Source organism: Frigoribacterium sp. CFBP 13712 (assembly GCF_014842255.1).
Lineage (GTDB): Bacteria > Actinomycetota > Actinomycetes > Actinomycetales > Microbacteriaceae > Frigoribacterium.
This window is the reverse complement of sequence record NZ_JACYVH010000011.1, coordinates 1-56335: the sequence shown is the minus strand read 5'-3', so window position 1 is coordinate 56335 and position 56335 is coordinate 1. Positions and strand designations below refer to the sequence as shown.

54 protein-coding genes and 1 tRNA gene (1 of these 55 cut by a window edge) are annotated in these 56335 nt (G+C 73.1%); 29 read left to right on the top strand and 26 right to left on the bottom strand.

What is annotated here, in order from left to right; genetic code table 11:
• Positions 1-349: the 5' portion of an Lrp/AsnC family transcriptional regulator gene (locus IFT51_RS14085; protein ID WP_192061720.1), read on the bottom strand. The gene continues 185 nt to the left of window position 1, outside the view; 349 of the gene's 534 nt are visible here — the first part of the coding sequence; its start codon is at positions 347-349; the stop codon falls past the left edge of the window.
• A gap of 154 nt (positions 350-503) precedes the next feature.
• Here IFT51_RS14085 and ald point away from each other — a divergent pair, with 154 nt between their 5' ends.
• A complete protein-coding gene (gene ald, locus IFT51_RS14080) occupies positions 504-1616 on the top strand; it encodes an alanine dehydrogenase (RefSeq protein ID WP_192061719.1) in 1113 nt (370 codons plus the stop codon).
• 107 nt (positions 1617-1723) lie between these two features.
• A complete protein-coding gene (locus IFT51_RS14075; RefSeq protein WP_192061718.1) occupies positions 1724-1996 on the top strand; it encodes a hypothetical protein in 273 nt (90 codons plus the stop codon).
• A 52-nt stretch (positions 1997-2048) separates the two neighbouring features.
• On the opposite strand, the gene deoC is transcribed toward IFT51_RS14075, so the two are convergent.
• Both deoC and IFT51_RS14065 read right to left on the bottom strand, forming a co-directional pair.
• Positions 2049-2738 (bottom strand): deoxyribose-phosphate aldolase, encoded by a 690-nt coding sequence (deoC, locus tag IFT51_RS14070; protein ID WP_192061717.1) that lies wholly within the window; start codon positions 2736-2738, stop codon positions 2049-2051.
• 85 nt (positions 2739-2823) lie between these two features.
• Positions 2824-3222: a PLDc N-terminal domain-containing protein gene (locus tag IFT51_RS14065; RefSeq protein WP_192061716.1), complete on the bottom strand. Its 399-nt coding sequence runs from the start codon at positions 3220-3222 to the stop codon at positions 2824-2826.
• A gap of 173 nt (positions 3223-3395) precedes the next feature.
• On the opposite strand from IFT51_RS14065, the gene IFT51_RS14060 reads away from it, so the two are divergent.
• Entirely contained in the window at positions 3396-3674 is a 279-nt protein-coding gene (locus tag IFT51_RS14060; protein ID WP_192061715.1) for a GlsB/YeaQ/YmgE family stress response membrane protein, read from the top strand.
• Between the two features lie 166 nt (positions 3675-3840).
• Here IFT51_RS14060 and IFT51_RS14055 read toward each other — a convergent pair whose 3' ends face one another.
• The gene (locus IFT51_RS14055) at positions 3841-5571 is read right to left on the bottom strand and encodes a protein kinase (protein WP_192061714.1); all 1731 of its coding nucleotides are present in this window, start codon (positions 5569-5571) and stop codon (positions 3841-3843) included.
• Between the two features lie 48 nt (positions 5572-5619).
• The gene (locus tag IFT51_RS14050; protein WP_192061713.1) at positions 5620-6519 is read right to left on the bottom strand and encodes an SDR family oxidoreductase; all 900 of its coding nucleotides are present in this window, start codon (positions 6517-6519) and stop codon (positions 5620-5622) included.
• A 243-nt stretch (positions 6520-6762) separates the two neighbouring features.
• Between IFT51_RS14050 and IFT51_RS14045 the strand changes: the two genes are divergently transcribed.
• The 7 genes from IFT51_RS14045 to glsA all read left to right on the top strand — a co-directional run bounded on the left by IFT51_RS14045 (position 6763) and on the right by glsA (position 12743).
• Positions 6763-6924, top strand: coding sequence for a hypothetical protein (locus IFT51_RS14045; RefSeq protein ID WP_192061712.1), 162 nt, complete (start codon positions 6763-6765; stop codon positions 6922-6924).
• 427 nt (positions 6925-7351) lie between these two features.
• Entirely contained in the window at positions 7352-7690 is a 339-nt protein-coding gene (locus IFT51_RS14040; RefSeq protein WP_192061711.1) for a hypothetical protein, read from the top strand.
• Positions 7691-8180: 490 nt separating this feature from the next.
• Entirely contained in the window at positions 8181-9254 is a 1074-nt protein-coding gene (locus tag IFT51_RS14035; RefSeq protein ID WP_192061710.1) for a hypothetical protein, read from the top strand.
• A gap of 11 nt (positions 9255-9265) precedes the next feature.
• A complete protein-coding gene (locus tag IFT51_RS14030; RefSeq protein WP_244637314.1) occupies positions 9266-10807 on the top strand; it encodes a GMC family oxidoreductase in 1542 nt (513 codons plus the stop codon).
• A gap of 184 nt (positions 10808-10991) precedes the next feature.
• A complete protein-coding gene (locus IFT51_RS14025; protein ID WP_192061708.1) occupies positions 10992-11306 on the top strand; it encodes a hypothetical protein in 315 nt (104 codons plus the stop codon).
• A 181-nt stretch (positions 11307-11487) separates the two neighbouring features.
• Complete coding sequence (locus IFT51_RS14020; RefSeq protein ID WP_192061707.1) at positions 11488-11811, top strand: hypothetical protein; 324 nt, start codon at positions 11488-11490, stop codon at positions 11809-11811.
• A gap of 20 nt (positions 11812-11831) precedes the next feature.
• Positions 11832-12743, top strand: coding sequence for a glutaminase A (gene glsA, locus IFT51_RS14015; protein ID WP_192061706.1), 912 nt, complete (start codon positions 11832-11834; stop codon positions 12741-12743).
• Positions 12744-12797: 54 nt separating this feature from the next.
• Here the strand turns inward: glsA and IFT51_RS14010 are convergent, their stop codons facing one another.
• Positions 12798-14531: an ATP-dependent DNA helicase RecQ gene (locus tag IFT51_RS14010; RefSeq protein ID WP_192061705.1), complete on the bottom strand. Its 1734-nt coding sequence runs from the start codon at positions 14529-14531 to the stop codon at positions 12798-12800.
• Between the two features lie 186 nt (positions 14532-14717).
• Here IFT51_RS14010 and IFT51_RS14005 point away from each other — a divergent pair, with 186 nt between their 5' ends.
• The gene (locus tag IFT51_RS14005; protein ID WP_192061704.1) at positions 14718-15824 is read left to right on the top strand and encodes a LysM domain-containing protein; all 1107 of its coding nucleotides are present in this window, start codon (positions 14718-14720) and stop codon (positions 15822-15824) included.
• Positions 15825-15888: 64 nt separating this feature from the next.
• Here the strand turns inward: IFT51_RS14005 and IFT51_RS14000 are convergent, their stop codons facing one another.
• A complete protein-coding gene (locus IFT51_RS14000; protein WP_371740820.1) occupies positions 15889-16353 on the bottom strand; it encodes a DUF805 domain-containing protein in 465 nt (154 codons plus the stop codon).
• A gap of 112 nt (positions 16354-16465) precedes the next feature.
• Here IFT51_RS14000 and IFT51_RS13995 point away from each other — a divergent pair, with 112 nt between their 5' ends.
• The 5 genes from IFT51_RS13995 to IFT51_RS13975 all read left to right on the top strand — a co-directional run bounded on the left by IFT51_RS13995 (position 16466) and on the right by IFT51_RS13975 (position 23708).
• Complete coding sequence (locus tag IFT51_RS13995; RefSeq protein ID WP_192061703.1) at positions 16466-16906, top strand: DUF4190 domain-containing protein; 441 nt, start codon at positions 16466-16468, stop codon at positions 16904-16906.
• 1013 nt (positions 16907-17919) lie between these two features.
• Positions 17920-18843, top strand: coding sequence for an ABC transporter ATP-binding protein (locus IFT51_RS13990; protein WP_371740819.1), 924 nt, complete (start codon positions 17920-17922; stop codon positions 18841-18843).
• Positions 18840-19829, top strand: a complete 990-nt coding sequence (locus tag IFT51_RS13985; RefSeq protein WP_192061702.1) for an ABC transporter substrate-binding protein — start codon at positions 18840-18842, stop codon at positions 19827-19829. The genes IFT51_RS13990 and IFT51_RS13985 overlap by 4 nt, the downstream gene beginning before the upstream one ends.
• A gap of 44 nt (positions 19830-19873) precedes the next feature.
• Entirely contained in the window at positions 19874-21988 is a 2115-nt protein-coding gene (locus IFT51_RS13980; RefSeq protein ID WP_371740818.1) for an iron ABC transporter permease, read from the top strand.
• 361 nt (positions 21989-22349) lie between these two features.
• A complete protein-coding gene (locus tag IFT51_RS13975) occupies positions 22350-23708 on the top strand; it encodes a phosphatase PAP2 family protein (RefSeq protein ID WP_244637313.1) in 1359 nt (452 codons plus the stop codon).
• Positions 23709-24006: 298 nt separating this feature from the next.
• Here IFT51_RS13975 and IFT51_RS13970 read toward each other — a convergent pair whose 3' ends face one another.
• A complete protein-coding gene (locus tag IFT51_RS13970) occupies positions 24007-24246 on the bottom strand; it encodes a zinc-ribbon domain-containing protein (protein WP_192061701.1) in 240 nt (79 codons plus the stop codon).
• 197 nt (positions 24247-24443) lie between these two features.
• On the opposite strand from IFT51_RS13970, the gene IFT51_RS13965 reads away from it, so the two are divergent.
• Entirely contained in the window at positions 24444-25601 is a 1158-nt protein-coding gene (locus IFT51_RS13965) for a hypothetical protein (protein WP_192061700.1), read from the top strand.
• A 575-nt stretch (positions 25602-26176) separates the two neighbouring features.
• On the opposite strand, the gene IFT51_RS13960 is transcribed toward IFT51_RS13965, so the two are convergent.
• The 5 genes from IFT51_RS13960 to IFT51_RS13940 form a co-directional block, all read right to left on the bottom strand.
• A complete protein-coding gene (locus tag IFT51_RS13960) occupies positions 26177-26650 on the bottom strand; it encodes a hypothetical protein (RefSeq protein WP_192061699.1) in 474 nt (157 codons plus the stop codon).
• A gap of 98 nt (positions 26651-26748) precedes the next feature.
• Positions 26749-26819 (bottom strand) — tRNA-Gly (locus tag IFT51_RS13955).
• A gap of 70 nt (positions 26820-26889) precedes the next feature.
• A complete protein-coding gene (locus IFT51_RS13950) occupies positions 26890-27351 on the bottom strand; it encodes a hypothetical protein (protein ID WP_192061698.1) in 462 nt (153 codons plus the stop codon).
• A complete protein-coding gene (locus IFT51_RS13945; protein ID WP_192061697.1) occupies positions 27351-28142 on the bottom strand; it encodes an Asp23/Gls24 family envelope stress response protein in 792 nt (263 codons plus the stop codon). Before IFT51_RS13945 ends, IFT51_RS13950 begins: the two co-directional genes overlap by 1 nt.
• Entirely contained in the window at positions 28139-28696 is a 558-nt protein-coding gene (locus IFT51_RS13940) for an RNA polymerase sigma factor (RefSeq protein ID WP_371740817.1), read from the bottom strand. The genes IFT51_RS13945 and IFT51_RS13940 overlap by 4 nt, the downstream gene beginning before the upstream one ends.
• 180 nt (positions 28697-28876) lie before the next feature.
• Here IFT51_RS13940 and IFT51_RS13935 point away from each other — a divergent pair, with 180 nt between their 5' ends.
• Positions 28877-29359, top strand: a complete 483-nt coding sequence (locus IFT51_RS13935; protein WP_192061695.1) for an Asp23/Gls24 family envelope stress response protein — start codon at positions 28877-28879, stop codon at positions 29357-29359.
• 47 nt (positions 29360-29406) lie between these two features.
• Here the strand turns inward: IFT51_RS13935 and IFT51_RS13930 are convergent, their stop codons facing one another.
• Positions 29407-30387, bottom strand: coding sequence for an NAD(P)H-quinone oxidoreductase (locus IFT51_RS13930; RefSeq protein WP_192061694.1), 981 nt, complete (start codon positions 30385-30387; stop codon positions 29407-29409).
• A gap of 148 nt (positions 30388-30535) precedes the next feature.
• On the opposite strand from IFT51_RS13930, the gene dcd reads away from it, so the two are divergent.
• On the top strand, positions 30536-31117 hold the full coding sequence (dcd, locus tag IFT51_RS13925) for a dCTP deaminase (protein WP_192061693.1): 582 nt from the start codon (positions 30536-30538) through the stop codon (positions 31115-31117).
• A gap of 434 nt (positions 31118-31551) precedes the next feature.
• Here dcd and IFT51_RS13920 read toward each other — a convergent pair whose 3' ends face one another.
• A complete protein-coding gene (locus IFT51_RS13920) occupies positions 31552-32520 on the bottom strand; it encodes an AraC family transcriptional regulator (protein WP_192061692.1) in 969 nt (322 codons plus the stop codon).
• A gap of 168 nt (positions 32521-32688) precedes the next feature.
• On the opposite strand from IFT51_RS13920, the gene IFT51_RS13915 reads away from it, so the two are divergent.
• On the top strand, positions 32689-33726 hold the full coding sequence (locus IFT51_RS13915; protein ID WP_192061691.1) for an aldo/keto reductase: 1038 nt from the start codon (positions 32689-32691) through the stop codon (positions 33724-33726).
• 144 nt (positions 33727-33870) lie between these two features.
• On the opposite strand, the gene IFT51_RS13910 is transcribed toward IFT51_RS13915, so the two are convergent.
• The 3 genes from IFT51_RS13910 to IFT51_RS13900 all read right to left on the bottom strand — a co-directional run bounded on the left by IFT51_RS13910 (position 33871) and on the right by IFT51_RS13900 (position 37685).
• A complete protein-coding gene (locus IFT51_RS13910) occupies positions 33871-34761 on the bottom strand; it encodes a TspO/MBR family protein (RefSeq protein ID WP_192061690.1) in 891 nt (296 codons plus the stop codon).
• A gap of 63 nt (positions 34762-34824) precedes the next feature.
• Positions 34825-37131 (bottom strand): heavy metal translocating P-type ATPase, encoded by a 2307-nt coding sequence (locus tag IFT51_RS13905; protein ID WP_192061689.1) that lies wholly within the window; start codon positions 37129-37131, stop codon positions 34825-34827.
• A gap of 95 nt (positions 37132-37226) precedes the next feature.
• Positions 37227-37685: a DUF3817 domain-containing protein gene (locus IFT51_RS13900; RefSeq protein ID WP_192061688.1), complete on the bottom strand. Its 459-nt coding sequence runs from the start codon at positions 37683-37685 to the stop codon at positions 37227-37229.
• A gap of 775 nt (positions 37686-38460) precedes the next feature.
• On the opposite strand from IFT51_RS13900, the gene IFT51_RS13895 reads away from it, so the two are divergent.
• Entirely contained in the window at positions 38461-39126 is a 666-nt protein-coding gene (locus IFT51_RS13895; RefSeq protein ID WP_192061687.1) for an SDR family NAD(P)-dependent oxidoreductase, read from the top strand.
• 241 nt (positions 39127-39367) lie between these two features.
• Here IFT51_RS13895 and IFT51_RS15250 read toward each other — a convergent pair whose 3' ends face one another.
• The 3 genes from IFT51_RS15250 to IFT51_RS13880 all read right to left on the bottom strand — a co-directional run bounded on the left by IFT51_RS15250 (position 39368) and on the right by IFT51_RS13880 (position 42181).
• Positions 39368-40477 carry a hypothetical protein gene (locus tag IFT51_RS15250; RefSeq protein WP_244637319.1) on the bottom strand — a complete coding sequence of 370 codons (1110 nt, stop codon included), beginning with the start codon at positions 40475-40477 and terminating at the stop codon, positions 39368-39370.
• 136 nt (positions 40478-40613) lie between these two features.
• A complete protein-coding gene (locus tag IFT51_RS13885) occupies positions 40614-41606 on the bottom strand; it encodes an oxidoreductase (protein ID WP_371740815.1) in 993 nt (330 codons plus the stop codon).
• A complete protein-coding gene (locus IFT51_RS13880; RefSeq protein ID WP_192061686.1) occupies positions 41603-42181 on the bottom strand; it encodes a molybdopterin-dependent oxidoreductase in 579 nt (192 codons plus the stop codon). Before IFT51_RS13880 ends, IFT51_RS13885 begins: the two co-directional genes overlap by 4 nt.
• Positions 42182-42335: 154 nt before the next feature.
• Here IFT51_RS13880 and IFT51_RS13875 point away from each other — a divergent pair, with 154 nt between their 5' ends.
• The 5 genes from IFT51_RS13875 to IFT51_RS13855 all read left to right on the top strand — a co-directional run bounded on the left by IFT51_RS13875 (position 42336) and on the right by IFT51_RS13855 (position 46821).
• Entirely contained in the window at positions 42336-42959 is a 624-nt protein-coding gene (locus IFT51_RS13875) for a superoxide dismutase (RefSeq protein ID WP_192061685.1), read from the top strand.
• Positions 42960-43116: 157 nt separating this feature from the next.
• Positions 43117-44514 carry a sensor histidine kinase gene (locus tag IFT51_RS13870; protein ID WP_192061684.1) on the top strand — a complete coding sequence of 466 codons (1398 nt, stop codon included), beginning with the start codon at positions 43117-43119 and terminating at the stop codon, positions 44512-44514.
• The gene (locus tag IFT51_RS13865; RefSeq protein WP_192061683.1) at positions 44507-45208 is read left to right on the top strand and encodes a response regulator transcription factor; all 702 of its coding nucleotides are present in this window, start codon (positions 44507-44509) and stop codon (positions 45206-45208) included. The genes IFT51_RS13870 and IFT51_RS13865 overlap by 8 nt, the downstream gene beginning before the upstream one ends.
• Positions 45205-46137 carry a hypothetical protein gene (locus tag IFT51_RS13860; RefSeq protein WP_192061682.1) on the top strand — a complete coding sequence of 311 codons (933 nt, stop codon included), beginning with the start codon at positions 45205-45207 and terminating at the stop codon, positions 46135-46137. Before IFT51_RS13865 ends, IFT51_RS13860 begins: the two co-directional genes overlap by 4 nt.
• A 207-nt stretch (positions 46138-46344) precedes the next feature.
• On the top strand, positions 46345-46821 hold the full coding sequence (locus tag IFT51_RS13855) for a hypothetical protein (protein WP_192061681.1): 477 nt from the start codon (positions 46345-46347) through the stop codon (positions 46819-46821).
• Here the strand turns inward: IFT51_RS13855 and IFT51_RS13850 are convergent.
• Complete coding sequence (locus IFT51_RS13850) at positions 46818-47846, bottom strand: EamA family transporter (protein WP_197982073.1); 1029 nt, start codon at positions 47844-47846, stop codon at positions 46818-46820. The two genes, IFT51_RS13855 and IFT51_RS13850, sit on opposite strands and share 4 nt — an antisense overlap.
• Before the next feature lie 71 nt (positions 47847-47917).
• Between IFT51_RS13850 and IFT51_RS13845 the strand changes: the two genes are divergently transcribed.
• Positions 47918-48865: a LysR family transcriptional regulator gene (locus IFT51_RS13845; RefSeq protein ID WP_192061680.1), complete on the top strand. Its 948-nt coding sequence runs from the start codon at positions 47918-47920 to the stop codon at positions 48863-48865.
• On the opposite strand, the gene IFT51_RS13840 is transcribed toward IFT51_RS13845, so the two are convergent.
• On the bottom strand, positions 48862-50157 hold the full coding sequence (locus tag IFT51_RS13840) for a M23 family metallopeptidase (RefSeq protein WP_192061679.1): 1296 nt from the start codon (positions 50155-50157) through the stop codon (positions 48862-48864). The two genes, IFT51_RS13845 and IFT51_RS13840, sit on opposite strands and share 4 nt — an antisense overlap.
• Before the next feature lie 238 nt (positions 50158-50395).
• On the opposite strand from IFT51_RS13840, the gene IFT51_RS13835 reads away from it, so the two are divergent.
• Complete coding sequence (locus IFT51_RS13835; RefSeq protein WP_192061678.1) at positions 50396-51799, top strand: nucleobase:cation symporter-2 family protein; 1404 nt, start codon at positions 50396-50398, stop codon at positions 51797-51799.
• 14 nt (positions 51800-51813) lie between these two features.
• On the opposite strand, the gene IFT51_RS13830 is transcribed toward IFT51_RS13835, so the two are convergent.
• Positions 51814-52116, bottom strand: coding sequence for a hypothetical protein (locus IFT51_RS13830; RefSeq protein WP_192061677.1), 303 nt, complete (start codon positions 52114-52116; stop codon positions 51814-51816).
• A 249-nt stretch (positions 52117-52365) separates the two neighbouring features.
• Between IFT51_RS13830 and IFT51_RS13825 the strand changes: the two genes are divergently transcribed.
• Positions 52366-53964 (top strand): SulP family inorganic anion transporter, encoded by a 1599-nt coding sequence (locus tag IFT51_RS13825; RefSeq protein WP_192061676.1) that lies wholly within the window; start codon positions 52366-52368, stop codon positions 53962-53964.
• Positions 53965-54173: 209 nt separating this feature from the next.
• Here the strand turns inward: IFT51_RS13825 and IFT51_RS13820 are convergent, their stop codons facing one another.
• Together IFT51_RS13820 and IFT51_RS13815 are read right to left on the bottom strand one after the other, a co-directional pair.
• Complete coding sequence (locus IFT51_RS13820; RefSeq protein WP_192061675.1) at positions 54174-54794, bottom strand: DUF1992 domain-containing protein; 621 nt, start codon at positions 54792-54794, stop codon at positions 54174-54176.
• 77 nt (positions 54795-54871) lie between these two features.
• Positions 54872-56230: an MFS transporter gene (locus IFT51_RS13815; RefSeq protein WP_192061674.1), complete on the bottom strand. Its 1359-nt coding sequence runs from the start codon at positions 56228-56230 to the stop codon at positions 54872-54874.
• Positions 56231-56335: the final 105 nt, after the last annotated feature.

Genomic DNA, 56335 nt, shown 5'->3' with positions numbered 1-56335 from the left:
CGGGCAGACTCCGCACGGCCTCCGAGAACGCGGTGATCGCCGCCTGCCGCGACCCCGGGCGCAGGGTCACGCCGATGACCGCCTGCAGCGGGCGGCCGATGCGACGCTGGTCGACGCTCGTCAGGAACCCGGTGATCACCCCGCGGTCGATCAGCGACCGGAGTCGCGTGTGCGCGGTCGACGGCGCGACGCCGACCGCCGCGGCGAGCGCCGCGTTCGACAGGCGGCCGTCGGTGGCGAGCACGTCGAGGAGGCGGCGGTCGACCTCGTCGAGGTCCGCAGGAGGCGCGGCGACGGCTCCGTCGCCCGCCGCGCCTCCTGCAGGTCGAAGATCGTTCGATCCGGTCATGCTCAGCGCCTCTCGCAGGGTGTCATCGGGTCGATCCATCCGGTCTCGCAGAATCTTCTTCGGTCGAAACACGAGTGAAACGAATGATCGACAGCATCGTCTCATCGATCGACGACGACCGGCCCGCGAGGCCCTGACGCGACAGGAGACGCCCATGCGCGTCGGAGTGCCCACCGAGATCAAGAACAACGAGAACCGCGTGGCCATCACGCCCGCTGGCGTCGACGCCCTGGTGCGCCGAGGGCACGAGGTGCTGATCGAGAGCGGGGCGGGCACGGGTTCGCGGATCTTCGACGACGACTTCGCCGCGGCCGGCGCGACCATCGTGCCGACGGCCGACGAGGTCTGGGCCCGGGCCGATCTGCTGCTCAAGGTGAAGGAGCCGATCGCGGCCGAGCACCGCCTCCTGCGCGCCGATCAGGTGCTCTTCACCTACCTGCACCTGGCCGCCGACCGCGAGCTGACGGAGGCGCTGGTCGCCTCGGGCACGACCGCGATCGCCTACGAGACGGTGCAGCTGCCCGACCGCTCGCTGCCGCTGCTGCAGCCGATGAGCGAGGTGGCCGGGCGGCTCTCGATCACGGTGGGGGCGTACCAGCTGATGCGCGCCTCCGGCGGTCGGGGCACCCTGCTCGGCGGAGTGCCGGGCACCCCGCGCGCCAAGGTCGTCGTGATCGGCGGCGGTGTCGCCGGCGAGCACGCCGCCGCGAACGCGCTCGGCCTCGGCGCCGACGTGACCGTGATCGACCTGTCGCTGCCGCGCCTCCGGGCTCTCGAGGCGCGCTTCGACGGACGGATCCAGACGCGGCCGTCGACGCCGCACGAGATCGCGGTCCAGGTGCGCGACGCCGACCTCGTGATCGGATCGGTGCTGATCCCGGGGGCGGCCGCGCCGAAGCTCGTCACCGACGAGATGGTCGCGGGCATGAGGTCGGGCGCGGTGCTGGTCGACATCGCGATCGACCAGGGCGGCTGCTTCGAGGGGTCGCGGCCCACCACCCACGACGACCCGACCTTCGCCGTGCACGACGCCGTCTACTACTGCGTCGCGAACATGCCGGGCGCGGTGCCCGAGACGTCGACGCGGGCGCTGACGAACGCGACGCTGCCGTACGTCGTGGCCCTGGCCGACCGCGGCCTCGACGCGGCGACGGCGGCCGACCCGGCGCTCGCGGCCGGGGTGAACGTGCACGCGGGCGAGGTCACGAACGCCGGCGTCGCGGCGGCGCTCGGGATGCCGCTGGCCGCGTCGGCGACGCTCGGCTGACGCGCCGCGCCGCGCCGCCGCGCGACTCGCCGATGCAGTTGCGCGAGCCGGATCGGCCTGCTTACACTCGCCTCTGATCGAACACGTGTTCGAACGAGAGGCAGGCCATGAACATCTCCACCACCCGATCGGCCGTCGCGCTCTGGTTCGACGACGGCCTGCCCGCGCGCCTCGTCCACGACGGTGTCCGGTGGCGGGTCAGCGACACCCCCACGCCCCTCGTCGACGAGCCGCTGTTCGTCCACGAGCTCATCACGCACCCGCCGCGGAGATTCCTGGGGTGGCGGTTCCAGGCCACGGCGTCCGACGGCACGACCCACATGTTCGAGGTCGTCCGCGACGCCGCGGGGCACTGGCTGCTCGGGCGCCTCTACGACTGAGCGGAGCCCGGGCCGACGGCGATGCCGGCCCGGGCTCCGTGTCAGGCGGGTCTCAGTAGCCGGCGCCGGCCGACGGAGCGGCACCCTCGACGAGCGCGCGGGTTCCCGAGACGCCCAGACGGGTCGCGCCCGCGGCCACGTAGCGACGGGCGTCGTCGATCGTGCGGACGCCACCCGAGGCCTTGACGCCGAGGCGGCCGCCGACGGTCTGAGCCATGAGCCTGACCGCATGCTCGGTCGCGCCGCCGGTGGGGTGGAATCCGGTGCTCGTCTTGACGAAGTCGGCCCCGGCCCGCTCGGCGGCCTGGCAGACGGCCACGATCTCGTCGTCGCTCAGGGCGGCCGACTCGATGATCACCTTGAGCACGGTCGGGCTCGGCACGGCGCCGCGGACGATCGCGATGTCCTCTTCGACGCTGACGAAGTCGCCGGCCTTCGCGGCACCGACGTCGATGACCATGTCGACCTCGTGCGCGCCCGACGCGACGGCCTCGAGGGCCTCCGACGCCTTGACGGCCGGGGTGTGCTTGCCGCTCGGGAACCCGGCGACGACGGCGATCTTCAGCTCGGACCCCTCGGGCAGCACGAGCGGCAGCATCGACGGCGAGACGCAGACCGAGTAGGCGCCGAGCTCGACGGCCTCCGCGATGAGGGCGTCGACGTCGGCGTGCGTCGCCTCGGGCTTCAAGAGGGTGTGGTCGACGAGGCGGACGATGTCGGCGGCCTGCAGTGTCTCGGTCATGGGGGTCCTTCCGGGGCGATCGAGCCCGATCGGCTCGTCGTCCATCATCGACCGTCGCGGCACGACGGCGAAACCGGCGACCCGCTCAGACCGGGCGATCGCCGTCGCGGCGCTTCTCGACCTCGATCTCGAGAGCCCGCAGGCGGGCCTGCTGCTCGTGGAACTCGATCTCGCGGTCGAGGGCGGCCAGCTGCTCCTCCGTGCTGAGGGGGCGGGAGGTGGTGGTGACCGTCTGCGTGCGCTGGCCGCCGAATCCGAGCCGCTCGCGCCTCCTCGGATCGCCGAACGACACGTGCTCGGACGGGGCCGACCGCTCACGGCCCACGGCGAACCACAGGATGCTGCCGATCAGGGGCAGGAACACCACGAGGAGCACCCAGACGAGCTTCGGCAGGTGCTGCACCTGGCCGTCCTGGCGCGTGACGATGTCGACCAGGGCGATGAGCACGAGGGCGAACATGAGACCGGAGACGAGCACGTACATGTCGCGATCATATTCAGCGAACTCCTACCTGCGCCACCAGTCATTCGGAGGATCATCTGGATGGAATCGGACGAATCTGGCCCGCCGACGCGCAGAAGTGGTTGAGTCGGTGATTGCCCGACCCCGTGGCAGCAACCGCGCCCGACCCGGCGCTCGCAAAGAAAGCAGTCATCATGCTCGGTCTGATCGTCAGCCTCATCATCATCGGCCTCATCGCCGGTGCAGTCGCCCGCCTCGTCGTCCCCGGCAAGCAGAACATCTCGATCCCGATGACCATCCTCCTGGGCATCATCGGCTCGTTCGTCGGTGGATTCCTCGCCTACCTGATCTTCCCCGGCAACAACCCCGACGGTTTCTTCCAGACCTCGGGCATCATCGGTTCGATCATCGGCGCCATCATCGTCCTGGTCATCTACCTCAAGGTCACCGGCCGCAAGGGCGCTCGCAACTAGTCGACCCTGCACCGCGCGGACGGGCCGCTCTCCAGTCGGAGGGCGGCCCGTTCTCGGGCGCCTGGGCCTCCGCGGCTTCGGCGGGTTCCCGTCACTCGCGGCGGGTCAGCGCTGACCCGCCCCCGATGACGGCAACCCGCCGCACCTCCGAGCGGCCTCGGTACAGCTAGGGCTTCCCGTTCCCGTTGTTGTTGCCGGGGCCCGAGTTCGGGTTCGACCCGCTGTTGCCCGGACCGGTCACGGCGCCGGTGCCCACCCCGGTACCGGGCACGGTCGCCTCGGGCCCCGGGACCTCCCCGGGCTCGTTCTCGTCCGGCTCGTTCTCGTCGGGCTCGTTCTCGTCGGGCTCGTCCTCGCCGGTCGACTCGGAGGGGGTGGTCGGCTCGGGCGCCGTCTCCTCCGACGGCTGGGCCGGCGCGGGCGCCTCCTCGGTCTGCTCCGGCTGCGGCTCGGTCGTCTCGGCGGGGGTCGTGGCCTCGCCGGACGGGTCGTCACTGGGCGTGCCGCTGCTCGGCTGCGACGACTCGACCGGTGCTCCGTCGCCGTCGCCACCCTGCGTGATCCCCCAGACGACGGCCCCGGCGATGAGTGCCAGCACCGCGACGATGATCACCGGCAGCACCCAGCGACGTCGTCCCGAGGAGGCGCGTTCGAAGTCGCCGGGGCCGCCACCGGCACCGGAGCCTCCCGCACCGGCACCGGCCGCCACTCCGCCACCCGTCGCGGCGGAGCCGAGGGCCACCGCCGGAGCGAAGCGCTCGGTCGGCGCATCCGAGCCGGGAGCGCCGTTCGAGTACGACGACGTCGGGGCGTTCGCGCCGTAGGCCGCGGTCGGCGCGTCAGCACCCGCACCGTACGCAGCGGTCGGCGCGTCAGCACCGGCACCCGCACCGTACGCAGCGGTCGGCGCGTCAGCCGCCGCCGCACCGGCGACGCCCGCACCGGCGACCCCGGCCGCCGCAGCCGCGGCCGCCGCGGCGGGCAGCACCATCGTCCGGTCGCTGCGGTTGATCGGCTCCGTCGGATCGGGCACCGAGGCCAGGTCGGAGGTGTCGCCGCCGCGGGCGGCCGAGGCCAGTCGCGACGCGCGGCGGGAGACCTCGAGCGCGGTGGGTCGCGCCTCCGGATCCCTGGCGGTCATCGAGGTGAGGAGCGACGCCCAGCCGGTCTCGAGCGACGACGGCACGATCGGGTCGTTGTGCAGGCGCGCCATGACCGACTCGATCGCGGAGCCCGTGAAGACCCGCGTGCCCGTCAGGGCCTCGAGCGCCACGAGACCGAGCGAGTAGACGTCCGACGGCGGTTCGATCGGCTGACCGAGCGCCTGCTCGGGGCTGATGAACGCCGCGGTGCCCATGACGGTGCCGGTCGCGGTCAGCCGCGTCGAGTCGACGAGGTAGGCGATGCCGAAGTCGGCCAGCTTCGCGCGGTAGCGCCCCTCGCCGCCGGGCACGGGGGCGAGCAGGATGTTCGCGGGCTTGACGTCGCGGTGCACGACGCCGCCCTCGTGGGCCACGTGCAGCGCCTCGCCCAGGTCGGCGAGCATCGCGGCGGCCGTGGCGGGGGTCAGCGGGCCCTCCGAGACGAGCGTCTGGAGCGTCGGCCCCTCGACGAACTCCATGACGAGGTAGGCGCGGTCGGCATCGTCGACGCGGGCGTCGAAGAGCGTCACGATCGCCGGGTGGGCGAGACCGGCGAGCACCTGCACCTCGCTGGTCTCGCGGCGCAGCTCGGCGGCGTCGGCCCCCGTCGGCGCGAAGAGCTTGATGGCGACGACGCGACCGAGCAGCGTGTCGCGGGCGCGGTAGACGCTCGCCATGCCGCCACGGCCGAGCACCGACTCGATCTCGTAGCGGCCGTCGAGCACCATGCCTGCGGTGAGGTCCGGGGTGTCCATGTCGCCTCCTGTCCGGGTCGTCGGGCAACGCCCCCCACCTTATTCGGGCTACGGAGTGACCATGCCGCCGTTCACGTTCAGGGTCTCGCCGGCGACGAAGCTCGACTCGGCGCTCGCCAGGAACACGTAGGCGGGGGCCTGCTCGGCGGGCTGCGCCGCGCGGCCCATCGGCGACTCGCTCGAGCCGAACTCGGGCAGGGTCTCGGGGTCGACGCCCTGGGTGACCTGCAGCACCGACCAGGTCGGCCCGGGCGCGACGACGTTGACGCGGATCCCCTTCGAGACGAGCTGCTGCGCGAGCCCCTTCGAGAAGTTGTTGATCGCGCCCTTGGTGGTGGCGTAGTCCAGGCGGTCGGGCGCCGGCGTGTAGGCCTCGAGCGACGCGGTGTTGATGATGGTCGAGCCCGGGCCGAGGTGCGGCAGGGCGGCCTTGATGATCCAGAACGGGGCGTAGACGTTGGTCTTGAAGGTGAGGTCGAACTGCTCGTCGGTGATCTTCTCGATGCCGTCCTGCCAGATCTGCCGACCGGCCACGTTGACGACGGCGTCCAGTCCGCCGAGGCCGGCCACCGCCTCCTCGACCAGGGTGCGACAGAAGGAGGCGCTGGTGAGGTCCCCGGGGATCGCGACGGCCTTCCGACCGGCCGCCTCGACGACCTCGATCACGTGGCGGGCGTCCTCCTCTTCGGAGGGGAGGTACGACAGCGCGACGTCCGCGCCCTCACGCGCGTAGGCGATGGCGACGGCGGCGCCGATGCCCGAGTCGGCACCGGTGATGAGCGCCTTGCGACCCGCGAGGCGACCCGAGCCGCGGTAGGTGCTCTCGCCGAGGTCGGGCACCGGGTCCATCCTCGACTGCAGGCCCGGCTCGGGCTGCTGCTGCACCTCGGGGCTGATCACGGGGAAGCGCGTGCGGGGGTCGTCGAAGGTGTACTGATCGCGGTCCATGCCGTCCGTCGTACGCCGGGGTCCTGAGCGGAGGGTGCGTGCGTACCCCGGGTCGCACGGTGGCCCGCGACCCCGATCGGCGGGTGTTATCCGTCATGCGCACTGGGTGCACGGATAGTTAGTCGGTCTAGCGATTCCCGTGACAGCATGCTCATGCATCGACTTCACGGCGGTGCGGAGCGGCTCATGGCCTCTCCACCGAGAGTCAAGGGCAGCGCAGGGCTGCCAGAAACGAGCACCACGATGAGCCTCATCCGCCCCACCACCGGTCGCGTCCGCAGCCCCTTCTCCGAGGTGCGCGACACGGAACGCCAGGCCACCCTCTTCGTCGTCGCCACGTCGGCCGTCGCGGCCAGCGTCATGGCCACGGCCGCCCTCCTCGTCACCCTGGGCTTCGGCGCATGAGCGCGTCCGAGCTGCGTCACGTCGAACTCGCGCCCACCGAAGCGCTCGACCTCTCCGAACTCTTCGTCGGACGTGGCGAAGACGGTCCGCTGGCGGCCTGAGCCATGCGACCCTCCTTCTCCAGCCGCATCCTGGCCTCGTCCGACGACGTCGACCACGTGTCGTACTTCGACACCGGCATCGACGACGACGACCTCGACTGAGATCGGCGTCACCTGACGTCACCGCGTCACCCGCTCCTCCTGCGTCATCAGCACGACCCGCTCCTCCTGCGTCATCAGCACGACCGAGCACGATCCGTACCAGCGGCCCACGACGTGGGGCGCCGACGAGGATCACCGACCACGGGCCTCCCCTCACCGGGAGGCCCGTCGTCGTCTGCGGGTGCGGGTGCGGGTGCGGGTGCGGCCGTCTTAGGCTGTCCGCCATGAGCATCGACGCCGAGAAGACAGTCCAGCTGCGCCGCTACGAACTCGTCGAGGGCGTGTTCGACGAGTTCGTCGAGTGGTTCCAGGCCCGGATCGTTCCGGCCCGCGAGGCCGAGGGGTTCGCCGTCGAGTTCGCGTACGCCGACCGCGAGGCCGGGGAGTTCGTCTGGGCGGTCAGCGTCGCAGGCGACGCCGCCACGTTCGCCGCGGTCGAGGAGGCCTACCTCGCGAGCGACTCGCGCGCCGCCGCCTTCGCCGATCAGCCGAAGAGGGTCGCCGCCAGCCATGTGCGCCTGATCGAGCCGGTCGTGCCCGCAGGAGCCCGCACGGCGCGCTGAGCCCGACCGCGCACGTCGACGCCTTCAGGAGGCGCGCGAAGGGAGCCGCAGGAGGCGCGCGAAGGGTGGTCGCCGGAGGCGCGCTAGAGTAATCGCCAGCTGGCCACGGAACGGCCTCGCTATCCGATTCGCGAACACATCCGGATACCCCCCAACCGGGGCGCCGACGCCTCCGAATGCTCTCCCGGGTGCCTAGCAACCCGTGTGTCCGGTCCACTGCGGACGGCGTTCCCGGCGAGTACCCGAAACCCGCCGAGATCACGCGTCGACGCAGCGGACGACACCCGTCGAGGACCCGAACCTCGGCGCGGGCTCTCGGATCAACGACGATCCGGGATCCTGCTGGGCACCGATCTCGCGGCGCCGATCCCTCCACAGGGTCGTGCGCCGCCGTCCCGCTGTTCGCTCTCCGGCGCAAGCCGGGCCGAGTCGAGGCGGGAGACGTATCGTCGGACGAGCCTCGTTCGAGGCCGTTCTCACGAGGAGCCCCGTGTCATCTGATCGACCCACGCCACCACGTGCGACCGTCGTCTTCCTGTCCGACGCCGACCCCGACCCCGATCGGTCCGACGATTCGCTCGGTGCCGCGCTCGCCGCCGCGTCGAGCGACCCGGGGGCAGCCTCCCTCGACGTCCACGTCGCCTCGGCGCCCTCGCCCGGGGCGACCGACGACGAGATCGTGACGGCCGTCGTCAAGGCGATCCGCGCCTCCGGAGCATCCCGGTGGCTGCTGGCCGCGAGCGGCGCCCGCGTCGACGCCGTCTCGCAGACGGTGGCGCGCATCCTGTCGGGCGAGGCGGGCGTGTTCGGTCTCGCCGGCGTGGTGGTGACCTCGCCGGGCGACTTCGACGGCGTCCCCACGCTCGTGCTCGACGACGCCTCGGCCTCGGCCTCGGCCTCGGGCGAGTCGCCCGTCGAGGCGATCGCGACGTTCTGGCGCGATCGCGCCGGGCTCGGGCCGACCATGTCGCTCGACTTCGCCGAGGTCATCGCCTCGACCCGCACCAGTCCGCAGACCCGGGCGCTGCTCGCCCGTCGCGCCCTCGCCGACGACCCCGACTACCGGCCGCAGACCCTCTCGACGTCGCAGCTCGAGACGCTGCGCGTCGTCGCCGACCTGGTCGTGCCCCAGCGCGCCCCCTGGCCCGGTGCCGAACTGGACCTCGCGGCACGGATCGACGTCGATCAGAACCTCGGCAGGTCCGACGGCTGGCGGAACAACGCCCTGCCGCCCGACCGCGAGGCCTACCGACGCGGGCTCGACGCCCTCGCCGACCTGCGCCTCCTCGGTGTCGACGACCAGCGGGCACGGGTCGCCGCACTCGTCGCCGGCGAGTTCGAGCCGCCGGCCGGTGAGATGACCGCCGAGCAGATGCAGCTCTGGTTCGAAGACGCGCGGGTCGACCTCGTGCGCGCCTGGCTCGCCCACCCGGCGACGATGGAGCGCATCGGCTTCGACGGCTTCGCCAACGGCGGACCGGGCGGCGCGCTCTTCCAGGGCTTCGACCTGCTCGGCGCCGACCGACGCGAACAGTGGGAACCGACGATGGAGGTCGTCCGATGAACCTCGACCAGATGACCACCTACTCCGATGACGAGATCGTCGACGCCGTCGTGATCGGCACGGGCGCCGGCGGGGCGCCGATCCTCAGCACGCTGGCGGCGCAGGGTCTGCACGTCGTCGCGCTCGAGGCGGGGGCGAACTTCGACCCCGAGCTCTTCACCCAGGACGAGACCGAGGCCGTCGCCATCAACTGGATGGACGAACGCCTCAGCGCCGGCGAGAACCCGACGGCCTTCGGCCTCAACAACAGCGGCAAGGGGGTCGGCGGGTCGACCCTGCACTGGGGTGCCTTCACACCCCGCCCCGACGAGCGCGATCTGCGGCTGAAGTCGCTGACCGGCAAGGGCGTCGACTGGCCGATCGAGCACGCCGAGCTGATCGAGTACATCGAGCGCGTCGAGGCCTTCGTCGGCATCGCCGGGCCCGCCGACTACCCGTGGGATCCTTCGCGGCGATACACGCTGCCGCCGGCGCCGCGCAACGCGTCGTCCGACATGATGATCCGCGGGTGCGAGGCGCTCGGCATCACCGCGACCGACGGCCCGGTCGCGATCACCACCGTCGACCGCGAGCAGGAGCACGCGGGCATGCGCCACGCCTGCGTCAACTGCGGCAGCTGCCACCAGGGCTGCCGCAACGGCGCCAAGGTCAGCATGGACACCACCTACCTGCCGTCGGCGGTGGCGCACGGCGCCGAGATCCGACCCGGGTCGATGGTGCACGGCATCGAGCTCGACGAGGCCGGCGAGGTATCGGCCGTCGTCTACACCCGCGACGGGGTCGAGCACCGTCAGCGCACGAAGGCGCTGTTCCTCTGCGCGGGCGGCGTCGAGACACCCCGTCTGCTGCTGCACACCGGGCTCGCCAACAGCAGCGACCAGGTGGGCCGCAACTACATGGCGCACGGGGCGACCCAGGTGTGGGGCACCTTCACCGAGGAGATCCGCAGCCACCGCGGCTACCCGTCGTCGATCATCACCGAAGACACGATGCGACCCGAGGGCGTCGACTTCGTGGGCGGCTATCTCATCCAGAGCCTCGGGGTCATGCCGTTGACGCTGGCCACGACTCTGGTGCGCGGCGGCGGACTCTGGGGCGACGAGCTCGTCGAGGCGATGGAGGGCTACCGGTACCTGGCCGGGGTCGGCATCAACGCCGAGTGCCTGCCGAGCGACGACAACCGCCTCGTGCTGTCCGACGAGCTCGACGAGTTCGGCATCCCCAAGGCGATCGTCTCGTTCAGCGCAGGCCCCAACGAAGACGCCATCGACGAGCACGCCATCGCGACGATGACCGCCATCGTCGAGGCCGCCGGCGCCACCGACACGATGGTGCTCGCTCGCACGGCGCACACCATCGGCACCTGCCGCATGGGCGACGACGCGACGGACGCCGTGGTCGACGCCGACGGGCGCAGCTTCGACGTACCGAACCTCTGGGTCTGCGACAACTCCGTCTTCCCGAGCGCGGTCGTCGCCAACCCCGCGTTGACGATCATGGCGCTCGGGCTGCGGACGGCCGAGAAGTTCCTGGCGGCGCGGGTCGCGGGGTAGACGGGGGCCGGTCGGCGGGGCCGGGGCAGCGGGGCCTGGTCGATCGGCAGGCGGCCGGTCGGTGGATCGCAGGATAAGCGGTGCGGGCGGCGGGCATCTCTGGGTTGTCCGTTTTCGGAAACTCCGGCGGATCGGGGCCGTACTCGGCTGGACAGGATCGAACGCTTGTTCGTATCTTGGTCCCGTGGGTAGTGACGAGAGTTGGAGCGACGGCGGCGTCGTCTACCGCATCACCGTCTTCGGCAACCGCCTGACCCTCGAGATGACCGAACCTCGCCGCGACGACAGCGATGACAGCGGCGGTGTCACGATGGACATCTCGCGCATGTGGCACCGCGGCCAGTCGGGTGCGGCCCGGTTGACGATCGTCAGCCGCACCGGCGCGGTCACGATCCCGTGCCCCCTGCCGATCGCCCGCCGTCTGGTCACCCGCTGGTCGGCCACGACCGGAGACAGCGTCGGCGACGACCGCCTCCCCATGAAGGACGAGCACCCCTAGCCGCACCGCTCCGCGCGCCCCCGCCCCCCTTCTGAGCAACTCGCGACTGAACGGCCCCTGACGGGCAGCATCTCCTGGCCTTTTAGCTCCCTCGGGGCAGAACTGTCGGGTTCGGCACGCGCCCGACGGCCCGGCCGGTCGGGTTCGGCCCCCGCGACGCCGACGCAGCCAGACTGGCGTCATGACCGCCCCGCTCGAGACCCCCGACGGCCGCTACATCGTCGTGCGCGGCCGCCTCTGGCGGCGGTCCGACCCGTCGCTGAGCGACGACCGTCGGGCCGAGCTCGTGCACGACCTGATGGAGGCGCGGCGCGCGAAGAAGACCGCGCTCGGCGACGACGACCCGGCCGCCGTCGAGCAGGCCCACGCCCGAGTCGACGCGGCGAAGACCGCCCTCGGCGAGCGCGGCCCCGTCTGGTGGAGCGACGACGCACCCGACGAGACCCGCCGCATGGCCGAGAACACGCGGTACGCCGACTGGTTCGCGTCGGTCGGGAAGCCGTAGACCCTGCCACGCTGGGAGGCATGCCGTCGCTCGATGCCCTCCGCGCCTCCTTCGTGTCCACCCGAGGAGGGGCGGTGGACGACAGCATCCCGCAGCTCGCCGAGGCCGACCCCGACCTGTTCGGGGTCGCTCTGGTCCGGCCCGAGGGCGAGGTGGTGGCCTCGGGTGACGCCGAGCATCCGTTCTCGATCCAGTCGGCCGTGAAGCCGTTCCTGTTCGCGTTGGCTCTCGCCGACTCGGACGGCGCCGCGCTCGACCGGGTGGGCATCGAGCCGACGGGCGAGGCGTTCGACGCGATCAAGCTCGAGAGCGACACGGGTCGGCCGCCGAACCCGATGGTCAACGCGGGGGCGCTGCTCACCGCCAACCTGGTCGACGGCGACTCGGGCGATGCGCGCATCCACCGGATCCTCGCCGGCCTCAGCGCCTTCGCCGGTCGCGAGCTCGACTACGACCGCGAGATCAGCGAGAGCGAGCAGCTGCACGGCGACCGCAATCATGCGCTCGCCCACCTGATGCGCTCGGAGGGGACGCTCGACGAGACCGCCGACGAGGCCGTCGCCGTCTACGCCCGCGCCTGCTCGGTGATGGTCGACGCCGTCGCCCTCGCCGTGATGGGGGCGACGCTGGCGTTCGGCGGGCGCAATCCGGTCACCGGCGAGCGGGTCGTCTCGGCCGAGGTGGCGCGCGACGTGGTCTCGGTGATGGCGACCTGCGGGGTCTACGACGGCTCGGGGCGCTGGATGCGCTCGGTCGGCGTGCCCGCGAAGTCCAGCGTCTCGGGCGCCATCGTGCTCGCCGCCCCGAATCGGCTCGGCGCGGCGATCATCAGCCCGCCGCTCGACGAGCTCGGCACGAGCGTCCGCGGCGAGGCCCTCAGCCGCGCCCTCGCCGAGCAGCACGGTCTGCACTCGTTCGGCTACCGCGGCTAGGACCGCCGGCACACCCGGCCGCGGGCGGCGGGCACCCGGCAGCCGGCACCCGCGTCAGGCCGGGGTCAGCAGCCCCCGCTCGAGCACGTCCGCGACGGAGAGCACCTTGTAGCCCTGGCTCTCGAAGAAGACGGTCATCCGGTCGTCGTCGGTGCCCATGACCGTGCCCTCGCCCCAGGTCGCATGGACGACGCGGGCGTCGGTGGCGAATGCAGGAGGCGCGGTGTCGGTGGGGTGCGCCTCCTCGTCTCCCGAGCGCGCCTCCTCGGCATCGATCCCGGCGCGGTCGTCGGACAGGCAGAGGTCGCAGTTGCCGCAGTGCTCGGGCGAGTCCTCGCCGAAGTAGCCGAGCAGGAACCGGCGGCGGCAGCCGGCGGCCTCGGCGAAGGTGCGCATCATCTCGATCCGGGACGTCGCGACGCGCTCGCGGGTCTGGGCGACCTCGCGAGCCGCGCCCGCCGCCTCCGCCGCGTCGAGACCGGCGACCGGCTCGAACCCGTCCGTCGACTCGGTCAGCGCCCCGCCCTCGAGCAGCAGATCGATGAGGCGCGACACCGTGCGCGAACCGAGCGCGAGCTGACCCGCGACCTCGGCACGGGTCACCGGGCGTCCGGCGGCCGACAGCGCCGTGAAGACCCCTCGCAGATCGGCGCGGCCGGGCAGCCCCGAGGCGAAGAACGACCGCAGCGACAGGTCCTCGGGCCGGTAGTGCAGGGTGGCGGTGGCCGGGTCGCCGTCACGACCGGCTCGCCCGATCTCCTGGTAGTAGGCGTCGAGCGAGTCGGGCACGTCGGCGTGCACGACGAAGCGCACGTCGGGCTTGTCGATGCCCATGCCGAAGGCGCTGGTCGCCACGACGACGTCGACCTCGCCGGCGTGGAACCTCTCGTGCAGCTGCCCGCGCTCGGCGGACCGCTGCCCGCCGTGGTAGCCGACCACCGTCCGGTCGGGGCGGCGTTCCGCGATCGCCGCCGTGTAGGCCTCGGTCGCTCTGCGGGTCGCCACGTAGACGATGCCGGGCGTGGTCGAGGCGGCCACCTGCTCGACGACGGCGCGCATCTTCTCGTCGTCGTCCTCGTGGCGCACCACCTCGAGGGCGAGGTTGGGACGATCGAAGCCGCGGCTGACGATCAGCGGATCGCGCAGTCGCAGCCGTTCGACCACCTCGTCGCGCACGGGCCCCGACCCGGTCGCCGTCAGCGCCAGCACCGTCGGGCGGCCGAGGCGCTCGACGATCTCGCCGAGATGCAGGTAGTCGGGCCGGAAGTCGTGACCCCAGGACGACACGCAGTGGGCCTCGTCGACCACGACGAGGGCGACTCCGGCGTCTCTCAGCCGGTCGACGGTCTCGTCTCGCGCGAGCTGCTCGGGGGCGAGGAACACGTACGTGATCTCGCCCGCGGCCAGACGCTGCCAGCCGGCGTCGTTCTCGGCGTCGGTGTGACCGGAGTTGATGGCGACGGCCGAGGGCGCATCGGGGCGGCCGACCAGCCCGGCGACCTGATCGGCCTGCAACGCGATGAGGGGCGACACGACGACGGTCGGCCCGTCGAGCACGGCACCGGCGACCTGGTAGATCGCCGACTTGCCGAACCCGGTCGGCATGATGCCCAGGGTGTCGCGACCCGCGACGACGGCCTCGATCGCCTCGAGCTGCCCGGCGTGCAGATCGTCCCAGCCGAACAGGTCGGCGGCGGCGGTCGTGATGCGGACGGTGCGGGCTGCGGGGGGTGCGGTGCATGCGGTGCTTGCGGTGTCGGCGGTGGGTGCGGTGCGTGTCGTGCTCATGTGGTCCTCGTGTCGGTGGGGCAGAGGTCCATCTCAGGCTCGCCGACCGTGACACGCGCACGACTGACAGCCGATGATCGGCCCGCCGTACCCCGGCTCCCGATCGGCGCGGCACACTACTCCGACCCGCCCTAGGATCGTCCACGGGGGAGCACCTGCTTCGAGAGATCACCCTTGGGGGGCCGCATGACCGACGACGACCGCGACGCGCAGGGGCCGGACGACGCGCCCGACGGGGCCCGCCAGCCCGATCAGCCCCGCCAGCCCGCCGAGCCCCGCCAGCCCGCTGAGCTATCCGGGCACGAGATGCTCTTCGGCACCCCCGACGACGACCCCGAACCCGCCACCGACACCGACCCCGACCGGCGTCGCGGTAGTCTCGCCCTGCCGATCATCGCCGTGACGGTCGCCGTCGTCACCGTGGTGGCCGCCTGCTTCGTCGTCTTCGGCGATGTCCTGGGAAGCGCTGGCCAGCCGACGGCCGAACCGGCCACGACGTCCGCGACCGCACGACCGGGTGCCGCGCAGTTCGGCCCCAGCGCGACCCCCACGCCGACCCCGACCCCCACCCCGTCGGGTGAACCGACCCCGCGCGCCGCCACGGCCGCGCCCGTCGACGCCGATCTGCCGGCGCCGTCGGTGGCGTCCGTCCCGGCCGGCACGGTCGTGACCGAGGGCGATGTGCGTTCTCCGCTCGGCAGCGTCGCGTACCACTACCGGGTGGTCGCCGACGGCTCGAACGGCTACGACGTCCAGTACTCGGGCTTCACGTCGACGCTGCCCGTGCCGGTGTCCGTGACGCTCATCGACATCGCGCCCTCGGTGGGCGACGGGCTGACCTCGTACGGCGTCGGCTCGGTGCTGCTGGGCGGGCCGACGAGCGCGCCGACGTCGGGGGGCACGCCCCTCGGCACCAGCCAGCCGTCGTACCTCGGCACGATCGTGACCTACTCGTCGGCTCCGTCGGCGGACGGCGTCCCGCTCGAGATCGGTCCCGACAAGGTGCTGGCCGTGCAGTCCGTCGCCTGGAGCATCCCGCCGCGCGAGACCAACATCGCCCCCGCCGACTCGGGCCCCGCGTCGCTCGCGGCCGGCACGGTCACCTCGACGACCGACGCCGGAGCGCCCCGCAGGTACCTCGTCTCCCCGAACGACACCACCGACGCGGTCGCCGCCCGGTTCGGCATCTCGGTCGCGGCGCTGATCTACCTGAACGCCGGGCTGCAGGTGCTCGACGACGAGCAGCGCCTGTTCGAGGGCACGACGCTCAATCTCGATCCCGCGAGCGTCTGACCGGCCCGCGCCGCGCCTCCTCGGCTCTCCTGAGAGGCCTGCGCCGCACGGCAGGAGGCGCGGGTCAGCCGGTCGCGACCGCCGGCTCCGCATCGAAGCGGGCACCCTCGGGCCGCGGGGGCGTCAGCACGAAGATCAGGAAGACGAGCCAGCCGACGAACGGCACGAACAGGATGAACGCCCACAGCCCGCTGCGGTTCGCATCGTGCAGACGCCGCCAGGTGATGGCGAGGGTCGGCACGGCCGTCGCGAGGTAGATCGCGAGGAGGATCGCGTTCGGCGCGGTCGAGAACGACTGCCCGTCGACCTCGCTCCAGTCGCCGGTCAGCACACCCGTGACACCCTGGATCGCGAACGGCAGCGCGAACTGCACCAGCGCCACCCACCAGTACTCGGCCCGCCCCGCCCGACCCGAGAAGGTCGCGTACTTGACGACGAACCGGCGCATGGCCTCGACGAACGACGCTCGGTAGTACGGCTGGTCGATCGGCCGACGGTCGCGGTCGTTGGGGGCGGAGGCGATGGTCACGGTCTCATCGTAGGTGGCGAGTCGGCCGCGAAAGCGTTATCCACAGGGCTCGGACGCGGCGACCCCCGCCCCCTAGGCTGAGCGAAACGACCGCGTACCGAGGGGACCGCTCATGACCGACAACACGCCCAACGACCCGAACCAGCCGGGCCACCAGAACCCGCAGGGCCAGCCCGGCTACCCGCCCCAGGGAGGCGCGCAGCAGCCCTACGGATCGGCTCCCCAGGCGTACACGCCCGGCTCGAACGAGACCACGGGCGGCAGCAAGCCCCCGTCGAAGGGCATGGCCATCGCCGGCTTCGTCCTCTCGTTCTTCGGTCTGCTCGCCATCGTGGGTCTGATCCTGAACATCATCTCGTTCCGCCGGTTCGGGCGTGCGGGTCAGCCGCGCGGCCTCTCGCTGGCCGGCATCATCATCTCGATCGTGGTCATCATCATCACGGTCATCGGCATCATCGTGCTCATCGCCAGCGCCACCGTCCTGCTGCAGCAGTGTGCGGACCTCGGCCCCGGCACGCATGTGGTCGACGGCGTCACCTACACCTGCAGCTGAGCTTCACCCCCACCGCACCAGCCCGACGGGCCGGTGCCGCACCCCGGGTCATCGGCCCGCCGGAGCGGCGCCGGCCCGTCGCCGCGTCCGGCGCCGCCGCCGCGCGCGCAGCGCGCAGCGTCTGGCGCCGCGCGCCCAAACGAAGTGACGCGAAGCGGGCGATTCAGCGCCCCGAGCCCCCGCTTCGAGTCACCTCGTTCAGAGCCGGCGGCGCGGCCCGCACCTCGGCCACACGAGGTGACGCAAAAGGGGCGGTTCGGCGGACTGAGGCGCCGGTTTGAGGCACCTCGTTCGGAGCCGGCGGAGCGGCTCGCACCCCGGCCACACGAAGTGACGCAAAAAGGGCGGTTTGGCGGACTGAGGCGCCGGTTTGAGGCACTTCGTTCGGGGACGACGGAGCAGCGCCCGCCGCGCCGCACCTCGGCCACACGAAGTGACGCAAAAGGGGCCGTGCCGCGGCCCGAGGCGCCGGTTTGAGGCATTTCGTTCGGAGCCGTTGGAGCGGCGGCCTCAGCGTGCGCAGCCCGGCCACACGAAGTGACGCGAAAGGGGCGGTCTGGCGGACTGAGGCGCCGGTTTGCGGCACCTCGTTTAGAGCCGGCGGAGCGGCGCGCGCGGCGCCCGCCGCGCCCCACCTCGGCCACACGAAGTGACGCAAAAGGGGCGGTTCGGCGGGCTGAGGCGCCGGTTTGAGGCACTTCGTTCGGAGCCGGCGGAGGCGGCGGCGCGGCGCCCGCGGCGCCGCACCCCGGCCACACGAAGTGACGCAAAAGGGGCGGTTTGGCGGACTGAGGCGCCGGTTTGGGGCACTTCGTTCGGAGCCGGCGGAGCCGGCGGCGCGGGGCCCGCGGCGCCGCACCTCGGCCACACGAAGTGACGCAGAAGGGGGCCGTGCCGCGGCCCTAGGCGACGGTTCGGGGCACCTCGTTCGGGGCGGGCGGGAGCGGCGAGCGCCTCGACGTCGAACGACCGGGGTCGCGCCGGCGAGTGAGGTTAGGCTAACCTAATCGCTTGTGACCCCCCATCTGCCGACCGGCGCCGCCCTCGTGGCCGACGGCGTCTCGATCGCCTACGACGGCGTCGACGTCGTCCACGACGCCCGACTCGAGCTCCGCCCCGGATGCGTCACCGCGCTGATCGGGCCGAACGGCAGCGGGAAGTCGACGCTCCTGCGGACCCTCGCGCGCCTCCAGCAGTCGCGGATCGGCTCACTCGCCCTCGCCGACGGCGTCGACACCCGGTCCGCCGACACCCGGCCCGCCGACCACCAGCCCGCCGCCACCCGGTCCGCCGACCACAGCGACGCCGACCACCAGCCCCTCGACGCCCTCGCGCTCTCGCCCCGCGACTTCGCCCGTCGCGTCGCCATGCTCACGCAGGGCCGCCCCACCCCGAGCGGTCTGACCGTGCGCGACGTCGTCGAGTTCGGCCGCTACCCGCACCGCGGCCGCTGGGGTCGGGGCGATGCCGACGGCTCGTCCGCCGTCGACCGCGCCCTCGACCTGACGGGTGTCGCCGCCCTCGCCGACCGCGGGGTCGACCAGCTCTCGGGCGGGCAGCTGCAGCGGGTCTGGCTGGCCAGCTGCCTCGCACAGGACACCGGTGTGCTGCTGCTCGACGAGCCCACCACGTACCTCGACCTCCGCTATCAGGTCGAGCTGCTCGACCTCGTGCGCGAGCTGGCCGACGACCGGCGCATCGCCGTCGGAGTCGTGCTGCACGACCTCGACCAGGCTGCCGCTCTCGCCGATCGCATCGTCGTGCTCAGCGAGGGCCGCGTCGTCGCCGAGGGCGAGCCCGCGGCCGTGCTGACACCGCACCTCCTGAGCGAGGTCTGGGGCATCCGCATCGACGTCGACACCGACCCCACCACCGGCCACCTGCGCACCCGCGCGATCGGCCGTCACCACACCAGAACCGAGAGGCTCCACCCGTGAACACCAGACGACGACTCCTGACGGCGGCGGCCGTCGCCGCCGCCGCAGCCCTCACCCTCGCAGGGTGCGGCACCACCGAGACGACCGACGCCGGTGCGACCGCCGAGAGCGGCGAGCAGATCACGCTGACCGACGCGACCGGCACCGAGATCACGCTCGACGGCCCGGCGACGAAGGTCGTCGGCACCGAGTGGAACGTCGTCGAGGACCTCGTCGCGCTCGGCGTCGACCCGGTCGGCGTGGCCGACGTGCCCGGCTACGAGGCCTGGGGCTCCGCGGTGCCGCTGACGAACGAGCCCACCGACATCGGCACGCGCGGCGAGCCGAGCCTCGACACCGTCGCCTCGCTCGCGCCCGACCTGATCGTCGCGACCACCGATCTGCCCGCCGACGCCGTGACGCAGCTGCGTGAGATCGCGCCCGTGCTGCAGATCACCTCGGCCGACGCCTCGCGCCAGATCGAGAACTCGACCGACAACCTGGACCTGATCGCGAAGGCCACCGGCACCGAAGACCAGGCGACCGAGGTCAAGAACGCCTTCACCGACGCGCTGGCCGAGGGCAAGAAGGCCATCGCGGACGCCGGGCTCGAGGGCACGAACGTGGCCTTCGCCGACGGCTACGTCGACGCCGGCCAGGTCGGGATCCGCCCGTACGCCGCCGGGTCGCTCGTCGGCGACGTCACGGAAGAGCTCGGTCTCGCCAACGGCTGGACGGTCGAGGGCGACCCCGCCTACGGTCTCGCCTCGACCGACGTCGAGGGGCTCACGCAGCTGCCCGACGACACGCAGTTCCTGTACATCACGAACGAGGTCGACGGCGACGACCCCTTCGCCGACGTGCTGGGCGACAACGCCGTGTGGAAGTCGCTGCCCTTCGTCGAGTCGGGCGACGTGCACCGCCTGCCCGACGGCATCTGGATGTTCGGCGGCCCGGCCGCGATGACGGGCTACATCGACGCCGCCGTCGCCGCGCTGACCGACTGACGCCCGACCGACCGACGCCTGACGCACCGAGCGACGCCACGACCGTGACCGCGACCGTCATCCCCACCGATCCCGTCCCGCCGACCCGGCAGGGGCGACCCGAGCGAGCCGAGGAGGCGCGGGTCGCCGCGCCCCGCCGGCTCACCCCTCGATCGGTCGGGGTGACGGTCGCGCTGGTCGCCGTCGTCGTGCTCCTCGCCCTCGTCGACATCACGCAGGGCACCGCCGACGTCGGGCCCCGGCAGGTGTGGCAGGCCCTGACCGGGACGGCGACGGCGGGCGACGCGTCCGTGGTGGTGGCGTCGCGCCTCCCTCGGATGGTCGCCGGTCTCGTCGTCGGAGTCGCCCTCGGGGCCGCGGGCGCCGCGCTGCAGCAGATCAGCCGCAACGTGCTGGCCTCGCCCGACACCCTCGCGGTGAACGCCGGAGCCTCCGCGGCCCTCGCCGTGGCCGCGGTCACCGGTCTGACGCTGCCGCTGCTGGCCTCGTCGGGCGTCGCGTTCGTCGGCGGTCTGATCGCCGCGGCGGTCGTGCTGGCCCTGTCGGGACTCGGCTCGGGCACCGTGCGGCTGGTGCTCGCCGGCAGCGCGCTGGCGCTCGGGCTCGCCTCGGTCACGAGCTCGCTGCTGCTGCTGTTCCCGCAGCAGACCGTCGGCCTCTACCAGTGGGGGCAGGGCAGCATCTCGCAGAACGGCTTCGCCGGCGTGGTGCAGCTGACCCCGATCGTCGTGGTCGGGCTCGCCGTGCTGCTGCTCGCCTCGACCCGCATCGACGCCCTGGCCCTCGGCGACGACGCGGCCCGCAGCGTCGGGGTCGACGTGCGCACGACCCGCGTCGTGACGGTGCTCGCCGCCGTGCTGCTGTCGGCGGCGGCCGTGACCCTGACCGGTCCGATCGGGTTCGTCGGGCTCTGCGCACCCGCCCTCGTGCGGTTGATGCGACGCCTGGTGCCCGCCGTGCGGCGCTCGCTGGTGCTCATGCCGCTCGCCGGGCTGACCGGCGCCGGGCTCGTGCTCGGCGCCGACGTGCTGCTGCGGGTGCTGGTCGGGGCCGAGGCCTCGGTGCAGGTGCCGACCGGGGTCGTAACCTCGCTGCTCGGAGCCGTCTTCCTGGTCGTGCTCGCCTTCAGGGCCCGCGACCACGGCGGGGCGACGCCGGTCGAGCGGCACCCGATCGTGTCGCGCACCCGCTACGTCGCGACCCTCGTCGTCGTCGCGGCGGTGCTGATCGGCGTCGTCGTCGCGTCGGTGCTGCTCGGCGACGCGAAGCTGCTGCTCGGCGACGTCGTCAACTGGATCGCGGGCCGCTCGGGGCCGGTCGTCAGCTACGTGCTCGACACGCGGGTGCCGCGGGTCGTCGCGGCCGTCACGGCGGGCGCCGCGCTCGCCCTCGCGGGCACCCTCGTGCAGGGCGCCACCCGCAACCCGCTGGCCGAGCCGGGCATCGTCGGCGTGACCGGCGGCGCGGGGCTCGGTGCCGTGCTGTTCGTCACCACCGTGCCCGCGGCGTCGGGCTGGGGCATCGCCGGGGCGGCCTTCGTCGGCGCGGTCCTCGCCTCGCTGATCGTCTTCGGTCTCGCCGCGCGCAGCGGCTTCGCCCAGAACCGCCTCGTGCTGATCGGCATCGGGGTCGCGACCGCGACGACCGCCGCGATCAGCCTGCTCATCGTGCTCACCGACCCGTTCAATGGGGCGAAGGCGCTCACCTGGCTGTCGGGCTCGACCTACGGCCGCTCGCTCGCCGACTCGGCGCCGGTCGCGCTGGCACTGGTGCTGGCGGTCGTCGTGGTGGTCGCACAGCGTCGCCGCCTCGACCTCGTGGGGGTGGACGACGACACGCCGCGCCTCCTCGGGGTCTCGCTCTCGCGCTCGCGCCTGGTCTTCCTGGCCCTGGCCGTGGTGCTGACGGCGACGGCCGTGGCGGCGGTCGGCGTGGTCGGGTTCGTGGGGCTCGTCGCACCGCACGCGGCCCGGGCGCTGGTCGGCAGGAGGCACGCCAGGGTCGTGCCCGTCGCCGTGCTGCTCGGAGCCGTGCTCGTGGGCCTGGCCGACGTGCTCGGACGCACCGCGATCGCCCCCGCGCAGCTCGGCGCGGGGCTGCTGACCGCCGTGATCGGGACGCCGTACTTCGTCTGGCTGCTCTGGCGCGGTCGCCGCTAGGGCGCGGGGCGCGGGCGCGGGCGCGGCACCGCCCTCCCAGGCCCGGCACCGCCCCGCACGCCCGGCCACCTCCGCGACACCTGTCGTCTCACTGCCGGTCACGCGCTCTCATTACGGTGCCGGAGGCCCGCTCGGGCCCACCCCGCACCGGACGAGAGGCACGATCATCACCACCGCGACCCCCCGACGAACCCCGCGACCAGGCCTCGCTCCCCGCCGACGCATCACGTCCCTCCTCGCCGCCGGAACCGGCCTCGGCATCGTCCTCTCCGGCTTCGGCGCGCTCTCCGCATCGGCGGCCACGCCCTTCGACCCGGCCGAGCTGAGCTACCCGTACCCCTCGAACGCCACGTACGACTACGTGCCGATCATCGACCGGTTCACGCAGCTGCGGGCCGACCGCCCCGACATCATCGCGCTGAACGACGCGATGACCGTGACGATCAACCAGAATGCGACCGCCGAGCAGGTCGACCGCGCCATCGTCGACCAGTACGACGACATGTCCGTGTCGATGGCCGACGGACTCGGCGAGAACCTGGGTGCGATCTACCGCGACGCGCGTCTGGCGGGCGAGCTGCCCAAGACCGAGGCGCTGCTGGCGAAGAGCGGCGGGCTGGTCGGCTACTACTCGTCGTCGAACCCCGCGAAGGAGCACTTCGACTGGGACCGCCCCTACATCCGGTTCCCCGAGCTGCTGACCTACCGCGACAAGCCGGGCGGCGACGCGTGGGCCTCCACGTCGGGCGCCTACCCGAGCGGGCACACCTCGCAGGCGTACTGGCAGGGCACCTCGCTCGCCACGATGCTGCCCGAGCTCGCGCCGCAGATCCTGGCCCGCACCTCCGAGGCGGGGAACAACCGCATCGTGATGGCCGCGCACTACCCGCTCGACGTGATGAGCGGTCGCATGATGGGTCAGCACATCGTCGAGCGCCGGTGGTCGGACCCCGAGTTCCGCACCCTGTTCGAGCAGGCGAGCACCGAGCTGCACCAGGTGCTCGAGGCCGGCTGCGGCGCGCCCCTCGCCGAGTGCATCGCCGCCGACACCCCGTACCTGAGCGACGAGGAGGCGCTGGCCGTCTACCGAGACCGCCTCGGCTACGACTTCCCCCTGGTCGGCGCCGCCGGTGAGCCGATCACCGTGCCCGAGAACGCGGAGTCGCTGCTCATCACGAGCCACCCCGACCTCACCGCCGAGCAGCGTCGCCAGGTGCTCGCGCTGACCGCCGTCGACTCGGGTCGTCCGCTCGACGAGGGCGCCGAGGGCAGCTGGCAGCGGCTCGACCTCGCGGCGGCCATGTCGGCGTCGGTGACGGTCGCGGCCGACGGCACGGTCTCGCTCGTCGACCCGGCCGCGCCGCCGGTCGACCCGGCGCCGACCGACCCCGCGCCCGTGGACCCGGCTCCCGTCGACCCGGCGCCCGTCGACCCTGCTCCCGTCGACCCGGCGCCGACCGACCCTGCCGCGCCCGCGCCCGCGGATCCGACCGACCCGGCCGCGGTGCCCGCCGACGACGAGCAGGACGCCGGAGGCGCGGCGCAGCAGCCCGGACCCGGCACGTCCGCCGGTGACGACCTCGCTCTGGCCGACGACGGGTCGCTCGCCTACACGGGCTCGGAGTCGATCGCGGGCATCGTCGCCGCGGCGCTCGCGCTGGTGGCCGCCGGAGCGGGGCTCATCGTCGTCCGACGCCGACGCCTCCGCCGCCTCCGCTAGCGGCCCCCGGCCACGGTGGTCGGAAGACGCCCTCCGCCACGGCGCGCGAGGGCGTCTTCCGCCCACCCTCGAGCACCCCGCCCGCCCGCCCGCCCGCCAGGCTGGGCAGAAAACGCCCCCCACCGCCCGCGCAAGGGCATCTTCCGCCCACCCCGCGACCAGGCTGGGCAGAAAACGCCCCTCACCGCCCGCGCAAGGGCTTCTTCCGCCCACCCTCGGGCGGGGCAGGGCGGGGCGGGCTCGCGCTCGCGCTCGGGCGGGGCGGGCTCGCGCGCGAGCGCGCGGACTCGGCGGCGACTCAGCCCTGGCGCGCCACCGCGTGCTCGGCCTGCTCGCGGGTCAGGTCGGTGACTCCTCCGCAGTTCGTGCACTGGTTCGAGTACCGCGACGACACCGTGAACAGCGGGATGAAGAACAGCGTGAACTTCGTCGAGAGCTTCTCGACGCGCTGCGGCACGTTCTTGTCGCAGTAGCCGCAGATGAACACGACGGTCACGAGCAGCGAACGGCGGAGGGTCGTGCCGAAGAGGAGGAACATCGCTCGACCGTAGTCCAGCGGCCTCCGCGGACGTCGAGCGGCATCGAGGTGACGCATCCGGGGCCCTCCGAGGGGCGGGGAGCGCTGGACGGGTCACCTCGATGCACGTCGGCCGCGCGACGAGGCCGGCCGAGTGCACGACGGGTGTTGCACGATCGTGACGACCCGCGCCTCCTCGGCTCGGTAGCGTCGGGGGCATGGGGACGACGACACGACTTCGACAGGGCGTCATCGGCGGAATCGCGGCCGTGCTGCTGCTGACCGGGTGCACCGCAGGAGGCGCGGGTGACGACTCCGCGAGCCCCGGCCCGACAGGCGGTGGCGACTCGACCCCCTCCGCCGGCGCCACGCCGTCGTCGACGCCTGCACCCGACGACTCGGCCGCCTCGCCGGTCACCGAGATCGACCTCGACTGCGCCGCCCTGCTCGACTCCGCCACCGCGAGCGCGCTGCAGCCCGAGTGGACTCCGCGCGACTACTACGCCCGGGCCGATGCCGTGCCCGCCGACTACGCGATCGCGCAGGAGGGCGGCCTGATCTGCACGTGGAACGACGGGGCCGCCTCCGACGGCAAGAACAACCCCGTGCCGGGCAGCGACTACACGGGGCTGCTCGTGCAGGTGCTGCCGCACGCCGCCGAGCAGTACGCGCAGCTGGTCGCCACCTACGGCGAGAAGACCGAACCCGACTGCTACGACAACATGAGCGTCGAGAACCAGGGGACCGCGGGCTGCACGCACGACATGCTGATCGGCGACACCTGGGTCAGCATGCTCGCGACCGGACTCGTCGTGCCCGAGGGCGGCTCGAACGAGAAGGTCTTCGCGCCGGCCGTGCGCTCGGTCACCGACGCGGTCACCGCGGCCGACGTCTCGGACGACCCCTGGCCGCTCGGCGGGGCGCTGCCCGGCTTCACCTGCAACGCCGACGCCCCGATCGACGGAGCGGCGCTCGGCATCGACGACGAGGTGCAGCTCGTGCTGCCCGGCGGCGGGTACTCGATCTACGCGGCGGCCTGGCAGCGTGCGGCGGCCTCGAACTGCTTCGTGTCGGTCGCCGACGGCGGTGCCGACGCCGCGGTCGACTCGGTGGCCGACGAGAGCCTGCTGGTAGGAGGCGCGTGGGCGCTCGATCAGCGGCTCGAGTTCGGGCACGTCGACGCGTCGTCGGCGGTCGAGGTGCCGGGGCTCGCCTCGGGAGACCGCGCCTACCGCACCTGCGCCGAGACGTGCATCACCGACCTGGTGCTCGGCGACGACTGGGTGCGGCTGACCGTGCACCCGGTCGCGGTGCCCGACGTCGAAGCGGCCAGCGAGGCGCTCGCCGCCGACTACGTCGCCCGCGCAGCCGCGTAGCGCCGGCGCGCGCCCCGCGCGCGCCGCGCCCGCCGCGCACCGCGCGCGCTGCGGGCCGCCCCATCGAAGTGACGCGTCAGGGCCCCTCCCGGCCCCCGACGCCCCCTTTCGAGTCATCTCGATCCGCGCGGCCCGCGGTACGCGACCCGACGCCCATCGAAGTGACGCGAAGGTGGCCCTCCCGGCCCGTGACAGCCCTTTTTGGGTCACCTCGATCGGCACAGGGCGGTCGGCACGGCCCCACGCCCATCGAAGTGACGCGTCGGGGGGCCTGGCGGTGCGCGACGGGCCCTTTCGGGTCACCTCGATCGGCGGGGGCGACGGCCCCCTCGGGTCACCTCGAGCCGCGCACGGCCCGCGGTACGCGACCCGACGCCTATCGAAGTGACGCGAAGGTGGCCCTCCCGGCCCGCGACAGCCCTTATTGGGTCACTTCGATCGAGACGGGGCTGGCGCGGCACGGCCCGGGGCCCATCGAAGTGACGCGTCGGGGGGCTTGGCGGCGCGCGGCGGGCCCTTTCGGGTCACCTCGATCGGGGGGCGCCGCGCAGCGGCGCGGTGCCGCGGCACGGGACTCAGCGGCGCGAGAAGACGTGGTCCGGTTCTCGCACGTCGAGGGCGCCCGTGTAGAACCCGAGAGAGAACGACTCCGCGAAGAAGCCGTCGAAGTCGCGGTACCCGACGGCGAGGAGTCGTCCGTCGACGTCGAGTTCGAGCATGCCCTGCTCCTCGTCGAGCACAGACCAGGTGCCGTCGGTCGAGATCGAGCTCGGCCGCGGGTCCGCGCGGCAGGCCTCGAGCTCGGGGTCGCCGGCCGATCCGCCGCACGCGAGGGCGGCCGGGAGGTCGTGCGCCTCGAACGTGCCGTCCTCCGACAGGACGATCGCCGCGGCCCCGTCGCCTGAGCTCTCGATCCACGTGCCGTGGAGTCGCTCCGCGAAGGCCTCGGCGCTCCGGTCGCCGACGAACGGGGCACCGGCGCAGGCGCTCAGCACCATCGAGGTCGACGCGATCATGAGCACCGCCAGGGCCCTGCTGCGACTCGGCACCTGATCCGCCCCTCCCCCGGGACTCCTCGGCGACACGATGCACCGGTCACCGGCGACAGTGCCGCGACCCCACCGAGGAGGCGCGCTACAGGAATCGGAGCGAGTGACGGGAATCGAACCCGCGCTACCAGCTTGGGAAGCTGGAGTTCTACCATTGAACTACACTCGCGCACCGCGTCGGACGCGGACCAGTCCACTATAGCGACCCGCGCCTCCTCGGCCGCTCACGACCCCTGCGGTCAGAGGCCGCCGACGCCGACGATGCGGAGGTCGAGCGAGGGCTCGACGAGTTCGGACTCGACGGCGAGGCGCCCGAGGAGGCGCTCGGCGACATCGCGCGCGACCCGCGGCCCGGCGGCCTCGTCGCTCACGGCGATGTCGAGTGTGATCCGGGTCTCGGCCTTCGTGACGACGATCCCCACGATCGGAGCCGAGGGCCCCGTCACCGTCGCCACGGCACCCGAGCCGTCCACGACATCTGCCGCACCAGCGGCTCCAGCGCCACCCGCCGCACCCGCGGCACCGGCATCCGCCCCACCGCCGAGCCCCGTGCCTCCGCCGACCACGCTGGTCAGTCCGTCGACCGCGCGCCGCACGACCGTACCGAACCCCGGGCGGGCCTGGACGCGCACGACGCCCGGCGTGCCCGCGGCGAGGACCCCGAGCTCGGTCGCGAGCTGTGAGAGTCGGCTGTCGTCCATCACAGGCCTCCGTCGGCTTCGTCGTCGAGCTGGTGCACGTCGCGCACCGTCACATCGACACTCTCGACCACGAGCTCGGTCTGCTGCAAGAGGTGTCGGGCGACGGCGTCGCGGACCTCGTCGGCGAGCGGCTGCACGGCCACGCCGTAGAGGGCGCTGATGGCGACGTCGACCGTCACGATCGCGTCGGGCTGCGCGACGTCGCCCACGATGGCGCACGAGATGACGAGCGCTCCGTCGATCGAGTCGCCCGCCTCACGGATCAGCCCGCGGACGGCCCCCTCGGTGATGTGCAGCGTCGTCCGCTCGTGGGTCGACGTGAGCGGGATCTCGCGGCCCGAGCGCGACTCGAGTCGCACGCGGCTCATGACGTCGGCGATCCACGACGGCGCCGGGGCGGGGGTCGCGGCGACCTCGTCGGTCAGCAGCTGGGCCGAGATGCCGCGCAGCCGCTGCAGCGCGTTGAGCTGGGCGAGCGCCGACGGGTCGTCCTCGATGAGGGGGTCGTAGGGCTGCCGGCCCTCGTCGAGGTAGTCGGCGATCCGCTCGATGCTCACGCCGTCGTCGGGGGCGGCGTCGACGGCCGCGTCGAGCTCGGCCTCGGCGTCGGCTGCGGTCACCGCGTCGCCGGCCGCGGTCGCGTGCTCGGGGTCGAGTCCGTGCGCGATCGCATCGGCGGTCGTCTCGGCGCCGGTGGGCGACGGGGTCGCGTCAGCGGCCCCCGAGGAGGCGAGGGTCGGCCCGCTCTCGTCGCCGTCGTACCCGGAGGAGCGGGTCGGGTCGTCGCTCATCGCCAGGCCTCCATCTCTCGGGTCAGTGTCTCTCGGGCCCGGGCCAGCAGGCCTCGGACGGCGGTCACGGTCGTGCCGGTGGTCTCGGCGATGTCGGCGTACGACTCGCCTCCGATCTCGCGGAGCGTCCAGACCTGGCGTTGGCTCTCGGGCAGTCGACGCAGCGCCGAACGGAGACCCGACATGGCGTCGCCGGTGACGACCGCGCGCTCGGGGTCGTCGCGGCCGCCGGGCTCGCTCGGCAACTCCAGCTCGTCGACGTCGCTGGCCGGACGCCGCGAGCGCACCAGGTCGAACGACTTGCGCGACACGATCCGCATCATCCAGCCGCGCACGGCGGCCGGCTCGCTGAGGGTCGGCAGCTCGCGCCAGATCGCGATCGAGGCCTCCTGCACGGCGTCGTTCGCATCAGCGCGCGAGCTCGTGAGACGAACCGCGTAGGCGGTCATCAGACCGAGGTGCCGGCGGAGCAGCTGCTCGAAGGCCCTCTCGTCTCCCTCCGCGGCGCGCGACGCGAGCACCGCGTCGGACGCTTCGGACAGGTCGACCGCCACCGCGCCTCCTCGGCTGGATCCGATCGGGGCGCATCGCTGTGACCCGACCTCCGGTGCTCCGGTAGAACGGAGCGGAACAGAGTGCCGACGGACACCGTGACGATTCGGTCGCGGCATGCGTCTCGTAGACGACTAAACCACGAACGACTCCACCGCACATCCGACAGACAGGATCCGATCATGACCGACACGACTCCCCCCACCGTCAACCCCGCTGCGACCGGCGCCGCGAGCACCCCCGTCGCGGGCACCGCCGCGGCGACCGGCACGGCGCGCGCGACCGGGCGCACCGTCATCGCCGACACCGTCATCTCGAAGGTGGCCGGCATCGCCGCCCGCGCGGTGCCCGGCGTCCACGCGCTCGGCGGCGGCGCCGCACGCGCGTTCGGTGCGATCCGCGACGTGGTCGGCAGCCAGGACCTCGCCCAGGGCGTCCGCGTCGAGGTCGGCGAGACCCAGGTCGCGGCCGACGTGTCGATCGTCGTCGAGTACCCGCTGCCCATGAGCCGGATCGCCGACGACGTGCGCGCCAGCGTCGCCGACGCGATCGAGCAGCTCGTGGGCATGCAGGTCGCCGAGGTGAACGTCGCCGTCGTCGACGTGCACATCGCCGGGGTCGACGACGACGAGGGGTCCGCACCCGTCGCGACCCGCGTCGTCTAGCGGGCGGCGGCAGCCGGGCGTCCGGGCGGCCCGGGCGGCCAGCGGCCTCAGCGCACGGCGAGCAGGATCTTGCCGCTGTGCCCGCCCGACTCCATGCGCTCGTGCGCGGCCGCCGCGAACTCGAGCGGGAACACGCTGTCGAGCACCGGGCGCACGTCGCCCCGCTCGACGAGCGGCCAGACGTGCTCGCGCACCTGCGCCATGATCTCGCGGCGCTCCTCGAGGGGGCGGGCGCGCAGGGTGGTGCCCCAGATGCGGGCGCGCTTGGCCATCAGGCGGCCGACGTCGATGGTGGCGTCGCGGCCACCCTGAGCGGCGATCACCATGATGCGACCCCCGACGGCGAGCGCGTCGACGTCGCGGGCGAGGTAGTCGCCGCCGACGAGGTCGAGGATCACGTCGACGCCCCGGCCGCCGGTGAGCTCGTGCACGACCTCGACGAAGTCGTCGCTCTTGTAGTCGATGCCGCGGTCGGCGCCGAGCTGCTCGCAGAACTCGACCTTGGCCGGGGTGCCGGCGGTGGCGTACACGGTCGAGCCGAGGGCCTTGGCGAGCTGGATCGCGATCGACCCGACCCCGCTCGATCCGCCGTGCACGAGCAGGGTCTCGCCCGGCTGCAGCTGCGCGTTCATGAACACGTTCGACCAGACGGTCGCGACCGCCTCGGGCAGACCGGCCGACTCGACGAAGTCCATGCCCTTCAGGTACGGCAGCAGCAGCCCTGCGTCGACCGACACGCGGTCGGCGTAGCCCCCGCCGGGCAGCAGGGCCACGACGTGGTCGCCCAAGGAGGCGCTGGTCACCTCGCTGCCGACGGCCACCACCGTGCCGCTCACCTCGAGCCCCGGCCACTCGGGCGCTCCGGCCGGAGACGGGTAGTGCCCCTCGCGCTGGTTCACGTCCGCGCGGTTGACGCCGGCGGCCGCGACGTCGATGACGACCTCGTGCGCTCCGGCGACGGGCTCGGGCACCTCGCTGACGATCAGGGCACGGGGCCCTCCGGGCACGGGGACGGTGACAGCACGCATGCGCCCATCCTCCCCCAACCGGGCTGACCGGGCCTCCCCGCGGTGCCGAGCGCGCCTCCTGCCGGGCTGACCGGGCCTCCCCGCGGTGCCGAGCGCGCCTCCTGCCGGGCTGACCGGGCCTCCCCGCGGTCCTGACTAGGCTGGCCGCGTGCTGCTCTCCGACCACGACATCAAGCTCGAACTCGACGCGGGCCGCATCGGCCTCGACCCCTACGACCCGGCGCTGATCCAGCCGTCGAGCATCGACGTGCGGCTCGACCGGCTGTTCCGCCTGTTCGACAACCACAAGTACCCGTTCATCGACCCCGCCGTCGAGCAGCCCGAGCTGACCCGGCTGGTCGAGACGAAGGCCGACGAGCCGTTCATCCTGCACCCGGGCGAGTTCGTGCTCGGCAGCACCTACGAGCTGGTCAGCCTGCCCGACGACGTCGCCGCCAGACTCGAGGGCAAGAGCTCGCTGGGGCGTCTCGGGCTGCTGACGCACTCGACGGCCGGGTTCATCGACCCCGGGTTCAGCGGTCACGTGACCCTCGAGCTGTCGAACGTCGCGACGCTGCCGATCAAGCTCTGGCCCGGCATGAAGATCGGGCAGCTGTGCTTCTTCCGGCTCAGCTCTCCGGCCGACCACCCCTACGGCTCGAGCGAGTACGGCTCGCGGTACCAGGGTCAGCGCGGGCCGACGGCGAGCCGGTCGGCGCAGTCGTTCGTGCACACCGACGTCAGCCGCTAGCCCCGCGGCGCCGCGTCGCGTCGCCACGGCCGCGCCAGTTCGGTCGATGAGTCACGACACGCCGCGGCACCCCGAGGAGGCGCGGCGCGTCGTGACTGATCGACTTCGGTAGCGAGACCCCCGGGCCCGGCACAGGGCATGAGAAGGGGGTGCGGGGAGAAACCCGACATCTCAACCCGCACCCCGTGACTCGCGATCCTGAACCGGTCATCGCGAGGCATCAACATCTTGTAACGAATACTCACTTTTGTGAGCGTCCTGGACGAAGAACGAAGTATCAGGACGCCGCGCGAAGGTCAATCCCTTGCACGCTCGCACCTCGCACCCCTGTCGACCCGCGCCTCCTGAGCCCTGCGGCGGCGGCAGCCGTGGCAGCCGTGGCGGCGGGAGCAGCCGTGGCCGCCGTGGCAGCCGTGGCGGCGACTCGTCGTGCGTCAGGACTCGAGGGTCTCGCGCGGCGAGCGGCCGTACGCCTCGAGGTGGAGCGCCGAGAAGCGGCCCGCGTGGGCGAAACCCCAGTTCGCCGCGATGCCCGCGACGGTGTGCCCCAGGGTGGGGTCGCTCGCCAGCAGCTCGTCGTGGGCGCCGCGCAGCCGAGCCTTCCGCAGCTCGGCCATGGGGGTCGAGTCGAGGTGCTTGCGGAACGCGAGCTGCAGCCCGCGCGGGGTCAGCCGGGCGGCCTCGGCGATCTCGGCGACGCCGATGTCGTCGTGCGCGTGCTCGGCCATGAACGTCATCGCGCGGCGCACGGTCGAGGGCAGCAGGGGCCCTTCGCTCCGCTCGTCGAGCCCGACGGCGGTGGTCGAGAACCCCTCGACGAACGCCGCGACCACGGTGCGGAACGCGGCCGACCGCACGAGCTGACTCTCCATCGCCGCGTCGTTGCCGACCAGCTGCCGCAGATGCCCCGACACCGACCGCCAGTGCTTCTGGTGCGCGGGCGAGACGGGGTTCATCGAGGTGAGGTGCAGTCCGCGCGGGGCGGTGAGACCGAGCACGGCGAGCTCCTTCTCGACCGCCTCGCGATCGAGCATGATCTGCGACAGCTCGAGGTGCTCCGACCGGGTGTCCTTGACGCGACTGCTCGAGAAGGCGACGGTCTGGCCCGTCGTGCCCCGCACCTCCTCGACTCCGTCCGAGACGGTCACCCGACCCGCGACGACGGTCGCGATGCTGAAGTACGGGAGGGGGTCGCTGAGGGTCCGCACGACTCCGCCGTACTCGAGGTGACCGACGGCGAAGCGGGATTCGCCGGTGACCGATCGGCGGAACCGGAAGTCGTCGGAGACGGCGGCGTCGAGCGACTGCAGACGGTAGACGCGGTGCAGGATCTCGTGCGCGACGGCGCGGTCGGTCGTCTCGATGCTGCGGACGCGCGGGTCCGCGAAGGGATTCGGTGACATCGGTGTCGGCCCGGGTCGGGTGGTGGCCGCGGCGAACGGGGTCCGGGTTCGCGTGAGCTCGTCGACCTGATCCGTCGACTGGGCGAAGGCTACCGCGGAAACCCGCGCGACAGCAGGCTCCGCACGGGTGGGATCCCGAGCCGCGGGACGGGGCGTAGCGTCGCCGACATGGACTACAGAACTCTGGGAAACAGCGGCGCCTCCGTGTCGGAGCTGACACTCGGCACCATGACCTTCGGCGCCGAAGCCGACGAGACCACCTCCTTCGCCCTGCTCGACGCCTTCGTCGCGGCGGGCGGCACCCTGGTCGACACCGCCGACGTGTACAGCGCGGGCGTGTCGGAGGAGATCATCGGGCGCTGGCTCGCGAAGCACCCGACCGAGGAGGCGCAGGTCGTGCTCGCGACGAAGGGGCGGTTCCCGATGGGGGCCGGCCCGAACGACGTCGGGCTGTCGCGCCGTCACCTCGCGACCGCCCTCGACGCCTCCCTCACCCGACTCGGCGTCGAGCACGTCGACCTCTATCAAATGCACGCGTGGGACCACCTGACGCCGATCGACGAGACCCTGCGGTTCCTGGACGACGCCGTCAGCGCGGGCAAGATCGGCTACTACGGCTTCTCGAACTACCTCGGCTGGCAGGTGAGCAAGGCCGTCGGTCGCGCCGCGGCCCTCGGCTTCACGCCGCCCGTGACCCTGCAGCCGCAGTACAACCTGCTCGTGCGCGACATCGAGCACGAGATCGTGCCGGCCTCGCTCGACGCCGGCATCGGCCTGCTGCCGTGGTCGCCCCTGGCGGGCGGCTGGCTGAGCGGCAAGTACACCCGCGACCAGGCCCCGACCGGCGCCACCCGCCTCGGCGAGGACCCGAAGCGCGGAATGGAGGCCTGGGAGGCGCGGAACGCGGACGAGCGCACCTGGGCCGTCCTCGACGAGGTCACCTCGATCGCCGCCGCCCACGACGCGTCGGCGTCGCAGGTCTCGCTCGCGTGGCTGCTGCGTCAGCCCGCGGTGACGTCGGTCATCCTGGGCGCGCGGTCGGTCGAGCAGCTCTCCGACAACCTCGGGGCGTCGGACGTCGCGGTCGCGCTGACCGACGACGAGGTGGCCCGACTGTCGGCCGCCAGCGCACCGCGGATCGACGACTACCCGTACGGCACCGCCGGCGTCGCGCAGCGCGACCGCAAGCTCGCCGGCGGCCGCTAGCCGCTCGCGCGGCCCCTCGCGCCGCCGCGCAGCGCCCGGCGCCGGCGCGATACACCCCGTTTTCGGCGCTACACCCGGATCTTCCGGGGTGCTGCGCCGAGAACGGGGTGTCGCGCTGAGCGGCGGCGGCGCCGGCGGCGGCGCTCAGCGGTGCAGCGAGCGGGTGGCGCCGACACGACCGCGCGCCACCCGCACGGCCACCGTCACGCCGAGCACGACGACCGCCGCGATGATCGCCGCGACGCCGGCCACCGTGTTCTCGGGTTCGCCGAGCAGACGGCCCACGGCGATCCACGACAGGCCCCAGCTCAGCGACAGGGCGGGGGCGATGCGCCCGCGCCCGGCGAAGGCGATCGCGACGCCGACCAGGGCCGCGACCCCGAGCACCACGGCCGACCAGAAGCCGGCCGGCAGACCGAAGCCGTCGAAGCCGGCGTCGACGAACCCGGCGGCCACGTTCGCGACCGTCGCCACGCTGACCCAGCCGAGGTAAAGGCCGAAGGTGCCGTCGGTCACGACGGCGTCGACCCAGCCGCTCGAGGCGGTGTGGAAGCAGATGACGAAGATGCGCGCCAGCACGAGCAGCAGCGCGACGATCACGGCCGCGCCCAGCCAGACGCTGCCGAGCTGCACGGCCGCGAAGAGCCAGCCCGCGTTCAGCAGCATCGAGGCGGCGACCCAGTAGCCGAGGCGGCGGTGCCGCGTGACGGCCCGCTGACGCGGCAGGGCCTGGTAGACGGCGTAGGCGACGAGGCCGAGGTAGATGACGCTCCAGATGCTGAACGCGATGGTCGCGGGGGCGACGGTCGTGGCCGTGGCGCTGAGGGCTCCCCCGGCGGCGTCGGCGACCGCGGTGCCGCCGAAGGCGCCCGACCCGACGGCCGCGAGCACGATCGCGACGACCGCGCTGACCAGCACGACGATCTGGCGGACGACGTCGGCGCCTGTGGCGGGCGAGGCGCCGGTGGCGCGCGAGTCGCCCGCCGCGGGCGACGGGGTACGGGCGTGGCTGCTGGTCTGCGGGTCGGAACTCATGCGGACGACGCTAGTCGCGCCTCCTGCAGATTTCTCTTAGCAACTAAAACAATCAGCGACCTGTCAGGCGGCGGGCTTCCAGCGACGCAGCAGCTGCGCGTTCAGCGCGACGATCACGGTCGACAGGCTCATCAGCACCGCGCCGGCCGCGGGCGAGAGGACGAAGCCGACCCCTGCCAGGACTCCGGCGGCGAGCGGCACCGACAGCACGTTGTAGCCGGCGCCCCAGACGAGGTTCTGGATCATCTTGCGGTAGCCGACCCGCGACAGCGAGATGACCGACAGCACGGCCCGCGGGTCGTTCGAGGCGAGCACGACGCCGGCCGACTCGACGGCGACGTCCGTCCCGGCGCCGATCGCGATGCCGACGTCGGCGCGGGCGAGCGCCGGAGCGTCGTTCACGCCGTCGCCCACCATGGCGACCCTCTGGCCGCGCTGCTGGAGCTCGGCCACGCGGGCGTCCTTCTCGTCGGGGCGCACCTCGGCGAACACCTCGTCGATGCCGAGCTCGCGCCCGACGGCCTCGGCGACCGGCCGGGCGTCGCCGGTGATCATGGCGACGCGCACGCCCGCCTCGTGCAGACGTCGCACCGCCTCGGCCGACTCGGGGCGCACCTCGTCGCGCAGGGCGAAGGCCGCCTCGACCGCGCCGTCGCGCAGGAGGTAGAGCACGGTCGCGCCCTCGTCCGACCATGATGCGGTCGCGGAGGCGATCTCGTCGGGCACCTCGTGGTCGCCGTCGCGCAGCAGACCCGGGCCGCCGACCGCGACCCGCACGCCGTCGATCGTGCCCTCGACGCCGCGTCCCGTGACGGTGCGGAAGTCGGTGACGTCGACCCGCGCCTCCTCGGGTCGGGCCTGAGGCGACTCGGCCTCGGCGCGGACGATCGCCCGGGCCAGCGGGTGCTCGCTGTCGCGCTCGACGGCGGCCGCGAGGCGGAGCGCGGCGTGCCGGCGGTGGTCGGAGGAGGCGGTGGCGGTGCCGGAGGCCGAGGAGGCGGTCGTCACGTCCGTCACGACCGGCTCGCCCCGCGTGAGGGTGCCCGTCTTGTCGAACAGGACGGTGTCGACCAGACGCATGCGCTCGAGGGCGAGGCGGTCTTTGACGAGGACTCCGGCGCGCGCGGCGCGTTCCGTCGAGATGGCGATCACGAGCGGGATCGCGAGGCCGAGGGCGTGCGGGCAGGCGATGACGAGCACGGTGACCGTGCGCGTGATGGCCTGGTCGACGTCGCCGATCAGCAGCCAGACGACGAAGGTGATGACGCCCGCGCCCGCGGCGAACCAGAACAGCAGGGCGGCGGCCCGGTCGGCGAGCGCCTGAGCCCGCGACGACGACGCCTGCGCCTCGGCCACGAGACGGCGGATCCCGGCGAGCGCCGTGGCCTCGCCGACCGCCTCGACCCGCACGCGCAGGGTGCCGTCGGTGGCGACCGTTCCGGCGACGACGCGGTCGCCGACAGCGCGGGAGACCGTGCGGGACTCGCCCGTGATCATCGACTCGTCCATCGCGGCCTCGCCGTCGACGATGCTGCCGTCGGCGGGGACCCTCCCGCCCGAGCGGACGAGCACGATGTCGCCGACCACCAGATCGGCGATCGCGACGGGCTCGGTGCCGCCTGCGGCGGGGGTGGCGTTGGCGTTGGCGGTGTCGCCGGTGGCGGGGGCGGCGTGGGCGGTGTCGCCGGTGGCGGGGGCGGTCGCGGCGGGGGCGGTCGCGGCGGCGTGGGTGGCGGCGGGCGAGACGACGCGGTCGGCGGTGTCGGGCAGCAGCGCCGCGAGGGCGTCGAGGGCTCCGGAGGCGGCGCCGAGCGCCCGCATCTCGGTCCAGTGGCCGAGCAGCATGATGACGACGAGGAGGGCGAGCTCCCACCAGAAGTCGAGGTCGAGCCCGCCGATGCCGAGCTGGGTCGCCCAGCTCGCGGCGAAGGCGACGGTGATCGCCATCGCGATGAGCAGCATCATGCCGGGCTGCTTGGCGCGGGCCTCGGCGACCCCTCCGCTGAGGAACGGCCAGCCGCCCCAGAAGAACAGGAACGTGCCGAGCACCGGCGAGATCCACGTCGAGCCGGGGAACTCGGGCACGTCGTAGCCGAGCAGCCCCGCGAACATCGAGCTGAAGACGATCACCGGGATCGCCACGACCAGACTCACCCAGAACTTGTCGCGGAACTGCGCCGCGTGATCGCCGTGCCCGCCGTGTCCGCCGTGCCCGTGTCCGCCGTGCCCGTGTCCGCCGTGCCCAGCGTGCGCGTCGTGACCGGCGTGCGCGTCGTGACCGGCGTGCGCGTCGTGACCGGCGTGGTCGTCGTGACCCGCACCTCCTGCGTGGTCGGCGTGCGGGGTGCTGTCAGGGTGCCCGGTGCTCATACACATACCCTAGGGGGGTATACGTCAGACCGCCAGCATCCGGTCGATCCCGAGTCGAGGAGGCGCGGCGTGGCAACCCCTGCCCGTCGCGCCGGTCAGCCCCCGACCGGAGGCCCGACCACGAGCAGCACGACGAACACGACCACGACACCGGCGACGAGCAGCCCCAGGGCGAGCCCGAGGTGCGTGAGCATCCAGCGCAGCAAGCGGTCGAGCGGGCGGCGATCGCGCGGGTCGTCGGTGGCGGTGCGTCGCCAGTCGCCGCGGAGTCGCCCGCTGCGGTCGATCCAGCGCTCGACCGGGACCGAGGCGTACGGCACGACGGCGCTCGCCAGCGCGGCCAGCGTGACACCGAGCGACCAGCGCTGGTTGACCGCGACGACGACCCCGGCGACGAGATACGCCAGGAACACGAAGCCGTGGATCGGCCCGGCGACGCTGACCGGCCAGTCGCCGACGCGGGCGACGTACTTCAGCAGCATGCCGCCGATCAGCAGCGACCAGGTCACCACCTCGGCGACGGCGAACGAGCGGAAGAGGGTGCGAGGCGACACGAGTTGCTCCTGGTCAGGGGCCGACGGGGTACTGCGTCCATGCTCGCAGCCCCCGCCTGGGCGTGCGCCCGCGCGCTGCGCGCTGCGGCGCAGCGCGCTGCGCTGCGGCGCCGCGCGCGCCCCCTCCTCGAACGAAGCGACCCGAAACGAGCCCTGAGGCGCCAGGAGGCCACGCTTTGCGTCACCTCGATGACGCGGTACGGGGTGCGAGGCGGGGCGCAGGGGGCGGCGAGCTCCCTGGGCGCCGACCCGCGCGTCGCACCCGAACGAAGTGACTCGAAACGGGGCCTGGGGTGCCAGGAGGCCGCGCTTTGCGTCACCTCGATGGGGCGGCGCGCGGACGGGCGCCGCCGACGCCGAACGATGTGACGCGGAACGGGCGCTGGGGCACCGGGAGGCCGCGCTTTGCGTCACCTCGATGGGGTGGAACGGGGTGCGAGGCGGGGTGCAGGGGGCGGCGGGCTCCCTGGGGGTCGACCCGCGCCTCCCGCACCTCCCGCGCGTCAAGCCCGAACGAAGTGACTCGAAACGGGCCCTCACCCGCTTGGAAGCCCCCCGTTGCGTCACCTCGATGAGGCGGCGCGCAGGCGGGCGCCGCCGGCGCCGAAGGAAGTGACTCGAAACGGGACCCGAGGCGCCAGGAGGCCACGCGTTGCGTCACCTCGATGGGGCAGGGCGGGGGGCGCAGGGGGCGGGGCGGGGGGCGGGGGGCGGGGGCGCAGGGGGCGGGGCGCTGCCTGGGTGCCGACCCGCGCCTCCTTGGTTGAGTGGGGGCATGACGACACTCGCGATCATCGGAGCAGGCAAGGGGCTCGGCGCTGCCGTCGCCCGACGATTCGGCCGGGAGGGCTTCAGCGTCGCGCTGATCTCACGGCACCAGGGGCGGCTCGACGCGCTGGCCGCCGAGCTCGGCGCCGACGGCATCACGGCTCAGGGCTTCACCGCCGACGTGCGCGACCCCGCGAGCCTCGCGGCCGCGCTCGAGCAGGCGACCGAACAGCTCGGGCCGATCCAGGTGCTGCAGTACAGCCCCCTGCCGCAGAAGGACTTCATGCGCCCCGTGCTCGAGACGACGCCGGCGGACCTCGTCGGGCCGATCGAGTTCTCCGTCTACGGACCCGTCGCGGCCGTGCACCAGGTGCTGCCGGGCATGCGGTTCCTGCCCGGAGGCGGCGGCACGATCCTCTTCGTCAACGGCGGCTCGGCCGTCACCCCCGGCAAGAACCTCACCGGCACGTCGATCGCGTTCGCCGGCGAGACCGCTTACGCGCAGCTGCTGCACGAGGTGCTGGCCGACGAGGGGATCCACGTCGCGCAGCTGATCATCCCCGGCGGCATCGACCCGCAGAGCGAGGGCAAGAACCCCGACGCCCTGGCCGAGCTGCTCTGGCAGCAGCACGTCTCGCGGAGCACGTTCCGCACCACCGCCCCCGAGGCCTAGTCCGCCCGGCGCTGCGTGCGCCGCCGCCCGCCACCCGCCACCCGCCACCCGCCGCCCGGCGCTACCGGCGCTGACGGCGCCGCGTCACACCCCGGAAGCCGCGCCACACCCTGAGAGATCGGGGTGTGGCGCGATATTCGGGGTGTGGCGCGACTCTCGAGGGCGGAGAGACGAGCAGAGGCCCTCGTGCACGCACGAGGGCCTCCGTGTTCTCGCCGAACAGAGGGTGCAGCGGGATCGACTAGCGGGCGTCGATCGAGAACTGCACCGGCGCGGGCAGATCGGCGATGTGCAGCGTGTACGTCGTCACCGCACCGGCGGGTGCCGCGAGGTCGAGAGTGACCGACTCGCCGTTCAGCCAGCTGCCGGTGACGAACCGACCCTGCGCATCCGTGATCATGAAGCTCGCGAAGAGCGAACCGTGGATGGTCACCGCGGCGCGGCCGTCCGCGATGTCGCCGACGACGACCGTGCCCGGAGCCGGCGTGCCGGGCTCACCGGGGTCGCCGGGCTCACCGGGCTCACCCGGGTCGCCGGGCTCACCGGGGTCACCGGGCTCGCCGGGGGTCTCGCCCTCCTCGGTGCGGTCGATGACGAGGGGCTGGCTCTCGACGACCGTGCTGTAGCCCTCACGCAGCTCGAGGGTGAACGCAGTCTTCTCTCCGGCCGGGGCCGGGAGCGACACACGGCCGACGCCGTCGGTGCCGAAGGCGTCGAGGCCGTACGAGTCGCCGGAGGCGTCGACGACGCTCCAGATCTGGCCCGCGGGGCCGGCGAGGGTGACCGTGGCGTAGCCCTCGATCACGGCGCCGACGCTGTAGGAGACGCGGAAGTCACCGGGGACGCCGGGCTCCTCCGGCGTCTCCGGGTCGACGGGCGTCTCAGGGTCGACCGGCACCTCAGGGTCGACCGGCACCTCGGGGTCGACCGGCGTGCCGGGGTCGACACCCTGGCGCGGGTCGACGCGCCACTCGGAGAGGTAGGGGACGCCGTCGACGACGGAGCGGACGGTGAACACGTTCTCGCGGTCGTTCGCCACGCGGATCGAGACCGTGTTGCGGCCCGAGCCGTCGAGCAGGGTGCGGGTCTCGACGCCGCGCTCGTCCGTGAAGACGACCAGAGCGTGGGGCGCGCCCTGCACGGAGACCTCGACGGCGCCGTCGCTGACGCCGAGGAGGGTGATGGCGGGCCGCTCGGCCGTGCCGTCGCCGATGGTCGAGGCGATCGTCGCCGACGCGGTCGAGGAAGCCGAGGCGTTGGGGCTCGCGGCGAACGCGGGCCCGGCGACGAGGGAGGCGAGGACGACGCCGGCGGTGCCGATCGTCGCGAGGCAGGTTCTGGCAGTGGACATGGTGCTCCTTGTGTCAGGCGCATCCGACGGACGCGCTGACCGGCATGCTACACGCGACATACTGGGCGTTATGGACGGCGGGTGCGGACCTGTGGACAGCCGACGCGGCCGGCACAGCGCGCCGCCGCCCGCCCCGTCACACGCCGCCGAAGCGCTCCGTGCGCACGCGGGTCGGCGCGTGACCGAGCTCGACCAGCCACCCCGCCACGGCCTCGACGAACGAGTTCGCCCCGCAGACGTAGACGAGCGGGTGCTCGACGGCGGGCAGCACGAGCGACTCGAGCTCGTCGCGGGTCAGGCGCCTCGCCGGCCGCGCCTCCCCCTCCGGCACCTCGCGCGTGTAGACCCAGTCGACCCGCAACCCCGCCCCGCCGGCACGAGCGCCGGCACCCGCACCCGCCTCAGCACCAGCACCAGCAGCACCACCAGCCCCCGAGGAGGCGCGCACGGCCTCGTCGAGCTCCCCCGCGAACCAGCGCGACCGCGGGCCGCGCACCGACGCGAGCAGACGGAACGGAGGCGCCTCGAGGCTCCGCGCCCGCACCATCGCCATGAGCGGAGCGAGGCCCGACCCGCCGCCGATCAGCTGCACGGGCGCCTCGCGCACCGGCGTGGCCCCCTCCGGCTCGGGCAGCACGGCGTGCACGGCGGAGCCGGGCTCGAACTCGGTCGGCGGCCAGACGAACCAGCCGCCGATCGGGCCACGGACCTCGATCGGGTCGCCGGGCTCGGCGGCGTCGACGAGGTAGGGCGACACCTCGCCGTCGTCCATCCGCTCGACCGTCACCTCGATCTGCGGGGCACGACCCGCGCCTCCCGGGCCGGCGGGAACCGGGCTCGCATCGACGACGCGACCCGCGCCTCCTGGGCTCGCGGGATCCGCACCCGTCTCGGCGACGCGACCCGCGCCTCCTCCGGGCCGTCGGGAGCCGCGCACATCCGACAGCGAGTACGAGCGCACCGCCGTGTACCCGTCGTCGGCGGTGAGCCGCAGATCCACGTGCTGCCCGGCTCGAGCCGGCCGCAGACCCGGCACCGCGATCGTCAGCGACCGCGCCCGCCCGGTCTGCGGGGACGCTGCGACGATCGTGCCGGGCAGCCAGTCGAACGAGTCACCGACGGGGCTCACGCGTAGCGCTCCTCCTTCCAGGGGTCGCCGTGGGGGTGGTAGCCCATGCTCTCCCAGAAGCCGCGACGGTCGGTGGCCATGGTCTGCAGGCCCTGCAGCCACTTCGCGCTCTTCCAGAAGTACAGCCCGGGCACGAAGAGGCGCGCGGGCCCGCCGTGCTCGGCGTGCAGCGGCTGCCCCTCGTAGGTGTCGACCACCCACGCCTTGCCGCCCAGCAGCTCGGTGAGCGGCAGGTTGGTCGTGTAGCCGCCGTGACTGGTGGCCATCGCGAACTCGTGCTGCGTGTCGAGCCCGTCGAAGAGGGTGTCGATCGAGACGCCGCGCCAGTGGGTGCCGAGCTTGCTCCAGCTCGTGACGCAGTGGATGTCGGTCTCGATGTCCTCGTGCGGCAGCGCCTGGAAGTCGGCCCAGCTGAGCGAGCGCTGCGCCGTCTCCGTCGCGATCTGGAGCTCCCACCGCTTGATGTTCGGCGTCGGCCCGGCCGACAGCACGGGGAACCCGTTCTCGAGGTACTGCCCCGGTGGGAGGCGCGGGTCGGCTGCGCGCCGCCTGCCGAGCCCGGTGAATCCGGCCATGGTGCGCCTCCTGGGTGCTGCTGTTCGGTCTCTCGTCGCCCCCAGCTTCGCACCACCACGGCGTCGCCGTATCTGCGATCACGCTGGGAGAACGTTGACCCCGACATGGGTGGAGGTCGTACGGTGGACGGAGGTCAACTCGAAAGGACCCCACATGGCTGAGTACACCCTTCCCGATCTCCCTTACGACTATGCAGCGCTCGCGCCGCACATCAGCGCGAAGATCATGGAGCTGCACCACTCCAAGCACCACAACACGTACGTGACCGGCGCGAACACGGCCAACGCCGCCCTCGCCGAGGCCCGTGAGACCGGCGACCTCGCCAACGTCAACAAGCTCGAGAAGGACCTGGCCTTCAACCTCGGCGGCCACGTCAACCACTCGATCTTCTGGACGAACCTGACCCCCGAGACCGGCGAGCCCACCGGCGACCTGCTCGAGGCCATCGGCTCCGAGTTCGGCGACCTCGAGAAGTTCAAGGCGCACTTCACCGCGACCGCTCTCGGCGTGCAGGGCTCCGGCTGGTCGGTGCTCGCGTACGACGTGCTCGGCGAGAAGCTCAGCGTCTTCCAGCTCTTCGACCAGCAGGGCAACGTGCCGTTCGGCCTCGTGCCGCTGCTGATGCTCGACGTGTGGGAGCACGCCTACTACCTCGACTACCAGAACGTCCGCGCCGACTACGTCAAGGCCTTCTGGAACATCGTCAACTGGGACAACGTCGCCGCCCGCTACGCCGCCGCGACCACCAAGACGCAGGGCCTGCTGACCGGCTTCTGATCCGGTCCCCCGCAGCCGCATCGCTGCTCTCGAGGGCGCATCCGCTTCGGCGGGTGCGCCCTCGTCGTCTCCTCCACAGACCCCCGTCGTGCGCCCCCGGGTTGAAAACGGCCCCGAGGAGGCGCGGTGCACCCCGACCCTCCCCTAACGTGACGGCATGACGAACGTACGGCGGTGGCAGCGGCACGTCGCCGCGCCGGTCGCCGCGGTCGTCTACTTCGCGTTCTGGGTGGCGAGCACCTGGGGCAACGGCGGCGTCGCCGACAATGCGGTCGTCTTCGGTCTGTTCGCGATGGCGATCGGGCTGGCCTACTGGATGCCCGTCACGGCCCTCGTGCTGGTCGTCGTCGTGCCCGTGCTGCAGCTGTTCGGCGTCGTCGAGGCCCCGCGAGAGGACACCTGGGGCGCCTACGTGGCCATCGCCCTGGTGATGTTCTTCGTCGCCGTGCGCCCCTCACCGTGGCTGCGCCTCGCGGCCCTGCTGATCGCGGCCGGCGTCGCCGCGCTCGGCGCCTGGCTGCTCGCCGTGCCGACCATCACGCGCCCCTACGTCTGGAGCAGCTGGGTCGGCACGGGCGCCGCCGGCGGGCTCCGTCTCGAGTTCTCGCTGCTGACGGCGGCGCTCTTCGGCGTCTTCGCCGGGGCGTGGGCGATCGGCGTGGCGTTCGCGAGCATCCGGCGCGTGCTGGTCATCCGGCAGGCGCTCGAGGCCACCGAGACCCGGTTCGAGGCGACCGACTTCGAGCTCCGCATCGCTCAGGAGCGCGCCCGCATCTCGCGCGACGTGCACGACGCGCTGGCGCACTCGCTGGCGGTCGTCGTCTCGCAGGCGCAGGGGGCGATCGCGTTGCAGCACACCCGACCCGAGGTGACGGCCGAGTCGCTGCAGAACATCGCCGAGGTGGGTCGCACGGCCCTGCTCGACGTGCGGCGCCTCGTCGAGCGGATCACGCAGGACGACGACGTCACGGCGCCCCGCGAGACCCTCGCCGACATCGAGGGGCTCGTCTCGGCGATGCGCGAGGTCGGCATGGACATCGGCGTCACCGAGGAGGGCGAGCCCGGCGAGCTGGCGCCGTCGCAGCAGCTCGCCGTCTACCGCATCGTGCAGGAGAGCCTGACGAACGCCCTCAAGCACGCCGGCACGACGAGCAAGGTCGTGATCGCCATGGACTGGCGGGGGCCCGGCCTGTCGCTGCTGGTGACCTCGCGGGGTCGCGGCGCCCCGCTCGTGGCCGCACGCACCGGGGTCGACCGCGGCGCCGGGGTGCGCGGCATGGTCGAGCGGGCGCGCCTGGCCGGCGGGTGGCTGACCGCGCAGCCGTCGAGCGACGGCACCGGGTTCGAGGTGACCGTCTTCGTGCCGACCAGACGTCGACCCGACTCGGCCCGCACCTCCGGCGCCTCGACGGGCAACTACCCGCGCACGCTGCTCGACGGGACGGGTGCGGGTTCGTCGGACCCCGCCCCTTCTCCTGCTGGGCACGCGCCTGCGGCTGCGCCCACGCCCTCCACTGCCCCGCCTGCTCCTCACGAGAGAGACCCTCATGCCTGACCTCACCGAGCCGACCCGCGCCATCCGCGTCGCCGTCGTCGACGACCAGCCGCTCTTCGCCTCGGGTCTGCGGATGCTGATCGAGGCGCAGCCCGACCTCGCTTGCGTCGGCACGGCCGTCGACGGGCGCGAGGCGCTCGAGCTCGTCGCCCGTGAGTCGCCCGACGTCGTGCTGATGGATCTCCGCATGCCGGTGATGAACGGGCTCGAGGCGACGGCGCGCATCCTCGAGGGGGTGTCGCCCGACGATCTGCCGCGGGTCGTGGCGCTGACGACGATCCAGCGGGACGAAGCGGTGTTCGGTGCGCTGAAGGCCGGGGCGTACGCGTTCCTCACGAAGGACGCGACGCCCGACGACGTCATCACGACGATCCGCGCGGCGTTCGCGGGCGACCCGGTGCCGACCGCGGGGGCCGCACTCGACGTCGTGCACGAGTTCGCCGTGCCGCCGACCGCGCCGCCCCGGGTCGACCCGCTCGCGCCCCTGTCGCCCCGCGAGCGCGAGATGTTCACGCTCGTCGCGAAGGGCCTGAGCAACACCGAGATCGCGACCGAGGCGTACCTCAGCGAGGCGACGGTTAAGAGCCACGTGCGCTCGGTGCTGCAGAAGCTGGGGATGCGCAACCGGGTGCAGATCGTCGTCTTCGCATACGAGAACGGCGTGGTGTCCGGGCCCGACCGGAGGCGCGGGTGAGCAGCCGAGAGCAGCTCGCCAAGCGGATCACCGCGGTCGCCGTCGGGGTCGTCGTCGCCGGGGTGATCGCGGTCGGCATCCCCGCCAATGCGGCCTACACGCTGCCGAGCCCGCCCGAGCAGGACCGCACGGAGTGGCTGATGCCGCTCGACGCCTACATCGGCCCGAGCACGACGAGGCTGACCTACGCCGAGGAGCTGCTGATCGAGCCGTGCCTGCAGGCGGCGGGATTCGAGGGGGTCGAGGTCCCGTGGCGGGACGTCGACGCCGCGACGAACGCCCTCGAGTCGCAGCCGGTGCGGGCGTTCGATCTGACCGACGCCCGGGCGCGCGGCTACCACGTGGCGCCGACCGACGACCCGGGGGCGACGGCCTGGCGCACCTACTCGACGACGGTGTTCGCCGATCCCGTGTTCGACGCCCGGATGAGGTGCGGCGACCAGGTGCTGACGGAGCACCCCGAGCTGGCACAGGACGACCTGACGTCGTCGATCGCGATCCGGCTCGGCGACGCCGCGTTCTCGGAGGCGCGGCGCGACGACCGCGTGCTCGACACCGCCGACGAGTGGCGGAGCTGCCTGATCGACGCCGACGTCTTCGACACGGGGCCGTTCGCGACGGAGGCGCTGGCCGAGACCCTGCCGCGCTCGCCCGCGGGGATGCCGACGATCGACATGGCGGCCGAGTTCGGGTCGGACGATCCGTCGTCGCCGATCAGCAGCGACGAGATCCGCCTGGCGACGGCCGACGCGGCCTGCCGGGAGTCGTCGGGGTACCTGGAGGCGCTGTACCAGGCCGAGTGGCAGCGGCAGCTGACGGTGCCGCACGACTACGGCGAGGTGCTGGCCCAGGTCGACGTCGAGGGCATCGCGGCCGCGACGCGGACCGTCGAGCGGGTGCTCGAGACGCGCACGCCCGCACGGCGGTGACGGGGGCGCGGCTGTGCGGCGGTGCGGGGGCGGGGCGAGGTCATCCCCCTTTGCGGGGGCTGCACATTCGTGCGGCTGGTCTCTAAACTGCGACCAGAGGAACAGCAGGGGAGCGGGGGCGACCTGTCGGCCTGATCGACTCTGCGCCCGGAGCCGTTCAGGCCGGCAGGTCACACCGGTCACGCGGGGCAGGGCTAGCCTGTCCGGGTGAGCGACTCCTCCGGCACGACGGGCCCCGACGCGGGTCTCGTGTTCGGCCTCGTCGTCCGGGCCATGGCGAGCGGCACGCTGCTCGGCATCGCCGTCGTCGTCATCATCGCGATCGTGTCGTCGATCGGGGCACCCGCCGGGGTGTCGACGTCGTCGTACCTGTTCGCCGCACCCGTGGCAGGCTTCGTCGGCGCGCTCGTCGCCCTCCTCGCCGTCACCGTCGCCCTCATCACGGTCCGCCTGGTCGACCCGCACCGCCGACACCCCCGCCGCCGCATCGCACTCGGAGCGATCACCGCCGGGCTCGCCGTCGGTGCCGCCGCCCTGGCCGCCGACTCCCCCGGCTTCACCGTCCCACCCTGGGCGGCCGCCGTCGGAGCCGTCGCCACCGGCGCGTTCGCCGTCCGCAGCCTCGTGCGCTACGAGCGGCTGCGACGCGCACCCGACGCACCGCGCCCCTCCGGCGAGGGCTAGCGGCGCACCCCGGCCTCGGGCGCCGCCCCGGCCGCAGCACCGGTGGCGGCACCGGTGCCGGCACCGCCCTGCGGGACGACACCCGCGGTGCCGACCTCCGCCGCACCTCCGGCAGGGGGCTCCGACTCCGCCGCAGACCGGGCGCCCCGCTCCGGCACGGCTCGCACCACGCGGCTCGCGTAGAGCACCCCGCCGACCACGACCACGCCCGCCACGAGCTCGACCACGTCGGGCACCTCGTCGAAGGCGAGCCATGACGCCAGCACGCCGATCACCGGGACGAGCATCGAGAACGGCGCGACTGTGCTCGACGGATACGTGGCGAGGAGGCGCGTCCACAGCCCGTAACCGAGCACCGTCGCGACGAGCACCACGTAGAGCAGCCCCACGATCGACGGCAGCGCGTCGAGGGTGAACAGCGTCGCGAACGTCTGGCCGATCCGTTCCGGGCCCTCGACGACGAACGACAGCGCCAGCATCGGGATCGGCGGCACGACCGACATCCACAGCGTCAGATGCAGCGGGTTCGGAGCGGCGGCCCGCCGCACCGCCACGTTGCCGAGCGCCCAGCCGAGCGCCGCGCAGAGACACAGCACGACGGGCAGCAGCGCCGCGACCTGAGACCTGTGCACCGCGATCACGGCCAGCGCCAGCACCGCCACGCCGATACCGATCGCCTGCCGTCGCGTGATGCGCTCGCGCAGCCAGATGCCCGCGATCACCACGGTGAACGGCGCGGACGCCTGCAGCACGAGCGACGCGAGGCCCGACGGCATGCCGGCCTCCATCCCGAGGTACAGGAACCCGAACTGCAAGATGCCGAGGGCGAACCCGACCATCAGGAGGCGCGGCCACGGGATCGCCGGACGCGGCACCAGCAGCAGGGTCGGCACCGCCAGCAGAGCGAAGCGCACCGCGACGAGGAGGAACGGCGGGAAGTGCTCGAGCGCCAGCGCCGTCATCGGGAAGTTCACACCCCAGCAGACCGCGACGACGAGGGCGAGGAGGCGGTCGCGGGGGCTCATGGCTCCATGCTGGCGGATGCCTCGTTGCAGGACCAGCGCGCATCTCCGCGGTGACCTTGTAGCCTCCCTTCATGGACGTGCAGCATCTCGAACTCCTCCGCGAACTCGACGAACGCGGCAGCGTCACGGCCGTCGCGGCGGCGACCCACCGCTCGCCGAGTGCCGTGTCGCAGCAGCTCAAGACCCTGCAGCGCCAGCTCGGCGTCGAGCTGGTGCAGAGGGTCGGACGCGGGGTGCGACTGACGGAGGCGGGGCAGGCGCTCGCGCGCGCCTCCTTGGCGGTGTCGACGGCGGTGGCCGAGGCGGAGGCGACGCTCGAGGCGGTGCGGACCGGCGCGACGGGCGTCGTGCGGCTCGCGGTGTTCCCGTCGGCGGCCGAGCTGCTGCTGCCCGGGTTCGTGACGCGGATGCGGGCCCACGCCGGCATCGAGGTCGAGATCGACGACCGCGACGTGAGCGAAGACGAGTTCGCCCGGCTGACCGCGGACTTCGATGTGGTGGTGGGGCACCGGTCGGACGGGGTCGCGCCTCCTGATCGGTCGCGGCTGGCGATCGTGGCGCTGCTGCGCGAACCGCTCGAGGTGGCGATGCCGCTCGATCACCCGCTGGCGGGGCGTGAGCGCGTGACGCTCGGCGACGTGATCGGCGAACCGTGGATCGGCGTCCCGGTCGGGTTCCCGATCGACCGCGTGCTGACGGCGATGGCATTGCGGGCGGGCGTGACTCCGGATGTGGTGCACCGCAGCCTGCACCTGCCGCTGCTCGAGAACATGGTGGCCGCGGGGCACGGGATCGCACTCGTGCCGCGGCACACGTCGGCGGGGCGCGCGCGGGGGCGGTTCCATCTGGCGACGCTCGAGGAGGTGCGCGCCGGGCGGCACATCGAGGCGCTGATGCGGCCGGATCGGGCCGTGCGGCCGGCGGTGCGCGTCGTGGTCGACGAGCTGCTGGCGGAGGCCCGGGTGACGGAGGCGGCCTCCGAGGAGGCGCGCATCAGACCCGAGAGCGCTTCCGCCTAGCGGACGCCCTGCGTGGCGAGGTAGGCGACGGGGTCGGTGGCGAGCCCGTTCTGACGGACCTCGAGGTGCAGGTGGCAGCCCGTCGAGCCGCCGGCCGTGCCGACGCCCGCGATGTTCTGACCGGGGGTCACGGTCTGACCCTGCGACACGAAGATGCCCGACGACTCCATGTGCCCGTAAGCGCTGCTGATGCCGTTGCCGTGGTCGATGATCACGAGGTTGCCGTACCCGCCGGCGGGGCCCGCGTACGAGACGGTGCCGGCGGCGATCGAGTAGATCGGCGTGCCGCACGAGGCGCCGAAGTCGGCACCGGCGTGCAGCTTGTACTCGCCCGTGATCGGGTGCACGCGGTAGCCGTACGCCTGGTACGAGCCGAACGAGCGGATCGCGGCGACCCAGCCGGTGCCGGGGTCGGGCTGCGTGGTGCCGGGGCCGGAGCCCGCACCGACGCTGATCGGGCCGGTGCCCGCGGCGCCGGCCTGGAGCTTCGCCTGGGCGGCCGCCGCCTCGGCGGCCTGCGCCTGGGCGAAGGCCTGCTCCATCGAGATGCGGTCGTCTTGCAGCACGACGAGCTGGGCGGCCAGCGTGGCCTTCTCGGTGTCGATCTTCGACGCGTCGGCCTTGGCGGCCTCGTTGGCGGTGACGGCCTCGTCGAGGGCGGCGTCGGCCTCGTCGGTCAGGCGGTCGCGCTCGTCGAGGGCGACCTTGGCCTGGTCGGCGAGCGAGGTCGCGAGGTTGTCGGCGGCGATGGCGCGATCGCGCAGCGCGTCGAGATTCTCGCCGACCTTGCTCGACATGCTGAGGCCACGGAGGGTGTCTTCGGCGCCGGCGCCGGACGACAGCAGGTCGCTGAGGGTGCCGGTGCTGGTCGGGCGGGCGAGCATCGCGGCGGCCTGACCGACGACGATCTCGGACGAGGCGGACTGCTCGCGGGCCTCGTCGGCCTTCTTCTGGATGGCGGCGTAGGTCGCGTTGGCCTCGTCGGCCGCGGCCTGCGCGTCGACGAGCACCTCACCGGCGGCGTCGGCGGCCTTCTGGGCGTCGGCGGCACGGTTCGTGGCCGCCTCGAGTGCGGCCTCGACGTCGGCGATGGCGTCTTTCTTGGCCGTCTCGGAGCTGCGGGCCTCTTCGATCTGAGCCCAGGTGGGGGCGGCGGCCTGGGCCTGAGCGGGGACGGCGAGGAGCGAGGCGACGCTGAGCCCGACGACGGCGATCGCGGTCGTGACGGCACGTCGTCCCCGGGAGGCGCGGGTCGACCCGGAGAGGTCGGGGCGCGTGGTGAGGCGGTGCATGCTTCTCAGTCTCGGTCAGAACGGCTGGGACATCGCTCGACGACTGTCGGCGGAGTCCCAACACTATCGTCATGCTCATGCCGCGAGGCGGACCTGCCCCGATCTGGGGATGAGAATCAGGCTTCTCCACAGGTCGCGGACGCGGCCGCCTTCACACAGGCGACACATGACGGCATCATCCGGGCAACGCGCGTGCCCTAGCGTCGTCATGACCGACTCACCCTGATCAGGAGGCCCCATGACCGCGAGCGCGCAGGCCGAGAAGCGACCCGTCGACCGGATCCCGCCGCTGCGACGGCTGTTCCCTCTCGGGCTGCAGCACGTGCTCGCGATGTACGCGGGCGCCGTCGCGGTTCCGCTGATCGTCGGTGGTGCGCTCGTCGGCATGGGCGAGCTCGAGCCGGGCGACATCGCGTACCTGATCAGCGCCGACCTGCTCGTCGCCGGCATCGCGACCATCATCCAGTCGGTCGGATTCTGGCGCTTCGGGGTGCGGCTGCCGCTGATGCAGGGCTGCACCTTCGCCGCCGTCGGCCCGATGATCGTGATCGGCGGCGAGTACGGCATCACCGCGATCTACGGCTCCGTCATCGCGAGCGGCCTGTTCATGATGCTGCTCGCACCGTTCTTCTCCCGACTCGTCCGGTTCTTCCCGCCGATCGTCACCGGCACCGTCATCCTCATCATCGGCGTCTCGCTGATGGACGTCGCGGCCGGCTGGGTCGGCGGCGGCACCGGCTCGGAGGACTTCGGCGACCCGCTCGACATCGGGTTCGCGGCGGGGACCCTGCTGCTGATCATCCTGATCGAGCGGTTCGCGCCTCCTGCGATCCAGCGGGTGTCCATCCTGCTGGGGCTCGTGATCGGCACACTCGTCGCGTGGCCGTTCGGCCTCACCGACTGGAGCGGCGTCGGCGAGAGCGCCTGGTTCGGCCTCGCACTGCCCTTCCACTTCGGGCTGCCCACGTTCCCGATCAGCGCCATCGTGTCGATGTGCATCGTCGGCCTCGTCATCATGACCGAGACGACCGGCGACATCATCGCGGTCGGCGAGATCGTCGACGAGCCCGTCACCCCGCGCCGCCTCGCCGACGGCCTGCGCGCCGACGGCCTCTCGACCGTGATCGGCGGCGTCTTCAACACGTTCCCCTACACGGCGTTCGCGCAGAACGTCGGCCTGGTCAGCATCACCGGCGTGCGGTCGCGCTACGTGGCGACGTTCGCCGGGGTGATCCTCGTCGTGCTGGGGCTCGTGCCCGCCCTGGGCGCCGTCGTCGAGGGGGTGCCGCTGGCGGTGCTCGGCGGCGCGGGCGTGGCACTGTTCGGCATGGTCGCCGCGAGCGGCATCCGCACGCTGTCGAAGGTGAAGTTCAACAACTCGAACATCCTGATCGTCGCGGTGGCGCTGGGTGTCAGCCTGCTGCCGACCGTCAGCCCCGACATCTACGCGCAGTTCCCGACCTGGTTCACGATCGTGTTCGACTCGGGCATCAGCGCCGGGGCCCTCGTCGCGGTGCTGCTCAACCTGCTGCTCAACTCGGAGTCGCAGCAGCGGCGCCACGGCGGCGTCGACCGCGACGTGTCGGCGCACGACGCCGTCCGCGGCCCGTCCGCACCGGCGGCGGCCGACCGCGACGCCTGAGCAGCGGCTGGCGGTCAGCGGCGAGCGCGGCGCACCGGGCGGTGCCGGCGACGCCGCGAGGCGATCATGCTGATCAGCGCAACGAGGGCGGCGATCATCATCGCCGCTCCGAAGATCACGAGCACGGGCTGTGGATCGGTGCACGTCGGGTAGTCGACCGAGCAGACCGTGAACGGGGGCGCCTCCTGCCCCTCCGCGTCGAGCACCGCGAAGGAGGCGCGCCCCAGCGAGAAGATCGCCAGACCGAGCAGGGTCACGACGACCAGCAGGCCGGCGAAGATGCGCCGCACGATCCGGCCGTCGTCCACTGAGCTCATGACTCGAGTCTCGCGCTCGGCCCCTGTGCTGTCATCGGCCTCAGGGCGGACCCGGGATCGTTCGCGGGTCGTGCCTCGCGTGCGTGTCGCGAACCGCGCCTCCTGCAGTGCCGAACCGCGCCTCCTGCNCCCCGGCAGCCCCGCGAACGCGCACGGGCGAACGGACGCGCGGACGGCACGCGACCGTCGCCTAAAGTCGAACGCGCCGCATCGCGGCACCCCTCCCCCTTCTTCTCCCCAGGAGTCCTCGTGACCGCTCCCTCCCCCGCGCCCGTCGTGCGCCCGCACCGCGACGACACGGTGCTCGGCGTCCTGCGGTCACCGCGCCTCCTGACCCGGGAGGCGCTGGCCGGCATCGTCACGACGCTCGCCCTCGTGCCCGAGGTCATCTCGTTCTCGGTGATCGCCGGCGTCGACCCGATGGTCAGCCTGGTCGCCTCGATCGTGCTCGCCCTCGTCATGTCGCTGCTCGGCGGCCGCCCCGCCATGGTCACCGCCGCCGCGGGCTCGGTCGCGCTCGTCATCGCCCCGCTCGTCCGTGCGCACGGCGTCGAGTACGTGCTGCCGGCCGTGCTGCTCGCCGGCGTCATCCAGATCGCGTTCGGCACGGCGGGGCTCGCCCGGCTGATGCGGTTCATCCCGCGGTCGGTGATGATCGGCTTCGTCAACGCCCTCGGCATCCTCATCTTCATGGCCCAGGTGCCGCACCTGATCGACGTGCCGTGGATCGTCTACCCCCTCTTCGTGCTGACCATCGTCATCGTCGTGCTGCTGCCGCGCATGACGAAGGCCGTGCCGGCGCCGCTCGTCGCCATCGTCGTCGTGACCGTGATCGTCGTCGCGGCCGGGCTCGACGTGACCACCGTCGGCGACGAGGGCGAGATGGGCGGCGGGCTGCCCGGGCTCACCCCCTGGCTCGTGCCGTTCTCGCTCGAGACGCTCGGCATCATCCTGCCGACCGCGCTCAGCGTCGCGTTCGTCGGCCTGATGGAGACCCTGCTGACCGCGAAGCTCGTCGACGACATCACCGAGACGCCGTCGCGCAAGGGCAAGGAGTCGTGGGCGCTCGGCGTCGCGAACATCGCCGCGGGCGCCTACGGCGGCATCGCCGGCTGCGCGATGATCGGCCAGACCGTCGTCAACGTCAAGATCGGCCGGGCCCGCACCCGGGTGTCGACGGTCGTCGCGGGGCTGTTCCTGCTGCTGCTTGTCACCGCCCTGAGCGAGGTGATGGCGCGCATCCCGATGGTCGCGCTGGCCGCCGTGATGATGATCGTCGCGATCTCGACGGTCGACTGGCACAGCGTCCGGCCGTCGACGCTGCGGCGCATGCCGATCCCCGAGACGCTCGTCATGGTCGTCACCGTCGCGGTCGTCGTCGCGACCGACAACCTGGCGCTCGGCGTCGCGGTCGGCGTGCTGCTCGCCATGGTGCTGTTCGCGCGGCGGATCGCGCACGTGATCCGGGTCGAGCGGACGGTCGAAGGAGGCGCGGCGAGCGCCGACGGCATCGGGCTCAGCAGTGCAGGGCCCGGCAACGCAGGGCCCGGCAGCGCGGGGCCCGGCAGCGCGGGGCCCGGGAGCGGGGCCTCGGTCCGTTACGACGTGATCGGACCGCTGTTCTTCGGCAGCAGCAACGACCTCGTCGAGCACTTCTCGTACGCCGACGATCCGGCACGGGTGACGATCGACCTGACCCGCGCCTCCGTCTGGGACGCCTCGAGCGTCGCCGCACTCGACGCCGTCGGCACGAAGTACGCCGCGCACGGGGTGGAGGTCGAGTTCGTCGGGCTCGACGACCGCAGCAGCGAGTTCCACGGGCGGCTGACGGGCCGGCTCGGCAGCTGAGCCGGGGCTGCGCGCGGGCTCGAGGGGCTGCGGCGGGCTGCGAGCGAGGTTCGGCGGGTTCGTGTCATCGGGGGCGGGTCAGCGCTGACCCGCCGAGGATGACGGGAACCCGCCGAACCCCTTGGGAGGTGCGGAGCGCGGGGCTGCCGGAGAGCGGGGCGGGCGCAGAGCGCGGGGCGGGCGCGGAGCGGCGCTGGCGCGCAGCGGGGCTACGCGCGGCGGCGGCGCAGCTCTCGGCGGAGGGCCCGGCGCTCGCGCCACGACGGCGGGGGCGGCGGCACCTCCGCGGCCTCGCGCGCACGACGCTCGGCGCGCCGCCGGTGCCAGGCCAGCACCTCGGCGTCGACGTCGCGCGTCGGCGTCACCACGGGCGGTCCGCCGCGCAGCTGCCGCCGCGCCTCGACGATCCGCGCGTTGTAGTCGTCGACGTGCGCGCGCACCGCGGCCTCGGCGAACAGCCCGTCGAGGGTCTGCTCGAACGACGCGTGCTCCGTCCGCAACGACAGCGCAGGAGGCGCGAGCCCGGTCAGCCCCTCCCTCTCGATCAGGCCCCGGATCCACCAGTCGGGGTCGACCGTGTCACCGGCCAGACCGGGCAGCGGCTTGCCGGCCAGCGGCAGGTCGTCGAAGTCGCCGCGCGCGATCGCCTGGTCGATGGCCGTGCGGGCCCAGGCGCGCATCTCGGCCGCGGTGCGGTTGTCGGTCGGAGCGTCGGCGGCGGGAGCCGCACCGTCGGTGCGGTAGCGGGCCGCGGCCACGCGGGGGTCGTTCGCCGCGCCTCCGGCCCGACCCGCACCTCCTGCATCGCCGGGTTCGGTTCGCCGTTCCATGCGCGCGAGAGTACGCCGCGCCTCCTGAACCGGGACGCCGAGGAGGCGCGGGTCGGGGGACACCGAGGAGGCGCGGGTCAGGCCCGCGGGTCGTGGACGGCGGCCCCATGGGGCACCCGCCGCGCGAGCACTCCGGCGAGGAGCAGCACGATCACTCCGGCGGCCGGCATCACGAGCAGACCCCAGCGCAGCGAGGTCGCATCGGCGATCAGCCCCACCAGCGGCGGCGAGAACAGGAACCCGAGACGCATCAGCCAGCTCAGCAGCGTCAGACCGGTGCCGCGACGGAAGCCGGGCAGCTGGTCGGCCGCGTGCATCGCTCCGGGGATCAGCGTCGCCACGCCGAAACCGGCCGCACCGAAGCCGATGATCGTGCCGGGGATCGACGGGAACGCCAATGCGAGCCCCGTGCCGACCGCGACGAGCACGCCGCCGATCCGGGCGACGGTGCGCTGCCCCAGCCGATCGACCATGACGTCGCCGACCAGCCGGCCGATCAGCTGCATGCCCGCGAGCGACACGAATCCGAGCGACGCGATCGTGATGCTCGCCCCCAGCGAGCCCGAGAGGTAGACGGCGGCCCAGGTGTTGCCGGCGTCCTCGACGATGGCCGCGCCCATGGAGACGAGCACGAGGGCGGCCAGCACGGCCACCGTCCCGAAGCGGAGGGCGGAGCGGCCGGCGACCGCGGCGACCGACGCGACGGACGGGTTCGACTCGACCCGCGCCTCCTCGGCTGCTGCGGTGCTCGTCGCTTCGGCGTTCGCTGCGCCCGTGCCGGCTGCCCGGCCGCCGGCTGCGCTCGTGTCGGACGCCTCGGCGTCGGCCGCCTCGCTCTCGTCGGTCGGCTCGGGGCCGGCGAGCATCGAGCGGTACGAGAGCAGCGCGACGACGCAGAACAGCGCGGCCGAGACCGACAGGTGCACGGGGGTGGGGATGCCGAGCCCCGCGGCCGCACCGCCCATCAGGCCGCCGATGACGGCTCCGACGCTCCACGCGGCGTGGAACGAGTTGAGGATCGATCGCCCGTAGCGCCGCTGCACCCGCAGGCCGTGCGAGTTCTGGGCGACGTCGGTGATGGCGTCCATCGCTCCGGCGAGGAAGAGACCCGCGGCGAGCAGCGCCCACGACGGCGCGACACCTGCGGTGAGGACTCCGAGGCCGGTGATGATCGTGCCGACCACGGCGACCCGCGACGACCGGAACCTGCGGATCAGCAGCCCCGCCGCCAGCCCGGCCACGATCGCCCCGAGCGGGAACGCCGCCACGGCCACCCCGAACTCGGCGTTCGACAGCCCGAGCCCGTCTTTGATCGCCGGGTACCGCGGCAGCAGGTTCGCGAAGATCGCGCCGTTCGTCAGGAACAGCAGCGACACCGCCCAGCGCGCACGCTGGATGTCGCGAGGGACCGGGGGGCGAGACGTCGTCGTGCTCATGGGGGCTTCCGGGTGGGGGTGCGGGATGCGGGGTGGGTGCGGGGTGCGGGGTGCGGGGTGCGGGGTAGCGCGCTGTGTACGAACGTACATTAGCGGCGAAGAACC

Coding starts and splice junctions, on each gene's coding strand:
- ald (WP_192061719.1), top strand. CDS start 504: ATGCGCGTCGGAGTGCCCACCGAGATCAAGAACAACGAGAACCGCGTG.
- IFT51_RS14075 (WP_192061718.1), top strand. CDS start 1,724: ATGAACATCTCCACCACCCGATCGGCCGTCGCGCTCTGGTTCGACGAC.
- deoC (WP_192061717.1), bottom strand. CDS start 2,738: ATGACCGAGACACTGCAGGCCGCCGACATCGTCCGCCTCGTCGACCAC.
- IFT51_RS14065 (WP_192061716.1), bottom strand. CDS start 3,222: ATGTACGTGCTCGTCTCCGGTCTCATGTTCGCCCTCGTGCTCATCGCC.
- IFT51_RS14060 (WP_192061715.1), top strand. CDS start 3,396: ATGCTCGGTCTGATCGTCAGCCTCATCATCATCGGCCTCATCGCCGGT.
- IFT51_RS14055 (WP_192061714.1), bottom strand. CDS start 5,571: ATGGACACCCCGGACCTCACCGCAGGCATGGTGCTCGACGGCCGCTAC.
- IFT51_RS14050 (WP_192061713.1), bottom strand. CDS start 6,519: ATGGACCGCGATCAGTACACCTTCGACGACCCCCGCACGCGCTTCCCC.
- IFT51_RS14045 (WP_192061712.1), top strand. CDS start 6,763: ATGAGCCTCATCCGCCCCACCACCGGTCGCGTCCGCAGCCCCTTCTCC.
- IFT51_RS14040 (WP_192061711.1), top strand. CDS start 7,352: ATGAGCATCGACGCCGAGAAGACAGTCCAGCTGCGCCGCTACGAACTC.
- IFT51_RS14030 (WP_244637314.1), top strand. CDS start 9,266: ATGACCACCTACTCCGATGACGAGATCGTCGACGCCGTCGTGATCGGC.
- IFT51_RS14020 (WP_192061707.1), top strand. CDS start 11,488: ATGACCGCCCCGCTCGAGACCCCCGACGGCCGCTACATCGTCGTGCGC.
- glsA (WP_192061706.1), top strand. CDS start 11,832: ATGCCGTCGCTCGATGCCCTCCGCGCCTCCTTCGTGTCCACCCGAGGA.
- IFT51_RS14010 (WP_192061705.1), bottom strand. CDS start 14,531: ATGAGCACGACACGCACCGCACCCACCGCCGACACCGCAAGCACCGCA.
- IFT51_RS14005 (WP_192061704.1), top strand. CDS start 14,718: ATGACCGACGACGACCGCGACGCGCAGGGGCCGGACGACGCGCCCGAC.
- IFT51_RS13995 (WP_192061703.1), top strand. CDS start 16,466: ATGACCGACAACACGCCCAACGACCCGAACCAGCCGGGCCACCAGAAC.
- IFT51_RS13970 (WP_192061701.1), bottom strand. CDS start 24,246: ATGTTCCTCCTCTTCGGCACGACCCTCCGCCGTTCGCTGCTCGTGACC.
- IFT51_RS13965 (WP_192061700.1), top strand. CDS start 24,444: ATGGGGACGACGACACGACTTCGACAGGGCGTCATCGGCGGAATCGCG.
- IFT51_RS13950 (WP_192061698.1), bottom strand. CDS start 27,351: ATGGACGACAGCCGACTCTCACAGCTCGCGACCGAGCTCGGGGTCCTC.
- IFT51_RS13945 (WP_192061697.1), bottom strand. CDS start 28,142: ATGAGCGACGACCCGACCCGCTCCTCCGGGTACGACGGCGACGAGAGC.
- IFT51_RS13935 (WP_192061695.1), top strand. CDS start 28,877: ATGACCGACACGACTCCCCCCACCGTCAACCCCGCTGCGACCGGCGCC.
- IFT51_RS13930 (WP_192061694.1), bottom strand. CDS start 30,387: ATGCGTGCTGTCACCGTCCCCGTGCCCGGAGGGCCCCGTGCCCTGATC.
- IFT51_RS13920 (WP_192061692.1), bottom strand. CDS start 32,520: ATGTCACCGAATCCCTTCGCGGACCCGCGCGTCCGCAGCATCGAGACG.
- IFT51_RS13915 (WP_192061691.1), top strand. CDS start 32,689: ATGGACTACAGAACTCTGGGAAACAGCGGCGCCTCCGTGTCGGAGCTG.
- IFT51_RS13910 (WP_192061690.1), bottom strand. CDS start 34,761: ATGAGTTCCGACCCGCAGACCAGCAGCCACGCCCGTACCCCGTCGCCC.
- IFT51_RS13905 (WP_192061689.1), bottom strand. CDS start 37,131: ATGAGCACCGGGCACCCTGACAGCACCCCGCACGCCGACCACGCAGGA.
- IFT51_RS13895 (WP_192061687.1), top strand. CDS start 38,461: ATGACGACACTCGCGATCATCGGAGCAGGCAAGGGGCTCGGCGCTGCC.
- IFT51_RS15250 (WP_244637319.1), bottom strand. CDS start 40,477: ATGTCCACTGCCAGAACCTGCCTCGCGACGATCGGCACCGCCGGCGTC.
- IFT51_RS13880 (WP_192061686.1), bottom strand. CDS start 42,181: ATGGCCGGATTCACCGGGCTCGGCAGGCGGCGCGCAGCCGACCCGCGC.
- IFT51_RS13875 (WP_192061685.1), top strand. CDS start 42,336: ATGGCTGAGTACACCCTTCCCGATCTCCCTTACGACTATGCAGCGCTC.
- IFT51_RS13870 (WP_192061684.1), top strand. CDS start 43,117: ATGACGAACGTACGGCGGTGGCAGCGGCACGTCGCCGCGCCGGTCGCC.
- IFT51_RS13865 (WP_192061683.1), top strand. CDS start 44,507: ATGCCTGACCTCACCGAGCCGACCCGCGCCATCCGCGTCGCCGTCGTC.
- IFT51_RS13850 (WP_197982073.1), bottom strand. CDS start 47,846: ATGAGCCCCCGCGACCGCCTCCTCGCCCTCGTCGTCGCGGTCTGCTGG.
- IFT51_RS13845 (WP_192061680.1), top strand. CDS start 47,918: ATGGACGTGCAGCATCTCGAACTCCTCCGCGAACTCGACGAACGCGGC.
- IFT51_RS13840 (WP_192061679.1), bottom strand. CDS start 50,157: ATGCACCGCCTCACCACGCGCCCCGACCTCTCCGGGTCGACCCGCGCC.
- IFT51_RS13835 (WP_192061678.1), top strand. CDS start 50,396: ATGACCGCGAGCGCGCAGGCCGAGAAGCGACCCGTCGACCGGATCCCG.
- IFT51_RS13830 (WP_192061677.1), bottom strand. CDS start 52,116: ATGAGCTCAGTGGACGACGGCCGGATCGTGCGGCGCATCTTCGCCGGC.
- IFT51_RS13820 (WP_192061675.1), bottom strand. CDS start 54,794: ATGGAACGGCGAACCGAACCCGGCGATGCAGGAGGTGCGGGTCGGGCC.
- IFT51_RS13815 (WP_192061674.1), bottom strand. CDS start 56,230: ATGAGCACGACGACGTCTCGCCCCCCGGTCCCTCGCGACATCCAGCGT.